Raw genomic sequence first — 54,535 nt, forward strand, 5'->3', positions numbered from 1 at the left:
GGTACGGCCCGAAGTACTTGGCCCCCCGGATCTTGGGGTTACGCGTCACGATGACCCGCGGCGCCTCGTCGCCGAGGGTGATCGCCATGAAGGGGTAGGACTTGTCGTCGCGGTACTTGACGTTGAACGGCGGATCGAACTCCTTGATCCACATGTACTCCAGCTGCAGCGAGTCGACGTCGCTGGCCACGACGGTCCACTCGACCGACGCGGCCGTCGTCACCATCCGGCGGGTCCGCTCGTGCAGGGAGTGCAGCGGCGCGAAGTAGTTCGACAGCCGCGCGCGGAGGTTCTTCGCCTTGCCGACGTACAGCACGCGCCCCTCCGCGTCGCGGAACCGGTAGACCCCCGGGTTGGTGGGGATCTCGCCCGGCGCCGGACGGTAGGAGAGGTGCGACAGACGTTCTCGCGTCGGCACGGCTCAGGCTCCCTGGCCGGCCAGCTCCGGCTCGCGCTCCGCGGCGATCGCGTCGAGGTTGCGCTGCGCGCCGGTCCGCCCGGTCTCGAGCAGCTCGGCGAGGAAGGCACCGGTGTGGCTCTCCTCGACGCGGGCGACCTGCTCGGGCGTGCCCGTGGCCACGATCGTGCCGCCCCCGGCGCCGCCCTCCGGTCCGAGGTCGATGACCCAGTCCGAGCTCTTGATGACGTCGAGGTTGTGCTCGATGACGATGACGGTGTTGCCCTTGTCGACGAGACCGTTCAGCACCTTCAGCAGCAGGGAGACGTCCTCGAAGTGCAGACCGGTGGTCGGCTCGTCCAGCACGTAGATCGACCGGCCGTTGCTCCGCCGCTGCAGCTCGGTCGCGAGCTTGACGCGCTGCGCCTCGCCGCCGGAGAGCGTGGTGGCCGACTGCCCGAGACGGACGTAGCCGAGACCCACGTCGACCAGCGTCTTGAGGTAGCGGTGGATCGCCTGGATGGGCTCGAAGAAGTCGGCGGCCTCCGAAATCGGCATCTCGAGCACCTCGGCGATGTTCTTGCCCTTGTAGTGCACCGACAGGGTGTCGCGGTTGTACCGCTTGCCGTGGCAGACCTCGCAGTCGACGTAGACGTCGGGAAGGAAGTTCATCTCGATCTTCAGCGTGCCGTCGCCGGAGCACGCCTCGCAGCGGCCGCCCTTGACGTTGAAGCTGAAGCGTCCGGCCTGGTAGCCGCGCACCTTCGCCTCGGGTGTCTCGCTGAAGAGGGTGCGGATGCGGTCGAACACGCCCGTGTACGTGGCGGGGTTCGAGCGCGGGGTACGGCCGATGGGCGCCTGGTCGACGTGCACCACCTTGTCGAGGTTGTCGAGGCCGGTGACGCGCGTGTGCTTGCCGGGGACGCGACGGGCGCCGTTGAGCTTGGAGGCGAGCACCTCGTACAGGATGCCGTTGACGAGCGTGGACTTGCCGGAGCCGCTGACGCCGGTCACCGCCGTGAGCACGCCGAGCGGGAAGTCGACGGTCACGTTCTTGAGGTTGTTCTCGCGGGCGCCGACGACGGTCACCTGACGCTTCTTGTCGATCTTGCGGCGCTTCTCCGGCGCCTCGATCGAGCGACGACCGGAGAGGTAGGCGCCGGTGAGCGAGCGATCGTCCTCGAGCAGCTCCGACAGGGGGCCGGAGTGAACGACGTTGCCGCCGTCGACGCCCGCGCGGGGTCCGATGTCGACGACCCAGTCCGCGGCGTGGATGGTCTCCTCGTCGTGCTCGACGACGATGAGCGTGTTACCCAGGTCGCGCAGAGTCACGAGGGTCTGGATGAGGCGGCGGTTGTCGCGCTGGTGCAGACCGATGGAGGGCTCGTCCAGCACGTAGAGCACGCCGGTCAGGCCGGAGCCGATCTGCGTCGCGAGACGGATGCGCTGCGCCTCGCCGCCGGAGAGCGTGCCGGCCGCGCGGCCCAGGCTGAGGTAGTTCAGCCCCACCTGGAGGAGGAAGTCCAGGCGGACGCGGATCTCGCGCAGCACGGCCGCGGCGATCTTGGCCTCGCGGTCGGAGAGCTCGAGCTTCGAGAAGAACTCGCGGGCCTCGGCGAGGCTGAGCCGCGAGGCCGCCGCGATGGAGGTGTCGTGCACGAGCACCGCGAGCACCTCGGGCTTGAGGCGGTCGCCGTCGCAGACCGGGCAGGGCACCTCGCGCAGGTACTCCGACCAGCGCTGACGCTGGGTGTCGGACTCGGCCTGGAGGTACTGCCGCTCGATGTAGGGGACGACGCCCTCGAAGCCGGACGAGTAGCGCATCTCGCGGCCGTAGCGGTTCTTCCACTTGACCGTGACCTTGTAGTTCTCGCCGCGCAGGACCGCGTTCTGCACATCGCGCGAGAGCTTGTTCCACGGGGTGTCGAGCGAGAAGTCGAGATCGCGGGCGAGCCCCTCGAGCAGCCGCTCGTAGTACTGGAACAGCCCCTTGCCCTGGGTGGTCCACGGGAGGATCGCCCCCTCGCGGATGGACAGCTCCTCGTCGCCGAGCATCAGGTCGACGTCGACGGACATGCGGGTGCCGAGGCCCGAGCACGCGGGGCAGGCGCCGAACGGCGCGTTGAAGGAGAAGGTGCGCGGCTCGATCTCGGTGAGCTGCAGCGGGTGCCCGTTGGGGCAGGCGAGCTTCTCGGAGAAGGACTGCCAGGCGGCATCCCCCTCCTCGTCGACGAAGTTGACCTGCATGATCCCGCCGGCCAGCCCGAGCGCGGTCTCGACCGAGTCGGTCACGCGGGACAGGTTGTCGCCGGTGGCGACGAGGCGGTCGACCACCACGGCGATGTCGTGCTTGTAGCTCTTCTTCAGGGTGGGCGGCTCGGCCAGCTGGATGAGCTCGCCGTCGACGACCGCGCGCGCGTAGCCCTTGGCGCTCAGCTCCTTGAAGAGGTCGACGAACTCGCCCTTCTTCTGCGTGACGACCGGCGCGACGATCTGGTAGCGGGTGCGCTCGGGCAGCTCCATGAGCTGGTCGGCGATCTGCTGGACCGTCTGGCGCTGGATGCGGGCGCCGCACTCCGGGCAGTGGGGCACGCCGATGCGCGCCCACAGCAGACGCATGTAGTCGTGGATCTCGGTGATGGTGCCGACCGTCGAGCGGGGGTTGCGGTTCGTCGACTTCTGGTCGATGGACACCGCCGGGCTGAGGCCCTCGATGAAGTCGACGTCGGGTCGGTCGACCTGTCCGAGGAACTGCCGGGCGTAGGCGCTGAGGGACTCGACGTACCGGCGCTGACCCTCGGCGAAGATCGTGTCGAAGGCGAGGCTGGACTTGCCCGAGCCCGACAGACCCGTGAACACGACGAGCGAGTCGCGCGGGATGTCGAGGTCGACGTTCTTCAGGTTGTGTACGCGGGCACCGCGGACGCTGAGCTTTCCGCTGGTATTTCCGGGCGAGGAGACAGGAACGATGGGCACCCGTCAAGTCTAGGTCGGGCCTCCGACATCGGCCCCGGGTTCGCCCCGGGCGCACGAATGTGCGACCGCACGGGGCTGGAGGGAGGAGATGAAGCGACCGGAGGGCGAGAACCCGCGCGGAGCTCCTCCCCTCCCGGCATCCCCTCCCCCGACCGCCAACGCAAACTGCGACCCGGCGTCGCTGGAGGGAGGAGAAGTCGCCACGGGAGGGCCATAACCCGCGCGGAGCTCCTCCCCTCCCGGCATCCCCTCCCCCGACCGCCAACGCAAACTGCGACCCGGCGTCGCCGGAGGGAGGAGATGAAGCGACCGGAGGGCGAGAACCCGGGCGCGGCTCCTCCCCTCCCGGCATCCCCTCCCCCGACCGACGCGTGGTCAGTCCCGCGTCGGAGCGGCGAAGGGGGCGAGGCCGTCGCGCAGGGCGGCCAGGGCGGCGGCGTCCAGACCCGTGCGCTGCATGATCTGGGCGGGCACGGACAGCGCCTGCGCGCGGAGCGCCCGCCCGTCCTCGGTCAGCGCGATGTCGAGCACACGCTCGTCGTCGGCGCGACGGCGGCGGACGACGCGGCCCTGCGCCTCCAACCGCTTGACCAGCGGCGACAGCGTCGCCGGCTCCATCGCCAGCGCCGCGGCGAGCGCGCCCAGCGACCGCGGCGACTCCTCCCACAGCGCGAGCATGACGAGGTACTGGGGGTGAGTGAGCCCGAGCGGCTCGAGCACGGGCCGGTAGACGCCCACCACGTTGCGCGCCGCCGTGACGAGCGCGAAGCACACCTGGCTCTCGAGAGCGAGCGGGTCGTCCACAACGCCACCTCCGGGAATCGTTAGTACACTAATCATCATGACACGAAGGGATGCCGACCGGCCGCCGCTGCGCGACCGTGTCCGCGAGGCCGGCGGGTGGTACCAATACCTCAACACGCGGCTCATCCGCGTGGCGGGACCCGCCTCGGTGGGTCCGTACGAGACCACACCGGAGCCGGCGCGCGCCGGCCGCCCGTGTCCCCTGTGCGGTCACGCCATGACCGAGCACGAGGTGGACCGATCGGGTCCGAAGCCGCTGCTGCACTGCCCGTGAGACGCGACGCCGCGGGCATCAGCCGAGTACGGGTCTGCTCTGCGCATCGAGGGGCCACCCGGGATTGACCGCGACCTCCCACGGGTGTCCGTCCGGATCGACGAACACGCCGGAGTAGCCGCCCCACGGCGTCTCCGCTCCGGCCCGCGCGAGCCGCGCACCGGCGGACTCCGCCTGCGCGAGGATCCGATCGACCTGGGCAGCGTCGCCGACGTTGTGCGCGAGGGTGATCCCGCCCCATCCCCCGGCGTCCGCGACACCGGAGTCCGCGGCGAGCGCCGCGCGGTCCCACAGGGCGACGACCATTCCCCCGGCGTCGAAGAACGCCACCTCCCCCGCGACCGATGACGAGTGCGCTCGCCACCCCAGCGCGCCGTAGAAGGCGATGGCGCGTTCGAGGTTCGCGACACCGAGGGTGACGAGCGTGACGCGTTGATCCATGGCGGCTTCTGCGATCAGGCGTGACCGGCGCGCTCCATGGCGCGCAGCTCCTTCTTGAGGTCCTGGACCTCGTCGCGCAGCCGACCGGCGAGCTCGAACTTCAGCTCCCCCGCCGCCGCGAGCATCTGCTGCGTGAGGTCGGCGATCGTCGACTCGAGCTGGTCCGCGCCCTCGGCCGCGATGCCCGTGCGACGCAGCTGCGGTGTCGGCGACTTGCCCTTGCCCGCCTTGTCGTTGCGCGACAGCAGGTTCTTGGTGTCGGTGGCCTCCCGAGCCAGCACCTCGGTGATGTCGGCGATCTTCTTGCGCAAGGGCTGTGGGTCGATGCCGCGCTCCTTGTTGTAGGCGATCTGCTTCTCGCGGCGACGCTCGGTCTCGTCGATGGCGTTGCGCATCGAGTCGGTGATCTTGTCGGCGTACATGTGCACCTCGCCCGAGACGTTTCGGGCGGCGCGGCCGATCGTCTGGATGAGGGAGGTGCCGCTGCGCAGGAACCCCTCCTTGTCGGCATCCAGGATCGCCACAAGCGACACCTCGGGCAGGTCGAGGCCCTCGCGGAGGAGGTTGATGCCGACGAGGACGTCGTACGTGCCCGCGCGGAGCTCCGTCAGCAGCTCGACGCGGCGCAGGGTGTCGACGTCGGAGTGCAGGTAGCGCACCCGCACGCCGTGCTCGCCCAGGAAGTCCGTGAGCTCCTCGGCCATCTTCTTCGTGAGCGTCGTGACGAGCACGCGCTCGTCGCGGTCGACGCGCACCCGGATCTGCTCGAGCAGGTCGTCGATCTGCCCCTTGGACGGCTTGACGACGATCTCGGGGTCGACGAGACCGGTCGGGCGGATGATCTGCTCCACCACCCCGTCGGCGATGCCCATCTCGTACCGGCCGGGGGTCGCGGAGAGGTACACCGTCTGACCGACGCGGTCCTTGAACTCGTCCCACCGGAGCGGCCGGTTGTCCATGGCGCTCGGGAGCCGGAAGCCGTGGTCGACGAGCGTGCGCTTGCGCGACGCGTCACCCTCGTACATCGCTCCGATCTGGGGCACGGTCACGTGCGACTCGTCGATCACCAGGAGGAAGTCGTCGGGGAAGAAGTCCAGCAGGGTGTGCGGCGGGTCGCCGGGCATGCGCCCGTCGATGTGCCGCGAGTAGTTCTCGATGCCGGAGCAGAAGCCCAGCTGCTGGAGCATCTCGAGGTCGAACGTGGTGCGCATGCGCAGACGCTGCGCCTCGAGCAGCTTGTTCTGCGACTCGAACTCCTTCAGACGCTCCTCGAGCTCGTGCTCGATGGTCCCGATCGCCCGCTGCACCGTCTCGGTGCCCGCCACGTAGTGCGATGCGGGGAAGATCGGCACGGACGCCATCTTCTGGATCACGTCGCCCGTCAACGGGTGCAGCGTGTACAGCGCCTCGATCTCGTCGCCGAACATCTCGATACGGATGGCGTACTCCTCGTACACCGGGATGATCTCGATCGTGTCGCCCCGGACACGGAAGTTGCCGCGCGAGAAGTCGACGTCGTTGCGGTTGTACTGCATGGAGATGAACTTGCGGATGAGCTGGTCGCGGTCGTACCGCTCCCCCACCTGCAGCGCCACCATCGCCCGCAGGTACTCCTCGGGAGCACCCAGGCCGTAGATGCAGGACACCGTCGAGACCACCACGACGTCGCGACGCGACAGCAGCGAGTTGGTCGTCGAGTGGCGCAGGCGCTCGACCTCGGCGTTGATGGACGAGTCCTTCTCGATGAAGGTGTCCGTCTGCGGGACGTAGGCCTCCGGCTGGTAGTAGTCGTAGTACGACACGAAGTACTCGACCGCGTTGTTCGGCATGAGCTCGCGGAACTCGTTGGCGAGCTGCGCCGCCAGCGTCTTGTTGTGGGCGAGCACGAGCGTCGGACGCTGCACGGCCTCGACGAGCCAGGCGGTCGTCGCCGATTTGCCCGTTCCCGTCGCGCCGAGGAGGACGACGTCGGTCTCACCGGCGTTGACGCGGGCGGCGAGGTCGGCGATGGCCTGCGGCTGGTCGCCCGACGGCGAGTATTCGCTGATGACCTCGAAGGGGCGGACGGAGCGCGTGGCCTGCATGCTTCCAGCGTAGGCGGGGCCTCCGACATAGGGGTCGGGTTGCGTTCGCCGTGCGCGAGCGCGCGACGGCGGCGGCCCCCACGGGGGCGCGTGGACGCCTCACCCGCACGACGGCGGCGCGCGCGGCGAGGTGATCAGGCAGGGCCGACGCGGGCCCAGAGCTCGTCGACCTGCCGACGGGTGGCATCCATCGTCCCGTCCGTGTCGATGACGACATCGGCGAGGGCCAGGCGCTCCTCGTCGGAGGCCTGCGAGGCGATGCGCGAACGCGCCTCGTCCTCCGTCATCCCGCGTCCCTCGACGAGCCGGCGGGTGCGCACCTCCGCCGGGGCGTGCACGACCACGACCAGGTCCCACGCGTCGCCGCTCCGTGCCTCGGCCAGGAGCGGGACGTCGTAGACGACGACCGCGGCGGGGTCCTCCGCGAACGCCGCGGCGAACCGGCGGGCGGACTCCGCGCGGACGGCCGGGTGCACGAGGGCGTTCAGGGCCGCGAGCCGTTCCGGGTGCCCGAAGACGCGTGCGCCGAGCGCGGGCCGGTCCAGCGACCCGTCGGGCCGCAGCACCTCCGCACCGAACTCCTCGGCGATCGACCGCAGGACGGGCGAGCCCGCCGCCTGCACGTCGCGGACGATCGCGTCCGCGTCGACCACGACGGCGCCGTGCGCGGCGAGCATGGCCGAGATCGTGGACTTTCCGGATGCGATTCCGCCGGTCAGCGCGAGAAGGGGCACGAACCGAGGATGCCACAGGGTTCGCGGGCGCGCCCGGGGAAGTGGTCTACGCTGTACCGGATCGCGCGCGCCGCGTGCGACGGAGAACGGACCCATGACCCAGTCGAACGTCGCGGTCGTCGTCGAGGACGACGTCGACATCCGGGGACTCATCTCGGCGGTGCTCGAGCAGATCGGCCTCGAGGTCCGGACCGCGCCGGACGGCCTGCGGGGCGTCGAGCTCGTCCGCGAGTCCGACCCCGTCCTCACGACGCTCGATGTGAGCATGCCCGGCATCGACGGGTTCGAGGCCACGCGGCGCATCCGCGGGTTCAGCGCGACCCGCATCATGATCATCAGCGCCCGGGCCACCCCGGTCGAGCAGGGGCAGGGCCTCGCGTGCGGCGCGGACGCCTACCTCACCAAGCCGTTCCGTCCGCGCGAGCTGCGCGAGCGGGTCCAGGAGCTCATCGGCGCGACCGCCGGCTGAGCCCGCCGTCGCCTGAGCGCGGGCCCGCGGCTCACCGTCGGGGCACACCGCCCGCGGCTCACCGTCCGGCCGCCCGCGGCTCACCGTCGGGGCACACCGCCCGCGGCTCACCGCCCGGGCACACCGCCCGCGGTCGCCGCGACCGCGGCATCCCGCGCGCGATCCCGCAGCGCCTCGGCGTCGTACCCGACCTCGGCAGTCGTCGCGACCCCCACCCCGACGACCGGCACGATCGACATCCCCAGCGCGGCGAGGTCGTCGACGATGCGGTCGTGCAGGTCGACGGCGATGCGGCCCGCGTCCGCGTCGGCGGACGGGGTGAACGCGACCGTCAGGGTGGTGGCATCCATCTCCCCCAAGGGGGCGGTCGCCGGGATGTGACGGCGCACCGACTCGCGGAAGGCGCGGACGATGGTCTCGGCCTCCTCAGGCCCGAAGGCGCGGGCCACCGCGCCGGCGTCGCACATCTGGGCCACCGCCACGACGAGCGGCTCCCCCGACACCGACGCGCGGGCGGTGAAGGCCCCGAGGGCGAAGCGGAAGGACTCCGGCTGCAGGACCCCGCGCTCGTCGACCACGAGCGTGCGCGTGTCCGCCTGCCCGCGCAGGGCGGACTCGCTCGCCCGCAGGACCGACGTCACGACGACCGTCGCGACGACGAGGATGATCGTGAGGAAGTTCGACGTCGCGGTGTCGAACGCCGCGCGCCACAGCTCGCTCTCGGGCCCGGCCGTCACGAACACGACGGTCCGTCCGAGGAACCACACGGTCTCGATCCAGAGCACGACGGTGAGCCCGGCCGCGCTCCACCGCTGCCCGATCGCGCCCCGCCGCGTCTCGAGCGCCCCCAGGACCGCGAAGACGGCGTTGCCGAGGAACAGCCCGACCCCTCCCGCCCAGTCGCCGCCGTCCGGCCCCTCGGCCAGCGCGGCGACGATCACGGCGGCGACGACGGCCGCCGCGAAGATCGCCGGGGTGCGCAGCGACCGGCCGTTGAAGGCGACGCAGCCGAGCCAGATGAACGCCGTCGCCGCGACGAAGGCGCCGTTGCCGATGGCGACCGCGACGAACGGCTGCGGCAGGAGGACCCACACCAGGTAGCACAACGCCGAGAAGACCCCGGCGAGGAACGTCGCCGACCAGAGGCGGCCCGCTGCGCCGTCACGACGCAGCAGCGTCTCGAGCAGGTACAGGCAGGCGGCGATGAGGATCACCGTCGACGTCATCAGCTGGAGGCTGAACAGATCCAGGGTCATGGGGTCTCTTCTCGCGGGGCGGGGAGGCGCACGACGAACGACGCCCCCTCACCGGGATGACTGCGGACGCTGATGTCGCCGCCGTGGGCGCGGACGATGTCCCGGCTGATCGCCAGGCCGAGCCCGCTGCCGTGGGTGGCCGAGTTGCGCACCGCGTCCGACCGGAAGAACCGCTCGAACAGCCGGGCCTGCTCGGCGGCCGGGATCCCCGCCCCGTCGTCGCGCACCGTCACCGTCACGGCGGAGGCGCCGCGCTCGACCGAGACGAACACGGTCCCTCCCCGCGCGTTGTACTTCACGGCGTTCGAGAGGAGGTTGTCGACGACCTGGCGCAGGCGGTGCGGGTCCACGGGCGCGACGGCGGAGCGGACCCCGGATGCCTCGACGGCGATGGCCTGCTCCGCGGCGCGGGGCGCCACGGCCTCGATCGCGGCGCGGACGATGACCGCCACATCGGTCGGCACGGGCGCGAGCGCGAAGTCGACGCCGTGCGCCGAGGCCGCGGACACCGCGAGGATGTCGGCGACGAGCTCGCGCAGGCGCGCGGCGTTGCGTGCGGCGACCTCGAGCTGGGAGCGCGTCTCGGGCGGGAGGCCGGGGTCGTCGAGCGCGAGCTCCAGGTAGCCCATGATCGACGTCATCGGCGTGCGCAGCTCGTGCGAGACGCTCGCCACGAGATCGTCACGGGCGCGGAGGGCGAGCTGCTCCACGGTCACGTCCCGCGACACGACGACGCTCCCGGGATTCCCGGCGCCGCCGTCGGGCAGCCGTTTCGCGGTGATGCTGAGCGCCCGCCGGTCCGTGCCGGGTGCGCCGAACCACATGAGCTCGCCGTCGAAGGTCATGCCGGCGCGCGCCCGCGCCAGCGGGTTCTCGGACCTGCCGAGCGGGGTCAGACCGTCCGCGGCGTAGACCTCGCCGGCCTCCCCGTCCGGGCACGGTGCGCCGAGCAGCCGGGCGTGCGCCTCGTTCGCGACGGCCGACTCGCCGTGCGCGTCGATCCGGATGACGCCGAAGTCGACGGCATCCAGGACCTGGGTGACGAGGTCCTCCTGCCGGCGGGCGCGCGTGAGGGAGCGACGGAGCTCGGCGGACTGCTTCTGCAGGAGCACGCGCTGCGCCTGCGCGCGCCGCTCGGAGAGGTGCGCGATCGCCGACAGCGCCGCAACGATGAACGGCATCAGCAGGCTCGAGGCCGACAGCACCGCTCCCGGCGTCACGGCGAGCTGCAGCGCGATCACGCCGAAGACGCTCACCGAGACGGTGATCACCCCGACGACGCCGTACACGCTGCCGATCCACATCGCGGGGAAGGCCCACAGCAGGCCGAGCCCGGCGGTCGGGGCGCTCTCGCGCAGCAGGCCGACCGCGACGACGTCGGCGATCGGGATGAGGCCGCTCACCCAGACGGGGAAACGGCTCCACGGCAGGAGGATGGCCGCGGCCGCCCCCGCGAAGACGATGCCGCTGCCGAGGACGAAGGTGGAGGCGTGCTGCACCTGACCGAGGAGCACGGCGGCGACCGTGCCGAGCAGAGCGCCGGCGGCCAGCAGCGTCTGATTGACCAGGATCGTGCGGCGGGTTCCCGCTCGTTCGCTCGGGAGGAGGCCGGGCATGGCTCGACATTAGCGGTCGCACCGGGTCGCTCCGGACGCGTGCGGCGACGGCGCGCCGGGGAGCGCCGCCTCACCCCCGCCGCGTGCGGCGCCGGACGGGTGCGGTACCCCCGCCTCACCCCCGCCGCGCGATCTCCTCGCTCGTCCAGCGCGCGAACCGCTGCCAGGGGTCGTCGACCCCGTCCGCTAGCGCGGCGACGTGCGCCCGCAACGTCTCCGAGGCGCGGAACCACTCCGTGCGGGCGAAGCGGTCCTCGGCGAACTGCGCGTGACGACGACGCTCCACGAGGCGGTCGCCCCGCTCGAACGCGAGGAGCTCGTCGTGCCAGATCGCACCGAGGCGCTGACGCGGGTTGGCCGTCGTGCCGATCTTGATGCGGTCGTCGAAGCGCAGGTAGTAGACGACGTCGACGCGCGGGGGCGGCAGCTCCGCGTCGACGGGGTCGCCCAGGCGCCACTCGCACACCGCGCACAGCCACCCGCTCGGCCACTGGACGCCGAGACGCGACCCGCACAGCACGCACGGGGACGGCAGCACGTCGGTCACCCCCGTCGTCGCGGACCCCCAGTCCGACGCCACCGCGAGGTGCCAGTCGCAGAGCGGCACCGGGGCGAGCGGATCCGCGAGCGCGCGGCATCCCTCCAGGCAGCAGACGGGGCCGGGGATCATGCCCGCAGGCTATCCCCGGCCCCCGACATCGGGCTCCGCGCTCAGTCCTCCGGGACCGGCGGCTCGAGCAGCAGGAACAGGCCCGCGTACGGCCCGAGCTCGAGCGCGAAGCTCTGCAGCTCGTCGACCCGGCCCACCACGTCGCCGGTCGCGGCGTCGACCGCGGTGCTCTGCGGCGCGAGGAACTCCGAGCGCACCGTTCCCTCGATCGTCTCGCCCGAGAAGTTCAGCACCGTGATCTGCAGAAGGGCGTCCTCGATGCGCCGGTCGCCGCCGTCCAGGCGGTGGACCATGACGAGCATGCTCGGGTGGCCCACCTGGGGGATGTCGACCTGGGATGCCACGGCGATCGCGTTCTCTCCGCGGATGCGCAGCACTTCGCGCAGGCCCGACAGGAACGACCGCGGGTCCCGCTGCTGGTCGCCGAGCGAGCCGTACAGCGACCGCGCGCGCGGCATGCCCGACGCCGACCCTGCGGCCTCCGGGGCCACGTCGAGCAGGTCGTGCGCCCCGCGCTCGATCCAGCGGGTGTCGCCCGAGGAGATGAGGTGGCGGACGTCGTCCGCCGGAAGGGTGAGCGATCCCGTCAGGTCCCATCCCGACAGGGCGAAGACGCCCGGCTGCCACGAGTTGTACTTGGCCAGCAGAAGGTGCGCGTCGCGGATCGCGGGCACGTCCTCGTCGGCGATGTCGCCCAGGGTCGCCTTGCCCTGCGTCGCCGCGATCAGCGACGCGGTCGTGCAGGCGATGCCGTTCTGCGTGAACACGAGGTTGTAGTCCGCGTCGACGGTGAGCTTCTGGGTCAGATCGGCCCGCACCGCCTCCGCGATCTCCGCGCCGGTGTGCTCTCCGTGACGGAACGGGTACACCGTGTCGCGGTGCGTCGTGGCCCAGTGCACGAGCTCGTAGGTGAGCTCGTCGTGGTTCTGCATCCCGTGCACGAGCTGCACCGGCTCGACGCCGGTCTCGAGGGCCGTGTTCAGCGCGAGGCGCAGGAACTCGGTGTTCGCCGTCGCGAGCGCGTGGTGGTAGCCCGGTCGCGTGACGAAGTCGTACGACAGGTCCGCGCCGACGGCGCCCGTGTCGCGGATGTCCTCCATCGTCAGGTTCAGCTCCTGGAACGTGAAGCCGCCGACCTTGCGGACCATGCCCGCGATGATGTGGTTCGCCGCGTGCGAGAGCGGGTGCCCCTCCGACCATGCCGGGAGTCCCTCCGCGCTCTTCTCCACCCCGAGGAAGCCGTTCGCGTCGAGGCGGAGCGCGCTCGTCCCGAGGTCGCCGAGGGAGTGCAGGGCGTCCCCGATGACGAGCCGCATGCCCGCGAACGTGGGGTCGAGCCAGTTGATCGAGGGCTGGCCCTCCTTGAAGTAGTGCAGGTAGACCCAGCGGCGCTCCACGCCGTCGACGCCGATGACGGGCGCGGTGGCGCTCCAGTTGGTCTCCTTCACGCCCGGCGTGTAGAAGATGACGCGCTGCAGCTCGCCGATGATGTAGCCGCGGGCGCTGAGCTCGCGCTCGGTGTCGGCGTCGAGGTTGATGGAGTCGCGGCCGGCGGGCACCTCGGGCAGCAGATCCCAGTCCTCCCGCGGGATCTCGACCATGTGGTAGATGCCCGGGTAGTCCTTGAACGCCATCTCGGCGAGGCGGAAGTCCGCACCCTTCCCGGTGTGACCCGGGACGATGTCGTCGATGACGCTGCCGCCGTGCGCGTCGGCCACGTCGGCGACGCGGCGGAAGGCGTGCTCGTCACCGAAGTCCGGGTCGATCTGGGTGCTGATGCGGTCGAAGTGACCGTCGACGCTGGGGGTCTCCTGCCATCCGGTGATGCCCCCGGCGCGCTTGACGGGACCGGTGTGGATGCCGTTGATCCCGACCCACTCGAAGGCCTCCCACAGCGCCTCGTCACCGAGTGCGTCGAGGAAGGACTCCCCCGCTCTGGTGATCAGCGAGATGGGGTAGGCGGTGAACCACACGTCCGTCGACTCGATCGCGCGACGCGCATCGGGACGGGCGTAGGGGTTGCGCCACATCGACGGCTGCCCGGACAGCTGGCGGCTCAGCACGTCGGCGTCCTTCAGCATCGACTGGCGGACCAGCCACTCGATGTAAGAGGGATTGGTGCCGTTCGCGCTGCGCGGGTCGCTGAGGAACCGGCGCAGGGTCCCGCCACGGAACTGGTCGCGCGGTCGGAGGCGACGCGGGCGGGCCGGGTATCGCTGCTCGTCGTAGCTGATCTCGACGACCGGGTCGGCCGGCTCGTCGATCTCCGTGCCGTCGTCTGCGACGGGACGGGCGTCCTCGTCTGCGGTCACGGTCCGCTCGTCGGCATCGTCCACTCCGACCTCCTCTTGTCGTTCTTCGACGCTAGTCGGCCCCGACGAGTTGTCCGCGGGGGATTGACCTCGACGCGCCGGGACGCCAGTGGCATCCCGAGTCCGAAGACCCCGCGGCAGCCGGACGGGGCCGGTTCCGGTTGCCTCGCCCGTCGCCGGCGGAGGAGATGACGGGGCGGGTCAGGCGATGAGCGAGAACGCGTCCGCCGCGGGCAGGGCGTCGGTGTGACCGCCGGTGAACTCCATGCCGCCCAGGAACATCGCCTGCAGCACGAGCGCGAAGACGAACGCGATGGAGAGGAAGAGCACGGCGACACCGGCCAGGGTGATCAGGAGGGGAAGTCGAGAAGCCATGCCCCCATCCTCCCCGACGGGACGACGGATGCCAAAGCCTTGCGCCCCGGCGGGCTGCCGCCCGGGAAAGCCGAAGGCCGGCCCCTCCGAGGAGGGACCGGCCTTCAGGAAAGGGTGGTTCAGCGACCGGAGAGCTTCTCGCGAAGCGCCGCCAGCGACTCGTCGTCGGCGAGGGTGCCCTGGGCGGGCGACTCCGACGAGAAGGAACCGCCGAACGAGCCCGAGTCGGTCGGGTTCGCAGCCTCGGCCTCGAGGGCCTTGGTGACGGCGGCCTTGTGAGCCTCCCAGCGACCCTGGGCCGCGGCGTACTCCTGCTCCCACTGCTCGCGCTGAGCGTCGAAGCCCTCGAGCCAGGCACCCGACTCGGGGTCGAAGCCCTCGGGGTACTTGTACTCGCCGCGCTCGTCGTACTCGGTGACCATGCCGTACAGCGCCGGGTCGAACTCGGTGCCGTTGGGGTCGACCGACTCGTTCGCCTGCTTGAGCGAGAGCGAGATGCGGCGACGCTCGAGGTCGATGTCGATGATCTTGACGAAGACCTCTTCGCCGACCGACACGACCTGCTCGGCGAGCTCGACGTGCTTGCCGGAGAGCTCCGAGATGTGCACGAGACCCTCGATGCCGTCGGCCACGCGGACGAACGCACCGAACGGAACGAGCTTGGTGACCTTGCCCGGAGCGATCTGGCCGATCGCGTGGGTGCGGGCGAAGACCTGCCAGGGGTCCTCCTGCGTCGCCTTGAGCGAGAGCGACACGCGCTCGCGGTCGAGGTCGACCTCGAGGATCTCGACGGTGACCTCCTGGCCCACCTCGACGACCTCGGAGGCGTGCTCGATGTGCTTCCAGGACAGCTCGGAGACGTGCACGAGGCCGTCCACGCCGCCCAGGTCGACGAACGCACCGAAGTTGACGATCGACGAGACCGTGCCCTTGCGGACCTGGCCCTTGTGCAGGTTGTTGAGGAACGTGGTGCGCGACTCGGACTGCGTCTGCTCGAGCAGGGCGCGGCGCGAGAGCACGACGTTGTTGCGGTTCTTGTCGAGCTCGAGGATCTTGGCCTCGATCTCCTGGCCGAGGTACGGCGTCAGGTCGCGGACGCGGCGCAACTCGATGAGCGAGGCCGGGAGGAAGCCGCGGAGGCCGATGTCGACGATGAGGCCACCCTTGACGACCTCGATCACGGAGCCGGTGACGACACCGTCGTTCTCCTTGATCTTCTCCACGTCGCCCCAGGCGCGCTCGTACTGGGCGCGCTTCTTGGACAGGATGAGACGGCCTTCCTTGTCCTCCTTCTGGAGAACGAGGGCCTCGACGTGGTCGCCGACGTTGACGACCTCGTTGGGGTCGACGTCGTGCTTGATCGAGAGCTCGCGCGAGGGGATGACACCCTCGGTCTTGTAGCCGACGTCGAGGAGGACCTCGTCGCGGTCGATCTTCACGACGGTGCCTTCGATGAGGTCGCCGTCGTTGAAGAACTTCAGGGTCTTCTCGACCGCGGCCAGGAAGTCCTCAGCAGAGCCGATGTCGTTGATCGCGACCTGCTTGGTGGCCGGGGCGGTCGTTGCGGTAGTCATGTAGTGGGTTGTCCTAGAGGGTTGTGGTGTCGGGCTCCGGCTCCCGCGGCGCGATCCGGAGATGGACCACGCTGTCGGAGCAGCCTCCCGTCGAGACGACGGACGGATGCCACGGCCGAAGCGAAGCGGATTGTGTCGTGCGATGCCACTCGGGGGGACCCCCGGAAGTGCGGAACGGGCCACACGCGTGACACTCAAGAATACCAGAGTTCCCCGCTGTTCCCGGGGTCCGTCCGACCTCCGAATAACGGATGGATCACGGTTACGTCCAGGAATCGTCCAGGCGGAGCGGGCAGGATATGTGACTTGTGTCCGCGAACAGCGGACTGACGGGCCTTCCCGAGGGCCTCGTCCCTCGACCCGGAACTGGTTCATGCGCTCCACTTCGACGCCCCCGTCCAACCGTCGTACCCGCCGTCTGGCCTCTCGCCGCTCCCGCCGTCGCCCCGTCCTCCTCGCGGGCGGACTGGTGGTCGGCGTGCTCGCCGCGGCCGCCCTGACCGGCACCGCCGCCTCCCCCTCCGTCGCGGCGACCACCCCCTCGCTGCTGACCGGCGCCTCCTTCCAGCTGGCCGCGTACACGACGCCCGTCGCCTCCGCCCCCGAGGTCGCCGAGGCGCGCTCCGCGGTGGCCGCGGCCGTCTCCTCGGCGCAGGCCGCCGACACCGTCGAGGGCGACATCGCCGCCTCCGGCCTGGACATCGGCCAGCCCGTCACCACCGTCGACACGGCTGCGCTGGAGCAGGCCGCCGAGCGCCTCGACGCCGCTGCCCAGCAGCTGCCCGCCACCTTCCTGCCCGAGATCACCGACTCGGTCACCGAGCTCTCGACATCCGTCGACGCCCAGGTCTCGCAGCTGCGCGGCTCGCTCGACGGCGCCCTCGCCAAGAAGGCCGAGGAGGAGGCCGCCGCCGCAGAGAAGGCGCGCCTGGAGGCCGAGGCCGCCGCCGCGGCGAAGGCGAAGGCCGAGGAGGAGGCCGCCCAGGCCGAGGCCCAGGCCGCCACCCGGACGACCACCACCACGACGACGCGCTCCAGCGGGTCCACCGCCGCCCCCTCCGCCCCGCTCCCGGTGACCGGCAGCAGCGGCGACAACAGCCCGGCCGGCGCCCAGGCCTCCGCCCGCGGCATGCTCGGCAACTACGGCTGGGGCGAGGACCAGATGTCGTGCCTCGTGTCGCTGTGGAACAAGGAGTCCGGCTGGAACTACCAGGCCTACAACTCGGGCAGCGGCGCCTTCGGCATCCCGCAGGCCCTCCCGGGCAGCAAGATGGCCTCCGCCGGTGCCGACTGGCAGACCAACGCGGCGACGCAGGTCGCCTGGGGCCTCGGCTACATCTCGGGCCGCTACGGCAGCCCGTGCAGCGCCTGGTCGCACTCCCAGTCGGTCGGCTGGTACTGACCCGCACCCCGCACGACACGCGCGCCGCTCCGGAGGACACTCCGGGGCGGCGCGCGTCGTCGTCGGCGCAGCTGCGGCAGGGTGGGAGGACGTCCGCCGACCGGTGGGCGCGCTGACGTCCGAGCACGAGGAGCAGGCGTGGACCTCCGATGGCTGGACGCCCCCGCGGCCGATGTCGCCGCCGCCCTCGCCGTCGCGGGCGAACGGCCGCGGCCGCCGTGGCGCCCGACCCGGCGCCAGGTGCTGCTGCACGTCAACAACGCCCTGGTGCTGTGGTTCGCCTCGATCGGGTTCCTGACCATCGGCATCCAGGTCGACGGGGTCCAGGACGGCCGCGTGCTCCCGGCGGACGCGCTCGCGTTCACGGTGGTGTCGCTCGTGCTGGTCGTCTGGCTCGCCGGGACGTTCCTGCTGTGGCGCTGGGCGCGCCGACCGCTCGCGACGCGCGCGCGGCTGCGCCAGGGACGCCGCGATCTCACGGCGCTCGCCAACGGCTTCCGACCGATGCCCAGCGACGGGGCGACGTTCTCGTCGCTCGTCACGGACAACCGCCTCGGGGTGCGCGAGTACCCGCGGTTCGCGTCCCCGGACATCGAGTTCGGCACCGTCCGCGCCCGCTCCCCCCGTGCCCGCGCCTGGCAGTACGCGAGCATCCGTCTGGCCGCGGCACTCCCCCACCTCGTGCTCGACGCACGCGCCAACGACGGCGGACGCGGAGGACTCCCGGCATCCATCGACCGCGGTCAGCGCCTGCGGCTCGAGGGGGACTTCGACCGGTCGTTCCTGACCTACGCACCGGCGGGCTACGGGCCCGACGCGCTCTACGTGCTCACCCCCGACGTCATGGCCGTCCTCGTCGACCACGCCGCGGACTTCGACCTGGAGATCCGCGACGACCGGGCGGTCTTCTTCCGCGCCGCCGACGCCGCGTACACCGCGCCGGAGGACTGGCGGCGCGTCGACGCCCTGCTCCGCCGCGTGGCCCCGCGGCTCGTCGGGCAGTCGGAGCGGTACGTCGACGAGCGGGTCGCGGGCCAAGGGGCGCAGGAGCGCGTCGCGGCGACCGGGACCACCGCCTGGCGTCCCCCGCGGCCGCTCATCGGCCCCGACGGACGTCGCCTGGACGCCCGGACGCCGCAGACCGGGATCGGGCCGGTCGTCGAGCGACTGGCGTGGGTCGGCTTCCGTGCCGGGCTCTACCTCGTGCCACTGCTGTTCGCCTTCGCCGGGTTCATGTCGATCGTCGACGGGCGGTAGCCCGCGGCGGTAGCGCCGGCCCGGTCGGAGGGAGCCGCGCAGGCGGCGCCGCGTCCCGGCCGTCGCGAGCCGGTGACCGGCGCCGGACCGTCTCAGGCGCTGCCGTTGCGCCGCGCGATGAACCCGGCGAGCACGGCGTGCGACAGCGGGACCACCGAGGCGATGGCCAGCAGCGTCCCGAGCACGGCCTGCTCGGCCTGCAACAGGATGCCGCCGATCAGCAGCCCCGTGAACAGCACCGCCGACACCACCCGGCGCACCATGCGCTCGAGGTCGCGGATGCGACGCTCGATGCGCGGGGTCTGGACCGAGACGGACCCGTCCTCGAACCGGTCGACGAGGGAGTCGATGCGCCGCGGCAGTCGCGCGGTCACCGCGGCGACGGCGCCGACCTCGCGGGCGAGCGCCTGGACCGTGTTGCCGCTCTCCTCGCGGATGAGGCGCTGGGCGTACGGCTCGACGGCGTCCCAGATGTTGAAGCGCGGGTCCAGCGCGCTGCACATCCCGCTCGTCAGCGACATGGCGCGCACGATGAGCAGGAAGTTCTCGGGCAGCTGGAACGGCAGCGAGCGCACGACGTCGCCGAACTCGACGGCGAAGGCGCGGAACTCGCGCGGGTCGACCTCCTGCAGCTCCGCGAAGCCCATCCCGCCGAAGCGCGAGAAGAGCTGCGTCATCGCGCGCTCCAGCTGGATCGTGTCCGCCGTCGGCAGCAGCACGCCGATGTCCCGGATGCCGTCGACGAGTCCCTTGCCGTCCCGGGATGCCGCCGCGATCAGCACGCGCCGCAGACCGCGACGGAGCGTCGGGGGCACCTCGCCCATCATCCCGAAGTCGATGAACGTGAACGTCCACGCCGGGGAGGTGGCATCCGGAGCCGCCGGGAGCGGCGTGACGAACACGTTCCCCGGGTGCGGGTCGGCGTGGAAGAACCCGTCCTCGAACAGCTGGTCGAACATGACCGCGGCGAACCGGGCCGCGACCTCGGACGGGTCGATGCCGGCCGCCCGCAGCGCGTCGACGTCGCTGATCTTGATGGCCGTGACGTCCTGCAGGGTGAGCACGCGCCGGGTCGTCCGCTCCCACACCACCTCGGGCACGGCGACGAGCCCGTCGACGGCGAAGTCCGCGGCGAACCGCTCCGAGTTCGCGGCCTCCTGGAGGTAGTCGATCTCCTCGAGGCTCGTGACCGCGAACTCCTCCACGAGCGAGGGCATGTCGACGCGGTCGGACACGAGCGTCACCTTGCTGAGCCAGCGCCCGACCTTGCGCAGCGCGCGCAGGTCGACGTCGACGATGCGGTCGATCCCGGGCCGCTGGATCTTCAGCACGACGTCGCGCATGCCGGTGTCCGCCGCGAGGGCGTCCGTGAGCGTGGCGCGATGGGCTTGACCCAGGGATGCCGCCGCGAGCGGGCGCTCGTCGACCGAGGCGAAGGCCGCGGTCAGCGGCATCCCGAGTTCCTCCTCCGCCCGCGCGCGGATGGCCGCGAAGGGAACGGCGGGGACCTCGTCCTGCAGGCCCTCGAGCTCTTTGGTGATGATGGGCGGCAGCACGTCCAGGCGCGAGGACATGTACTGGCCGACCTTGATCATCAGGCCGCCGAGGTCCAGCGCCAGGACGTGGAAGCGCCGAGCGAGCTTCTGCAGCCGGCGGGTGCGCCCGCGGGCCGACAGGGCACCGAGGCCGAAGCGCGGGAGGAACAGCTCCCACCACCAGGCCTGCACCAGATAACGGGCGGCGAAGCGCGTGATGCGCCGGTAGCGGGCGCGCATGAGGGCGTCGTCGGACATCGTGTCTCCTTGATGCCGACGTGCCGCGCACCCGCTGTCGGAGGGCGGCAACCTCAGCTCTGAGCGAGGATGGAGTAGAGCTTACGGCGCGCCTCTTCGAGGATCTCGACGGCGTGCGCGACCTGCTCCTTGTCTCCCGTGCGCGCGACCTGCGCCGCGGCCTGGGCGAGCTCGACGCCCGCCTTGGGCAGCGCCGTCATGCGACCGCTGTCGCGCGAGCCCGCGGTCTCCCACGGGGCGGCGGAGCGTTCGGTGGTCTCGTCGCCCGCGGCGGCGCGGCCCTCCTCGGTGAGCGAGTAGGTCTTGCGGCCGCCGGACTCCTCGGCCCGCACGAGGCCCTCGTCGGTGAGCAGCTGCAGCGTGGGGTACACCGAGCCCGGGCTGGGCTTCCAGGTGCCGTTGCTGCGCTCCTCGATCTCGCGGATGATCTGGTAGCCGTGCATCGGCTGCTCCAGCAGGAGCGAGAGGACGGCCGAACGCACGTCGCCCTTGTTCATGCGGGGCGTGCCGCCGGTCTTCTGCTCGAACTGCGTGCGCAGCTGCTCCATGGCGTCGAGGATGTTCGACATCGGCCAGCCGGCGCCGTTGTGCCCGCCGCGTCCGCCGAACGCGTCTCCCAGGAATGAACCACTCATGACGACCTCCTTCGCGCGGACCCGACCTGGGTCAGCGATATACAACGATATATCGCTGAGGGTGGGTGCGGGCTGGGAATTCAGGGAGGGATGCCGACAGGCCCGGGTGCTGGCGCGGTGCCGTGACGTGGCGCGCGGGCTGGCGCTGAGCGGTGAGTTGGCGCAGATGTACGCGCGGCGCGGGCTGGCGCGTGCATTCGCGACAAGTCAGCGCGGCGCGGGCTGGCGCGGTGACTTGGCACAGATGTACGCGCGGCGCGGGCTGGTGCGTGCATTCGCGACAAGTCAGCGCCCAGGGGCTGACTCTGTGCCGTGACGCGGCGCAGATGTACGCGCGGCGCGGGCTGGCGCGGTGACTTGGCACAGATGTACACGCCGCGCGGGCTGGCGCGTGCATTCGCGACAAGTCAGCGCCCGGGGGGGGCGGGACTGCGAGCGGGAGCGGGTTCAGTACCAGTTGACGGCCTGCGAGTGAGACCAGGCGCTGCAGGGCGTGCCGTAGGCGCGGTCGATGTAGTCGAGCCCCCACGCGATCTGCGTCGCCGCGTTCGTCTGCCAGTCGGAGCCGGCGGACGCCATCTTGCTGCCGGGGAGGGACTGCGGGATGCCGGTGGCCCCACTCGGGTTGTAGGCCTGGTAGTTCCAGCCCGACTCCTTCTGCCAGAGCGACGACAGGCAGGAGAACTGGTCGCTCCCCCAGCCGTAGCGCTCCGCCGCCATCTGAGCGGCGACGGCGCGGGCGCCGTCGGGCGTGTTGACGCGGGCAAGGGCCGCGGCGGCCTCGGCCTCACGCTGCGCCTCGGCGGCGGCGGCGGCCTCGGCCTGACGCTGCGCCTCCGCCGCGGCCGCGGCGGCGGCCTCTTCGGCGGCCTTCTGCGCGAGCGCCGCGTCCAGGCTGCCCCGCAGTTCCTCGACGCGGTCGGAGACGCGCTCCGTCTCGACCTCGGCGTTCTGCGTGAGCGCCGGCAGCATGAGCACGGGCAGCAGCGTGGAGGTCGAGAGGCGATCCGCCGCGTCCTGCAGGTCGGACGTGTCGACGGTGGTGTCGGCTCCGACCGACAGGGGCAGACCGGCGGCGGCGATGTCCGCCTGGACCGCGGCCGCGTCCGCGAGGGCGGTGTCGACGCCGGACTGGGCATCCGCGGCACCGGACGTGATCGCCCCCAGCGTCGGAGAGGTGATGAGCGGCGCGGTGCCGAGCGTCGAGGTCCCCGCCGGGGCGACCGCGCCGACCGTCGGCGTCGGGGACGGCGACGCGGACGGGGCGGCGAACGCCGAACCGGCGACATCGGACATCGAGACGGGCGCGGCGACCGCGACCCCCGTGGTGGCCATCATGCCGAGCGCCACTCCGGCGCAGGTGGCCGCGGTCGCGAGGGTGCGGCGGGCACGGTGGACGCGGTGGAGCTTCACATCAGAACGCAGCAAAAGGAGCACTTTCGTCGGGGCACGCACCCGTCGGGTCGGGCGCGGAATCGTGCCGTCGGGTCGGCACAAGTCCCCGAGTGTGGTCGGCTCTTCTGGACGTTATCTTTTCGTTACCTGGGAGGACGATGGGAGCGCGCGCACGGAAAGACCCCGGTGGGAGGGGTGCGACGCACCTCTCAGGCCCCTCGCGACGGTGGGGTCCGGTCCACCGCCGACGCGACCACGGTTCGCCCCGGGGCTCCGCGAGCCGAGCGAGGCGACGTCCGCCCTGCCCGGCCCGCGAGGCGCCGACGTCAGGCGCGGTGCGCGCGGTAGTAGGCCAGAAGTGCCGCGGTCGAGGCGTCCTGAGACTGCGCCGCCTCCTCGTCGCCCTCGAGCGCGGGAGCGATCTGCAGCGCCAGCTGCTTGCCGAGCTCCACGCCCCACTGATCGAAGCTGTTGATGCCCCAGATGGTCCCCTGCGTGAAGGTGATGTGCTCGTACAGGGCGATGAGCTGACCGAGCACGGACGGCGTCAGCGACGGCGCGAAGATCGAGGTCGTGGGGCGGTTCCCGGGGAAGGTACGCGCGGCGACGAGCGCCCCGGTGGTGCCCTCGGCCTCAACCTCCTCTGCGGTCTTGCCGAACGCGAGCGCCTTGGTCTGCGCGAGGAAGTTGGCGAGGAACAGGCCGTGCACATCGCGCCCGCCGTCGGCGAGCGGATAGGCCGGGTTCACCATTGCGATGAAGTCCGCCGGGATCAGCCGGGTGCCCTGGTGGATGAGCTGGTAGAACGCGTGCTGGCCGTTCGTGCCGGGCTCGCCCCAGAACACCTCGCCGGTGTCGGTCGTCACCGGGGAGCCGTCCCAGCGCACCGACTTTCCGTTCGACTCCATCGTGAGCTGCTGCAGGTAGGCCGGGAACCGGTGGAGCTGCTGCGCGTAGGGCAGCACCGCATGCGACTGCGCGCCGAGGAAGTTCGTGTACCAGACGTTCAGCAGACCCATGAGGACGGGCACGTTCCGGTCGACCGGCGTGGACGCGACATGTTCGTCGACCGTGTGGAACCCGGCGAGAAGCTCGCGGAAGACGCCGGGACCGAGCGTGATGGCAAGCGACAGGCCGATCGCCGAGTCGACCGAGTAGCGGCCGCCGACCCAGTCCCAGAAGCCGAAGGCGTTCGCCGGGTCGATGCCGAAGTCGGCGACCTTGTCCAGTGCCGTCGACACGGCGACGAAGTGGTGGGCCACCGCGTCCGTGCGGGCGTCGTCGGAGTCCTCCAGCGCGCCGGCCGTGGCCAGCCGCTCCCACAGCCAGTCGCGGGCCAGGCGCGCGTTGGTCAGCGTCTCGAGCGTCGTGAAGGTCTTCGAAGCGACGATGAACAGCGTCGTCTCGGGGTCCAGGTCGGCCGTCTTCTGCGCGAGGTCGGTCGGGTCGATGTTCGAGACGAAGCGCGCGTGGACGCCGGCGTCGGCGTACGGCAGCAGGGCCTCGTAGACCATGACCGGACCGAGGTCGCTGCCCCCGATCCCGATGTTGACGACGTGGGTGACCTTCTTGCCGGTCACGCCGCGCCACTCCCCCGAACGGACGCGGTCCGCGAAGGCGGACAGGCGGTCGAGCACCTCGTGCACGTCGGCGTCGACGTCCTGCCCGTCGACCTCGAGAGTCGGAGCGGCACCGGCCGGACGGCGAAGAGCGGTGTGCAGGACGGCGCGGTCCTCGCTCGTGTTGAGGTGGGCTCCGGCCAGCATCTGCGAGAAGCGCTCGAGGACGCCCGTCTCCTCGGCGAGCGCGACGAGCGCCTCGAGGATCTCGGGAGTGACGAGGTTCTTCGACAGGTCGACGTGCAGGTCGCCGAGGGTGCGGGTGAGGTTCTCGGCGCGGTGCGCGTCGGCGGCGAACCAGCCGCGCAGGTCCGGTTCGAAACCGTCCCGCAGGGCGGTCAGACGGGACCAGGCGGAGGTGGTGGTGGGATCGACGGGTGCAGTCACGGACCCCACCGTAGCGATCCGGGTCGCGTTGCGGGGGGAGGATGACGAACCCGTGGACAACAGCTAGGAAGCGCCCGTCTGGGGAGGAACGGTGCCCCCGCCGGTGACCGCGTCGGGCAGCGGCACCTCCCGGGTGGCATCCCATGGCTCCGTCCAGCCCAGCCGGTCGAAGAGCCCGTCCAGCAGCATCGCCGTGAAGCCCCAGACGAGGTGGCTCCCGCCCGGGTGCGGGACGACGAACGCCGGGCCGCGCCACTCGCGCCCGTCGCGGTGCAGGACGGTCACGCCGCGGTGGGCGGGAGCGAGCAGGTCGGCGACCGGGGCGCGGAACACGGCCGCGGACTCCGCGGCATCCACGACTCCCACGCGCGACGGACGGCGCCACCAGCCGATCACGGGGGTCACCAGGTGTCGCGAATAGGCGAGGGGGACCCGTTCCAGCGTTCCGAGGACGTCCACGCCGGAGGGATCGAGCCCGGTCTCCTCCTCCGCCTCGCGCAGCGCGGCCGCCACGGGGCCGTCGTCGCCCGGGTCGAGACGTCCGCCGGGGAACGCGACCTGGCCGGGGTGCGCGCGCAGCGTCGCCGCACGGGCGAGCAGGAGGACGTCGAGCTCGCGCGGCACCGCGCCCACGCGGGCCTCGTGCGTGCTCGGCATCCCGTCGAGCATGCCGAACAGGATGAGCACCGCCGCCTCCCGGGCTCCCGCGTCGACGGGGAGCGCCTGCAGCGCCGGGAAGCCCTCGCCGTGCGCATTCGCGACGAGGGCGACGAGGTCGTCGCGGGCGGAGGCGAGGGGCATCCCTCGAGAGTACGTCGCGGGCGGGTGGTTGAGTGGGCGGGTGGAGATCGTGAAGTGCGCGGGAGCCCTGCTGTCGGACCTGCTGAGACGCGCGTTGTGACGCGCGTTGTGACGCGCGTTGGGGGTGTGGACGAGAGTGGTCGCGCACGCGGTGACGCGCGTTGGGGGTGCGGAGGAGGAACGGGATGCCGCGGGCTTCGCGTGGGGAACAGATGAGGACCGCAGGCTCGGGTTGAGGGCAAGGATGCCGCGAGTTCGAGGCCGGGTGAATTCGCGGGTGGACGCGGGTGAATCGACCGCACCGCTCCAGGGTCCGTCTCTAAGATTAGAACATGCGTTCGACCTCCGCGATGTACACCGACGAGCAGGCCGCTGCCGTGCGGTCGGCCGTCGAGCGCATCCGCCAGGCTGACGCGGAGCTGGCGGCTGCGGAGATCGCACGTGAACGCGCCCTCGCCGACGCGGGCGAGGTGGCGCGAGAGGTCGCCGCCGCCCAGCGGTCGTCCGTCCGGGTCCACGACATGGTCCTACGGAGCATCGCCGCCGAGATCGGCGCGGCCACCGGTGTCTCCGACCGCACCATCCAGCGGCAGATCGGCCACGCCGTGACGCTCGTCGAAGACTTCCCCGTGAGCACCGCCGCCCGTGAGGCGGGCGCCATCAGCGCCCGGCACCTCCGCGACATCGTCGACGCCGCCGCACCGCTCCCGCCGCAGGCGCGCGGAGAGTTCGACATCCTCGCGGCGGCCGAGGCCACGACCGACACCCCGGCGCGCGTGCGACCGCGCCTGCTGCGCCTGGCTTCCCGGCTGCATCCCCGGACGCCGACCGAGCGCCACCGGACTGCGCGCGAAGACCGCCGCGTGCGGGTGATCCCTCTCTCGGACGGGATGTCCGAGCTCATCGCGGTGCTGCCCACGACTCTCGCTGTCGCAGTGCAGGACCGGCTCGTGCAGATGGGACGCGCGATCGCCGATGTCGAACGCCGTTCCCCCTCCGACCGGCGGACGCCGCCGGGTGGAGGCGATGCGGGAGGCGACGGCGGTGACCACGCCAGCGGAAACGGTCCGGGGCGCGGGACGGTCTCCGGCAGGGCGGTCGCTGACGTACCCGGCGAGGGCGGCGGTGGAAGCTCCCGCGGGGGCGCCGACGGGGGTGCGGACTCACGAACAGCCGACCAGATCCAGGCGGACGTCCTGACCGACCTCCTCCTGACGGGCGCGCCGATGGCGGATCCCGTCGCGGCGGGCGGCGGCAGCACGCTGGGAGCCATCCGCGCGAAGGTTCAGATCACCGTCCCGGCGATGACGATCCTCGATCCGCGCCGAGAGCGGGACGACCCGGCCGAGCTCGTCGGCCACGGCCCGATCGACGGTGAGACGGCTCGTCGGCTCGCGGAGGCGACCCTGGTGCCGTGGGACCGGGTGATCACGCACCCGATCACCGGAGCGGTCCTCTTCGCCGACACCTACGAGCGCACCGCCGCGATCGACCGGCACATCCGCGCCCGGGACAGGCACTGCCGGTGGCCCGGATGCGCGCTGCCCACGGTCCGGTGCGAGATCGACCACACGGTGGACTGGGCCCGGGGAGGTCCGACGGCGAGCACGAACCTCAGCTGCCTGTGCCAGCGCCATCACTCCATGAAGCAGTTCGCCGGGTGGTCCGTGCGGCAGGTCGACGGCGGCGTCCTGGAATGGACGTCTCCGCTCGGGGCGGTCTACGTCGACGAGCCCGCCGCCTATCCCCCGGCGGTGCGTTTCATCGAGTCGGAAACGGAGGGGCAGGGCGAGCCGGACGAGAACCGCCGCCGAGGCGAGTCGGGCGAGAACCGCGCTCCAGGCGGGCCGGGCGAGAATCACGACCGGGGCGGACCGGGCGGGAATCACGACCGAGGCGAGCCGCGGGCACACCGTGACCAGAACAACCTCGGGCGGGGATCCCCGCCGTCCACAGATGCGCCATTCTGAGCTGCCATCGAGTAGCCGCGGCGGGTTGCGGCGCCTGGCGGAAGGGTGGCGGAGGGTTCCAGAGCCTGGCGGAAGGGCGGCGGAGGGTTGCGGCGCCCGGCGAAAGGGTGGCGGCGGGTTGCGGCGCCTGGCGGAAGGGTGGCGGAGGGTTCCAGAGCCTGGCGAAAGGGCGGCGAGCTGGCGGAGACCCTCCGGAAGGGTGGCGGAGGCCGGCAGCGGGGTGGCGGAGGCCGGCAGCGGGGTGGCGGAGGCCGGCAGCGGGGTGGCGGAGGCCGGCAGAGGGGCGGCGGACGCCGGCAGCGGGGTGGCGGACGCCGGCAGAGGGGCGGCGGACGCCGGCAGCGGGGTGGCGGAGGCCGGCAGCGGGGTGGCGGAGCCGTGCCACCCGACCCGGCGATCCGCCGTCGGCAATCGGGCCGATCGCGGGGATCCGCGGCATCCGACGCCGCTCTCCGACGCGCCCGTCAGCCCCGCGGCATCCGACCCCGCCATCCCCGGCCCCGTTCACTCACGCCGTGTCAGGATGAAACGGGAGGTGCGCGATGTCCGAGGAGTTGCACGCGGTCACCATCGTCGTCGACATGCCGGTCACCAAGATCGACGCGCTCGACACCATCGCGTTCGCCGCGGACGGCTCGGTCGACGACGCCCGCACCGCGCGACCACGGGTCTGGCTCGCCCCGAACGCGTGGGCCGAAGTGGAGATCCCCAAGTTCGCCGACCCGCCGCCGCTGGCCATCGACGTCTACTCGGACAAGTCCGGTGCCATCGCATGGGCCGAGGCCCGCCGCCTCTTCGACGCGCTGGAGCGACTGGGCTGGAACGTCGCACCGCCCCGGGCCGGCGTCCGCTGAGCACCCTCTCTCGAGGTCACTCCGCTCGAACCAGGGCCGACAGAAAGCCGCGGCCACCGACAGAGCCGCGGACGACGCCCGAACCGGCGCCGAAGTCAGCGACCGAGCCGCCGCCACAGCTCAGCCCACCGGCGCCGCCGTCAGGAGCTCAGACCCACCAGCTCCGCGCTGCGGTCCCACAGCAGCCGCGCGGGCGCGGGATCGTCCGCGATCTTGTTCGTCCGCGCCGGCTTGTTGTTCGAGTAGAACCCGCCGGGCTCCCAGTCGACCCCGGGCTTGCCCAACGCCAGCCACGTCAGCCGCGCCCCACCGACGTCGGTCGACGTCATGAGCTTCTGCGCCAGCGGTCCCCCGTAGAGGAACTTCATCGGACCGTCCGAGGTCGACCCGAAGCTCGACGCGATGACCCCCGGATGGAACGCCACCGCCGACAGCCCGGCGTCGCCGTACCGGCGGTGCAGCTCCTTCGTGAACAGGACGTTCGCGAGCTTGGCGTTCCCGTAGGCCGTCGTCGAGGAGTACCGGCGCTCCCCCTGCAGGTCATCGCCGTCGAAACGCGCCATCAGCCGCGCCGCGGCACTGGAGGTCTGGATGACGGATGCCGCTGAGCCGATCAGACGCTCCAGGAGGAGGTTGGTCAGCAGGAACGGCGCGAGATGGTTCACCTGGAACGTCAGCTCGTAGCCGTCGCCGGTCACCGTGCGGTCCCCGAAGATGCCGCCGGCGTTGTTCGCCAGCACGTCGATACGCGGATACCGCTCGAGCAGGCCCGCCGCGAGCTCGCGCACCTGGGCCAGGTCGCTGAAGTCCGCGACGAACGAGTCCGCGCCGATCGCATCCGCGACCCGCGCCGTCTTGTCGGGGTTGCGACCGACGACCACGACGTTCTCGCCGATGTCGTGCAGCTGACGCGCCGACGCGGCGCCGATCCCGTCGCTGGCGCCGGTGATGACGATGGTGCGGGGCATGGCTCGACCTCCCATGATCGTCCGGGCGGGGCCCGAAGCTCGGTGGACTGCCCGGGCAGGGCCCGAAGCACGTGAAGGGATACCGTAACGACCGCCCCTCCCCGGCCACGGGGGCTTGCCCGCGGCATCCCGAACCGTGAAGAGACACCGCAACGACCGCGCCTCCCCGCCCACGGGGGCTTGCCCGCGGCATCCCGAACCGCGAAGAGACACCGGAACGACCGCGCCTCCCCGCCCACGGGGGCTTGCCCACGGCATCCCGAACCGTGAGGACACCGCAACGACCGCGCCTCCGTCACAGCCCGGAGAATCCGCGAGGTCCCCGGACCCCCCGACAACGCCATCCCTGCCCGCCCGCCCGCACAACTCACAGCCCGCTCCCAGCCCCCACGGCCGGAAACGGGACCAAAACACGGACGTCCGACGTTCCACCCTGTGTCGCCCGCACCGGGCGTCGACGACGAAGGGATGCACACCGTGAGCACGGAGTACCGGAAGACGTCGCAGGCGCTCAGCCGTCTGACCGACCGCCAGTTCGCCGTCACGCAGGACGACGCCACCGAGCCGCCGTTCCGCAACGAGTACTGGGACAACCACGAGGACGGCATCTACGTCGATGTCGTGTCGGGACAGCCGCTGTTCTCCTCGACCGACAAGTTCGAGAGCGGCTCGGGCTGGCCGAGCTTCACCCGCCCCATCGACGACGCCGCCGTCGTCGAGAAGACCGACCGCTCGCTCTGGATGACGCGCACCGAAGTCCGCTCCTCGGGCGCCGACAGCCACCTGGGCCACGTCTTCGACGACGGCCCCCGCCAGGCCGGCGGACTGAGATACTGCATGAACTCGGCCGCCCTGCGGTTCGTGCCCGTCAGCGAGCTGGAGGCGCAGGGATACGGCGCCTACCTGTCGCTCTTCCCCCAGAGCCAGGCGTCATGAGCTTTCTCACGAACCTTTCCGGCAAGATCGTCCGCAGCCTCTTCGGCAGCACCCCCGGCACAACCCACGGCAGAAGGAGCCACACCATGACCAGCGGACCCACCGACACCGGCGCCGTCACGCGCCGCCCCGGCACCGAGACCGCCGTCCTCGCGGGCGGCTGCTTCTGGGGCGTCGAGGACCTCATCCGCCGCCAGCCCGGCGTGCTCGACACGCGCGTCGGCTACACCGGCGGTCAGAACGACCACGCCACCTACCGCAACCACCCCGGCCACGCCGAGGCGGTCGAGATCGTCTTCGACCCCGCCAAGACGACCTACCGCGACATCCTGGCGTTCTTCTTCCAGATCCACGACCCGTCCACCCTGAACCGTCAGGGCAACGACATCGGCACCAGCTATCGGTCCGCGATCTTCCCGCTCTCCCCCGAGCAGGAGCAGGTCGCCCGTGACACCATCGCCGACGTCGACGCGTCCGGCATCTGGCCCGCCAAGGTCGTCACCACCATCGAGCCGGAGGCCCCCTTCTGGGAGGCCGAGCCCGAGCACCAGGACTACCTCCTGCGCATCCCGAACGGCTACACGTGCCACTTCGTGCGTCCGGGCTGGGTGCTCCCCAAGCGCGAGGAAGCCTCGGCCTGATCACGACGGGACCTGGATGCCACGGCATCCGGGTCCCGCCCTTTCCGCTCATGCACCTCACCCTGGACCCCGCCTCGCCCCTGCCGCCGTTCGCGCAGGTGCGTTCGCGCATCATCGCGATGATCGAGAGCGGCGAACTCGCCCCGGGAACGCGGCTGCCCTCCGTGCGGGCGCTCGCCGCCGACCTCGACCTGGCCGCCAACACCGTCGCGCGCGCGTACAAGGAGCTCGAGGAGGCGGGGTTCGTCGAGACGCGCGGCCGCGCGGGGACGATCGTCTCCGCGGGCTCGGACCCCGTCGCCGTCCGCGCGGCCGAGGCGGCCCGCACGTTCGCGCAGACGATGCGCGCCCTGGGCGTCGCGCCCGACACCGCCCTCGACCTCGCGCGGGGCGCGCTCAGCGACACCTGAGCGACGGCCGCGGGACGGTCGACAGACCCACCGTCGCCCCCGGGCAGACCGCGCGGTGCCGCCGAGGCAACCCCTGCTGTCACCTGATGCGGCTTTTCTAGGCTCGGGGCGTGAGCTCGCACGACACCATCGTCATCGGCGCCGGTCTGGCCGCGCGGCGCCGCCGAGGCAACCCCTGCTGTCACCTGATGCGGCTTTTCTAGGCTCGGGGCGTGAGCTCGCACGACACCATCGTCATCGGCGCCGGTCTGGCCGGCCTCCGTTGCGCAACGCGCCTCGCGGACGCCGGTCGCGACGTCGTCGTCCTCGAGGCCGGAGACGCCGTCGGCGGCCGCGAACGCACCGACCTCGTCGACGGCTTCCGCCTGGACCGCGGCTTCCACGTGCTCAACCCCGCCTACCCCGCCGTGCAGCGCGCCGTGGACATCGACGCCCTCGACCTGCGGCGCTTCCCCGTCGCCGTCGGCGTCCGCCTCGGCGGCTTCACCGACCGGGCTGAGCAGGAACCGTCGTCCGGGAACCCCCGAACCCCCGCCGGCCCCACCGACGCGGCCGAGCAGGGACCGTCGTCCGGGGACCCCCGAACCCCCGCCGGCTCCACCGACGCGGCTGAGCAGGAACCGTCACGGTCCCGGGACCCCCGAACCCCCGCCGGCCCCACCGACGCGGCTGAGCAGGAACCGTCGTCCGGGAACCCCCCGACCCGTGCCACCGTCGCGCACCTCGCCCACCCCCTCCGCCACCCCGGCCGCATCATCGAGACCCTGCGGAGCGGCCTCGTGCGCCCGGGCGATCTCGTTGCGCTCGCCCGCTGGGCGGCCCCCGCGATCCTCGCTCCGCAGGCCGCCACCCGCGGCCCGGACCGTCCCCTCTCCGAAGGATGGGACCGCGCAGGACTCCGCGGCCCCCTCCGCGAGAGCGTCCTCGAGCCGTTCCTCGCGGGGGTCATCGCGGACGACCGGCAGCAGACATCGGACGCGTTCGTGCGCCTCCTCATCCGCAGCTTCGCGCTCGGACGCCCCGGCCTGCCCGCGGACGGCATCGGCGCGCTGCCCGCACAGCTCGCCGCCACGGCCCGACGCGCCGGAGCCGGCATCCGTCTGTCGCACCGGGTCACGGAAGTCCAGCGCACGGGACGCTCCTGGCGCGTCGAGATCGAGGGAGGGGATGCCGTCTCCGCCCGCACCGTCGTGTTCGCCACCGGCCTCGCCGCCCCGATCGCGGGCCTCGACCTCGCACCCCCGCGCACGCGCGGCCTCCAGACGTGGTGGTTCGCCACGGACGAGGCCCCCTCCGACGACGCCGCACTGCGCGTCGACGGACGACTCCTCCCGGCCGGGGGGACGGGGCGACGCCCCGGACCCGTCGTCAACACGTCCGTGCTCACCCGCACGGTCCCCTCCTACGCCCCGGCCGGACAGCATCTCGTCCACGCGACGTGCCTCCTCCCCGGGACGGACGGCCCCGCGACCGAGGCCGACGTCCGCCGCCAGCTCGCCGACCTGTGGGACGCCGACGTCGCCGCCTGGCGTCTCCTGCGTCGCGACGACATCCCCGACGCGCTCCCCGCGCAGGACCCGCCGCTGCGCGCGCGCCGGCCGGTCCGCCTCGGCGACGGACGCTACGTCGCCGGGGACCATCGCGACACGGCATCCATCCAGGGCGCACTCGTCTCCGGCGAGCGCACCGCGCGTGCCGTGCTCGCAGACCAGGTGCGGTGAACCCCCGTCCGTCCCCGTCCGGCACACTGGACCGATGCCCGGTCTGCACCACCTCGACGTCTGGATCTCCCACCCCGACCAGCTCTCGACGTGGGCGTGGCTCTTCGAGCGACTGGGGTGGACGATGGATGCCACCTGGCCCGGCGGCGCGACCTGGGCCCCTGCCCCGGCGGGAACCCCCTACATCACGGTCACGACCACCCCCACCGTCGTCGACGCGGCGCACGACCGCCGCCGTCCCGGGGTGAACCACCTCGCGTTCGACGGCGGACCACGCTCGTCCGTCGACGCCGTCATGGTCGGCGCGCCGGCACACGGCTGGACGCCGTTGTACGCCGACCGCTACCCGCACGCGGGCGGGCCGCAGCACTACGCCGGCTGGCTGGAGAACGCGAACGGGTTCAAGATCGAGATCGTCGCCGAGGACTGAGCCGGGGTCCGCGGTGGGCGTCGATCCTCCGTCACGCGCCGGGTCGACCGACCATCACACCCGCGCAGCCAGCTCCCGCAGCTTCTCTCCGGTCACGCGCCGGGTCGCCAGACCATCACACCCGCGCAGCCAGCTCCCGCAGCTTCTCTCCGGTCACCCGCCGGGTCGTCCAGCCATCACACCCGCGCAGCCAGCTCCCGCAGCTTCTCTCCGGTCACGCGCCGCGTCGTCCAGTCATCCATCGCCTCCGCGCCGAGCGCGCGGTAGAAGCCGATGGCCGGCTCGTTCCAGTCCAGGACCGTCCACTCCAGACGCGGATACCCCTGCGCGACGCACTCCCCGGCGAGCGCGGACAGGAGCGCGACGCCGTAGCCGCGCGACCGGTCCTCCGCCGACACGAAGAGGTCCTCGAGCCAGATCCCGTGTCGCCCCGTCCACGTCGAGTAGGTCAGGAACCACACGGCGATGCCCCGGATGCCACCCTCCCGCTCGACCACGAACGCGAACGCCCGCGGGTCGGCGCCGAACAGCGTCTCCGCGATCATCTCGGCGGTGTTCTCCACGGCATCCGGTTCCCGCTCGTAGTCCGCGAGAGCCTGGATGCACGCGAGGATGCCCTCCTCGTCGCCACGGCGAGCGCGGCGCACCACGGCGCCGTCGGCCAGCGTCGACAGGACCGAGAGGTCAGCATTCAGACTGTCGGCACCGGCGGAAGCCTCACCGTCCACAGCCTCCGCACCGGCGGGGACGTGACCGTCCTGAGCGGCGGCAGCGGTAAGCGCGTCGTCGCGGGCGGGCGAGGCGGCGGGGATCGGGTCCGTCATACGCCCAGGCTAGCCGCGGCGCGGCCCGCACATGGGGCTCCGGACCGGCGAACAACGGTCCTCAGCGCGCGACGGCGGGCGCGAGAGCCGGGGTCAGCGCCTCGCGGCCGTCGAACACGAAACAGTCGCCGTCCCAGTGCGCGTCGCCCTGCTCAGCGAACCAGCCGAGGACGCCGCCGTCGAGCTGGTAGGCGTCCACGCCCTCCGCCCGCAGCTGCAACGCCGCCTTCTCGCAGCGGATGCCGCCCGTGCAGAAGCTCACGACCGTCTTCCCGACAAGGGCGTCGCGGTGCGCGCTCACCGCCGCGGGGAACTGCGTGAACCGCTCGATCCCCCAGTCCAGGGCACCCGAGAACGTGCCGTACGCGACCTCGAAGGCGTTGCGGGTGTCCACGAGCACGACCTCGCGTCCCTCGTCGTCCGACCCGGTGTCCAGCCACCGGCGCAACGTCTCGGGCGACACCGCGGGAGCGCGGCCGTCCTGGGGGCGCACCTCCGGACGGTCCATGCGGATGATCTCGCGTTTCACCTTCACGAGCAGACGGGCGAACGGCACGTCGTCCGACCAGCTCTCCTTCGTCTGCAGCGCCGCGAACCGATCGTCCGCGCGCAACGCGTCCACGAAGCCCCGCACCGACGCCGGGGCGCCCGCGAGGAACAGATTGACGCCTTCGGGGGCGAGGAGGATCGTGCCGCGCAGGCCGGCGCCCTCCGCGCGCTCCCGCAGCGGGTCCCGGAGCGCGACCGGGTCCGCGATAGCTGTGAAGAGGTAGGCCGCGACGTTCAGGACTCCCCCCGGCGCCTCCATCCGCGGGGACGCGTCGGCCGGGACAGCGGAGCTCGAGGAGGCGGGCGTCGGAGCGGGAAGGGGCTGGGGGGACACGGCATCCAGGGTATGCAATCCGCCCGCGCGCCCGGACCGGCGCGTGTCCGGTCGCGCACTCTTCCCGTCGCATTTCCGCGGACGCACCGTCAAGGCGCCTCGGCACCCGATCCTCCATCGCCTAGCGTGACAGGACCGCTCACCTGGAGGACCCCGTGCTCGAAGGCCCCACCGTCTCGGTCGTCATCCCCGTCCGTGACGACGCCGAGCACCTCCGCCGGTGCCTCGACGCCCTGACCGCGCAGACCCGTCGCGCCGACGAGATCGTCGTCGTCGACAACGGGTCCCGTGACGGCAGCGCGGACGTGGCCCGTGCCGCCGGGGCGCGCGTCGTCCCCTGCGCGGAGCCCGGCATCCCCGCCGCCGCCGCGACCGGCTACGACGCCGCCCGCAGCGACCTCATCCTCCGGCTCGACGCCGACAGCATCCCCGAGCCCACCTGGATCGCGAGCACGGTCACCGCCTTCGGGGAGGAGGACGTGGATGCCGTCACCGCCGGCGCCGTCTTCCACGACGGGCCCGCGTGGGGGCGTGTGCTGCTCGCCGTGGCGTTCCTCACCGTCTACACCGCCTTCGCCGCTCCGGCCCTCGGTCACGCCCCGCTCTGGGGGTCGAACCTCGCGTTCCGTCGCTCCGCGTGGCTCGACGTGCGCGACCAGGTCCACCGCGACCCGGAGCTGCACGACGACCTTGACCTGGCGTACCACCTCGGCGAGCGCCACCGCATCCGTGTCGGCTCGTCGCGGCTCATGCGCGTGTCGTGGCGGACCGTCCGCCCCGGCCGGTTCGCCAAGAGTTTCTCGCGCGGCATGGGCACCGTCTTCGCCCACTGGCCGGAGGACATCCCACCCGCCCGGTGGGCGCGTCTCGCGCGTGCCCGCCTCACGCGGACGGACCGTCCGGTCCCGCACGCCGCGATCCGGGGGTCCCGCTGATGCGCACCGATCATCCCGCTTTTCAACCGACCCCGCGGCTTGCGCCGGTCCCCACCCTCGCCCGGGAGTGCCGCTGATGTCCGCCGTCCATCCCGCTGTCCCACCGGCCCCGCGACTCGCGACGGTCTCCGCCCTTGCCCGGGAGTGTCGCTGATGTCCGCCGTCCGTCCCGCTGTCCCACCGGCCCCGCGACTCGCGACGGTCTCCGCCCTTGCCCGGGAGTGCCGCTGATGTCCGCCGTTCTTTTTCCCAACGTGACCGCGCCCGACATGCTCGTCATGTCCTTCAACATCCGCCGGCGGTTCGACCGGCTCACCTGGCCCGCCGCCGACCGGTGGGGGCTGCGCAAGCAGCGGCTGCGGACCTTCCTCGGGGCGAACCACCCGCACATCGTGGGCTCGCAGGAGGCGATGCCCGACCAGGCCCGCTGGGTGCAGGACGCCCTCGGCTCCGAGTTCGGACGCATCGGGCTCGGCCGGGGCAAGGACCTCGACGGCGAGGGCACGCCCATCTTCTACGACCGGGACCGCCTCGAGGTCGAGGACTGGACGCAGGTCGCCCTCTCCGACAGCCCGGAGGTGCCCGGCTCCACCGGGTGGGGCAACACGATCCCCCGTATCGCCGTCATCGCCCATTTCCGCGACCGCGACACGGACGCGCGCTTCACCGTCGTCAACAGCCACTTCGACGCGTTCTCGCGGCGCGCCCGCCGACGATCCGCGCAATGGCTGCACGACCTCGCCGCCGTGGAGACGCGTCCCCTGCTGTTCACGGCGGACATCAACGCGCACGTCCGCTCCCCCGAGCTGGCCGAGATGTTCGCCGACGGGCACCTCGTCGACACCTGGTCGTACACCCCGGTCCGGCGCACCGCGGAATGGGGCACGTTCAACAACTACCGCCGTCCGCGCCGCGGCACGCGACGCATCGACGCGGTCCTGGCCTCCCCCGACGTGGGCGTCCGCGCCGTCGGGATCGACCCCCGTCCCACCGGGACCAACTGGCCGTCCGACCATCTGCCGGTGCAGGCGGTCGTGCGCATCCCGACGGGCTCGGCATCATGACCGGGAGACTCTTCCCCGGATGGGGCCGACGACGATGATCCGCGCGCTCTACGCCAACCTGAAGCGTCCGCCGCGCAGCGTCGCGGACGGGATCGCGGGCACCGCCCACCGACCGACCAGGCACGCCCGATGATCCGCGCGCTCTACGCCAATCTGAAGCGTCCGCCGCGCAGCGTCACCGCCTGGCTGGCCGACATCGTGCGGGCGGCGGCGATCATCACCGTGATCGTCTCAGCGTTCACCCTGCCGGGCACCGACACGGCCGTCCTCTCCATGGCGCTGCCCGCGGTCATGCTCTCGCGCATGATCGGCCTGCGCTCCGGCCTGGACCTCATCACCTGCGTGACCGTGTTCGTCGCGGCCGGAAGCAACGTCCTGGAGCTGTACCGCGCATGGACGGGCTGGGACCTCATCGTCCACCTGGCGTGCACCGGCGTGCTCGCCGCGGTCGCCCTCATCCTCCTGCAGGACTCCGGGGTCGTCCCCGCCACCGGGCGGCGGCGCACGCCCATCGTGCTCGCGACGCTCTCCGGCCTCGCCCTCAGCGCGGTGTGGGAGATGGTGGAGTGGTTCGGCTACCGCTTCATCACCGACGCGATCTTCGTCACCTACGACGACACCATCGGCGACATGATGGCCGGTGGTCTCGGTGCCCTGATCGTCGGGGTCGTGGCATCCCGGGTCCGTCTCACGCGCGAGGACCGCGCCCCGCTCTGAGGGAATCGGCGGCGCATGCGCTGTGCCGCGGGTGGAGCAGGCCCGGCCGCGCGGGGATCAGGCCACGCCACGCGCGGGTGGGGCGGCGTGCGCCGCCTCATCCGCGTCCAGACGCGCCGAGAGCTCGTCCAGCGACACCCCGAGCGCACCGGCCACCGCGGCGACGGTCGCGAACGACGGCGTCACCAGTCGGCCGGTCTCGATCTTGCGCAGCGTCTCCGGGGACACCGCGGCGGCCGCCGCCACCTCGGCGAGCGAGCGCGGACCGCGGGCGTCCCGGAGGAGGGCCCCGAGCCGACGTCCGCGCGCGACGACCTCGGGGGTGTGCGGCAGGCGAACCATCATGACCCCATCGTACCGGTATTGTTTGACCGGTATTCTTCGACCGGTAGAGCTCTTCGCCCTACCGCCACCGCCCCGCCCACCGAGGACGAGCCCATGATCGAGATCCTGAACGCCACCCAGCTCGCCGCGGCGCGGGAGACGGGCGCCATCGTGGGCGACACGTTGGCCGAGCTCCGCGAACGGGCCACGGTCGGCGTCAACCTCCTCGAGATCGACGCCTGGGCGCGGAAGCTCATTCTGGCCGCGGGTGCGGAGTCCTGCTACGTCGACTACGCCCCCTCGTTCGGGAACGGCCCGTTCGGGCACTACATCTGCACCGCGGTCAACGACGCCGTTCTCCACGGCCTCCCCCACGACTACATGCTGCGATCGGGCGACCTCCTCACCCTCGATCTCGCGGTCATCAAGAACGGCATCGCCGCCGACGCGGCCGTCAGCTTCCTCGTGGGGCCGGCGCGCCCCGCGGGCAGCGTCGAGCTCATCCGCGCGACCGAGGACGCCCTCGCCGCCGCGATCGACGTGGCCCGGCCGGGCAACCGCATCGGCGACATCTCGCACGCCATCGGGAGCGTGCTCACCGCCGCCGGGTACGCGGTCAACACCGAGTTCGGCGGGCACGGGATCGGCTCGACCATGCACGGCGACCCGCACGTGCCCAACATCGGCCGCCCGGGGCGCGGGTTCCGGCTGCGTCCCGGACTGCTCCTGGCCCTGGAGCCCTGGGTGATGGCCGACACCGACGCGCTCGTCACCGACCCCGACGGATGGACGTTGCGCAGCGCGACCGGCGGCCGCACCGCGCACAGCGAGCACACCGTCGCGATCACCGACGGCGCCGCCGAGATCCTCACGCTGCCGCGCTGACGGAACGCTCTTCAACGCGCCCGGCGGACAACACGAGGCCGGGAAGGCCGTGCCGACCCTCCCGGCCCTTTGCCGTCAGATCCGGCCGGCGACGTCCGTGCCGACGAGGTCCCCGTCGGGATTGGGCTCGCTCAGCTGCTCACCCGGCGCCGAGGAGTCCTCCAGCGGGGGCAGCGCCTGCTCCACGCGCGCGCCGATCTCGGCATCCACGTTCTTCCAATACTGCACCGCACGGTCGCGGACGTCCCTGCGGGTCACCCCGCCGACGTGCCCGGAGATCGTCTCGACGAGACGGTCGCGCTCCTCGGCGGACATGACGTCGCGCACGAGCGCGCCGGCCTGGCCCCAGTCGTCGTCCTCCGGGTGCAGCGTCGCCGCGGAACGCACCAGCTCGCCGTCGCTCTGCCAGCCGCCGTCGCCCGCGCGACGCGGGTCCGCCGCCGGGCCGCCCACCGAGTTCGGGGCGTACACGGGCACCTCGGGCGGGTTGTACTCGTAGCGCATCGCGCCCTCCTTGGAGTACGAGTGCACCTCCGTGTGCGGCCGGTTGACGGGCAGCTGCTGGTAGTTCGTGCCCACGCGGTAGCGATGCGCGTCGGCGTAGCTGAAGATGCGCGCCTGCAGCATCTTGTCGGGGCTGCCGTCGATGCCGGGGACGAAGTTCGACGGCTCGAACGCCGCCTGCTCGATCTCCGCGAAGTAGTTGCCCGGGTTGCGGTTCAGCTCCATCGTGCCGACCTCGATCTCGGGGTAGTCGCTGTGCGGCCACACCTTCGTCAGGTCGAACGGGTTGAACCGGTACGTCTTGGCATCCTCGTACGGCATGATCTGCACCTTGAGCGTCCACGTGGGGAACTCGCCGCGCTCGATCGCCGCGTACAGGTCGCGGATGTGGAAGTCCGCGTCCTGACCGGCGATCTGGTCGGCCTCGTCCTGCGTGAGCGTCTTGTGCCCGAGGTCGGTGTGGAAGTGGTACTTCACCCAGAACCGCTCGCCCTCGGCGTTGATCCACTGATAGGTGTGCGAGCCGTAGCCGTTCATGTGGCGCCAGGATGCCGGGATGCCGCGGTCCCCCATCAGCCACGTCACCTGGTGCGCGCTCTCCGGAGACAGCGTCCAGAAGTCCCACTGCATCGTGTTGTCCCGCAGGTGGCTGCCGGGCAGACGCTTCTGCGAGCGGATGAAGTCGGGGAACTTGATGCCGTCCTTCACGAAGAAGACGGGCGTGTTGTTGCCGACGAGGTCGTAGTTGCCCTCGGTCGTGTAGAACTTCAGCGAGAACCCGCGCGGGTCGCGCCACGTGTCGGGGCTGCCCTGCTCGCCGGCGACCGAGGAGAAGCGGGCGAGCATCTCGGTCTCGACGCCCGGCTGGAACAGCGCCGCGCGCGTGTACGCCGAGACGTCCCCAGTGGTGCGGAACGTGCCGAACGCGCCGCCGCCCTTCGCGTGGACGACGCGCTCCGGGACGCGCTCGCGGTTGAACTGGGCGAGCTTCTCGATGAGGTAGTGGTCGGTGAGGGCGATGGAGCCGTCGGCTCCGACGCTCTGGGAGTGCTCGTCGCTGGCGACGGGCGCTCCGTTGTTGGAGGTGGTGGGGGTGCTCATGAGCTCTCCTCGCGGTCGAAGGTCCGGTGGGGTGACCTTCTCCGACCCTAGGCAGGCCCGGTCGCGCAATCGAGCTGTTGCGCATCCGGTCCCGAGCACGTACCGTCGCCGCCTCCCCTCCCCGCCGTCGAGCCGCCCTGTCAATCCCCCGCGGCGGGTTCCCGGCCCTGGCGAGCATGGCGGGACAGGGTTACCGGATCGAGAAGGACACGACGCCACGGGTGGGCGTCCGGATCGGTCGGGTTCCCGGGTGAAACGGACCGAGAGCACGACCAACCGGGCAAGACCGACCGAGCACGACCGACCGGGCAAGACCGACCGGGCAAGACCGACCGAGCAAGACCGACAATGAGAAAGAGGGACACCATGTCGAAGGATCTGTCGAAGGGCGACCGGGTCAGCTGGGACACCCCGCAGGGACGCACCCAGGGCGAGATCGTGGAGAAGAAGACGAGCGACTTCCAGCACGACGGGCAGAAGTTCACGGCATCCGACGACGACCCGGCCTACATCGTCGAGTCGGAGAAGTCCGGGTCGAAGGCCGCCCACAAGGGATCGGCGCTGAACAAGCTCAAGAGCTGAGCACGCGGAAGCTCGACTCGATGCCCGGGATGGGCTCCGGCCGGCCATCCCGGGCGTCGCGCTGCTCCCCCGGTGTCGTGTCGGATCTCGGTTCTCAGACGCCGTCACCCATCCCGGGCATCGCGCTGCTCCCCCGGTGTCGTGTCGGATCTCGGTTCTCAGACGCCGTCAGCCATCCCGGGCGTCGCGCTGCTCCCCCACCATCGGGCGGGGCGGGAACGGGCCGTCAGCCATCCCGGGCATCGCGTCGCTTGCGCATCTGCGCCAGGGCGAGACCGAGCCGGTGATTACCGGCGAGCACATCCTCGTTGCGTTCGAGGAACTCCCAGTACGCGTCCGTGAACACCGAGTCCTTGGCATCCTGCGCCGACGGCCACCACGAGCCCATCTTCTGCAGATAGGCCCCACCGGACACGTACGGCTTCGTCGCGACGAAGCCGCCGTCGGCGAACTGGCTCATGCCCATCACGTTGGGGATCATGACCCAGTCGTACGCGTCGACGAACAGCGCGAGGAACCACGCGTTCACCTGGCGGGGCGCGTACCCCTGAAGCAGGAACCAGTTGCCGAGCACCATGAGCCGCTCGATGTGGTGCGCATAGCCCCAGCGGTGCACGCGCTCCAGCACCGTGCGCACCGGGACCGGCAGATCCGACGGCATCCGTGTCGCGGTGTACCAGTACTTCTCGATGCGCTTCTCGTTGTGGAGGGCGTTGACGTGCTCCAGCTTCGGGTGGGCCCGGTACATCCCCCTCATGTACTCGCGCCAGCCGACCACCTGACGGAGGAACCCCTCGATGGATGCCAACGGGGCATCGGTCCGCGTAGCGGCGGCGACCACCTCTTCGACCGTCAGCAGCCCGATGTTCAGCATCGGCGAGATGATCGCATGGAAGAGGAACGGCTCGTCGGCTTTCATCGCGTCCTCGTAGCGTCCGAAGTCGGTGAGCCGTTCCGCGACGAACACGTCGAGCCAGTCCCGTGCCTGCTCCGGCGTCACCGGCAGCCAGAACTCCTCCGCGGCGCCCGGATGCTCGGGGAAGCGCTCGTCGACCTCCGCGATGACCTGCGCGGTGATCTCGTCCGGCTCCAGCTGCGGGAGCGCGGGGATGTCCACGCCCTTCTTCGGCAGCGGCTTGCGGTTCTCCGCGTCGAAGTTCCACCGCCGGCCTACGGGCGTGCCGCCGTCCATCAGGATGCCGGTGCGCCGGCGCTGCCAGTGGTAGAAGTCCTCCATGAGCGGGGTCGGATGCTCCGCGAACCAGCCGTCGACCTCCTCCTCCGGTGTGAGGAACAGCCCGTCCGACAGCACGTCGGTGTCCACGTCGTGGTCCGCGCAGATCCGGGCGATGCGCTCGTCCACGGGACGGTTCGGGTCGCTCATCCAGACCAGCTCGGCCACGTGGCGGGTCGCCAGGAGGCGCTCGAGACCGGCCTTGAAGCCGAGGTCGTCGTCCAGCGTGATCCGGCGGACCGTCTTCCCCTCGGCTTCGAGCCGCGCGGCGGTGTGACGCATCGCAGAGACGAGCAGCACGATCTTGTGCCGGTGGTAGGGCAGCTTCGCGAACCGCGGGGCGGACTCGATGAAGAAGAACTCGTCCACGTCGTCGTCGGCGTACGCGGGGTGCTCCGCGAACTGCTGCGTGGCCAGGATGAGCGCGGCCTTGATCTTTCGTGCGCTCATGCGCGTCGCTCCTCTCCGCGACCGGGCGTCGCGCCGGTGTGCGTGTCGTCGACCGTCGTCATGAGCGCCTCCGGGCCGAGATCGGTACTGACAGCCAGGGATCCGCTCTCCGCGCTCATGCCCGCCTCCGGGCCCCCGCCGCCTTGGCTCGGCAGCCGCGGGAGCAGTACTTCACGTCATCCCACTGGTCGCGTCCGTTCCAGCGTTTGCGGTCGGAGAAGGGGCGGCCGCAGAACGCGCACGGCTTCTCGCGGAGCGGTGGTCGAGACATGCCGACATCGTTCCAGCCGGTCCGGACCGCGATCGGGGGCTTGCGCGTGACACGGACCACCCTTCGACGCAAGGGCCGTGCGGCCGCGGCGGGCGCCGTGGTCGGGTGGGTCCATGACCTCGACACCTGACGACACGACCGGCGGACGCGACACCACCAGCGCGAGCGACACCGCGGACCAGCGCGACGAGCTCGAGACCGCAGACGCCCCCATCCCTCGCCCCACCTCGGGCGACGTCCCGGGCGACACCGACGGCTCCGACGACGCTCCCGTGGACAACCCGTCCGGCGGCTGAGCGCCCGGCTGTCGTGGGGCGGCCGTCCAACGGTCTCGCCTCACTACCCCTCCCGCGGCGGGGGCGCCAGACCGTCGAGCGCTTTCAGCGCCTCGTCGGCGCGCGCCCGCCGCGCGGCGACATCGTCCTCCCACCACCGCGGGCCGCGCTCGCCGAGACCGTGCTTGGCGAGGTCGACCCGGCGGCGCGCCGCCGCGACCGCGTCGTCGTCGTCCGCGCGCTTCGCCGTCCGCACGGCCGACCGTGCACGCCCCAGGTGGGAGCGCAGCCGGTCGGCCGCCTCTTCGGACAGCTCGGGGTCCGTACGCCGCCACCGGCGCCCGTCGATCACGAGCCAGTGGTCGTCGTCGGCGGCATCCGTCATCCGCCTACTGCACACCCTGGTGACGGGATCCGCATTCCCCGGTGACGTTCAGCACATCCGTGGTACCGTGGAGTATTCATTCCGGGACCGTCTTCGCCTCCGCCCGCCTCATCGTCGAGATGCCGGGTGCGCAGCACCGAGCCGCGACTGTCAAAGTCCCTTCAACTTCTTGTGCGATCTCGCACCTCCGTCCGACGCGATCCGCGTCCCTCCGAAAGTCTTCGTGTTCTCCCCCTCTCTTCCGCCGGCACCGCCGCGCGACCTCCCTTTCGCTGACGTCGTCAGCGCCCTCGACTGGCGTCAGGCCGACCTCGACGTCTACGTCGCCATGTCCGGTGTCGGCTTCACCGACTACGCCGGGTTCGTCGGCGCCCGCGACGGCCGATTCGAGGCCCACGGCGCGCGCGGCGAGGACCTCGGCCTGCACGACTCGCTCGACGCGGCCCGCTCCGCCGTCGGGCGTCACCGTGCGCTCGCGGCCCTTCCCGTCGCCCCCCACCGCTCGCGTGCGACCCTCCCGGTCGCGCGTCACCCCCGTCCGCTCCGCGCTTGTCGGAACGGCGCCCACGGTCGCACCTGCGGCCCGAGAAGAAAAAGGAAGAACACGATGGCCACTGGCACCGTGAAATGGTTCAACTCCGAGAAGGGCTACGGGTTCATCGCACCCGACGACGGCTCGGCCGACCTGTTCGCGCACTTCAGCGCGATCCAGGGCAATGGCTTCAAGGAGCTGCAGGAGGCGCAGAAGGTCGAATTCGACGCTGAGCAGGGCCCCAAGGGCATGCAGGCGGCGAACATCCGCCCCCTCTGAGCATCAGCTCCCCCGCAGCCGGGGTGCACCGCGTTTCGCGGGCACCCCGGCTGCATCTGTTCTCGGGGGATTCGGGGGCCGTCCGTCCGTGTGCGCCGGACGGGACAGGCTTCCCGCTGGGAGTTCGCCCGACGTCTCCGGGCCGCCGATAGGGCTAGCGCGAGCGTTGGACGTGCACACCGCGCGCCCGCCCCTGGGAGTTCGCCTGACGTATACCGCCGGGCCCATACGACCGCACGTAATGTGGGCCCCAGCCCGGGTAGCCACCTCGGCTCCACACCCCCGGAACCCCCAGGAGCTCTTCATCGCCTCCACTGTCGTCGAGTCGCGACTCGGCCCCGTCCGTCAGACGTACTCCGGCACCACCGAGTTCCCCCCGATCGCCAAGGCCTACACGGAGCTGTCGCAGGTCGTGCGCGAGAGCGGATACCTCGTCCGCACCCCCCTCTTCTACTCCGTGGTCGCCGGCGCGGTCGTCCTCGGCTTCGGCGGGGCCATCACCGGCTTCGTCCTGCTCGGCGACAGCTGGTTCCAGCTGCTGATCGCCGCCGCCCTCGGCATCCTGTTCACCCAGGTCGCCTTCCTCGCCCACGAGGCCAACCACCGGCAGATCCTCGCCTCCGGCCCGGGCAACGACCGGCTGGCCCTCTGGATCGGCAACGGCGTCGTCGGCATGAGCCAGTCGTGGTGGGCGACCAAGCACACGCGTCACCACGCCAACCCGAACCGGGTGGGCAAGGACCCCGACATCGAGATCGACACCATCTCGTTCCTCGACGTGGATGCCGCCAGCGCGCGCGGCCTGCGCCGCTGGATCACGAAGCGACAGGGCTGGCTCTTCTTCCCGCTGCTGACGCTGGAGGGTCTGAACCTCCACTTCCTCGCCATCCGTCACCTGCTCTCCCGCGGCGAGGTCAAGGGCCGCTGGACCGAGCTGGGGCTCCTCGCGCTGCGATTCGCCGTGTTCGTCGCACCGGTCTTCGTCTTCCTGCCGATCGGGATGGCGTTCGCGTTCCTCGGCGTGCAGCTCGCCGTGTTCGGCGTCTACATGGGCGCCTCGTTCGCCCCCAACCACAAGGGCATGGCCGTCATCGCGCCGGGCGCGAAGCTGGACTTCTTCAGCAAGCAGGTGCGCACGTCGCGCAACATCTCCGGCGGCTGGTGGGCGACCTGGCTCATGGGCGGACTGAACTACCAGATCGAGCACCACCTCTTCCCCAACATGCCCCGCCCGCACCTCAGCCGTGCACGGGCCATCGTCCGGGAGCACTGCCGCACCCTCGACGTGCCCTACGTGGAGACCACGCTGTGGCAGTCGTACGGCATCGTCATCGCGTACCTGAACCGCGTCGGCCTCGCCGCGCGCGACCCGTTCGAGTGCCCGCTGACGTCGGCGTCGCGCCGCGTCTGACACCCGCCGACACCGTCGCGCCCGTCGCGTCGCCACTGTCCACTCGGTTCGGCGACGCGGCGGGCGTTTCGCGTGGAGAGCCACCCCGCCGTCTCGCCGTCTCCACCATCACGCGCGCCGGACCTCGTGCAGCCGGACGTCGCGGATCTCCCCGCGGGTCAGCCTCGCCGGCTCCACCATCACGCGCGCTGCACCTCGTGCAGGTGTACGTCGCGGATCTCCCCGCGGGCCAGCCTCGCCGTGATCATCGTGCACACCGGCTGGCGGCGACGGTCCGTCGGGGACCCGGGGTTCAGCAGGCGCAGACCGCCGGGGGTGACGGTGTCCCACGGGATGTGGCTGTGGCCGAACACCAGCAGATCCGTGTGCGGGTAGGCGGCATCCATCCGTCCCTCCCGTCCCGTCGCGGCACCGGTCTCGTGCACGACCGCGACGCGGACGCCCTCGATCTCGGCCCGGGCGACCTCGGGCAGCCGCGCGCGCAGGTCGTCGCCGTCGTTGTTGCCCCAGACGCCGAGGACGGGCGCGAGCGCCGTCAGCTCGTCGAGCACGTCGACCGTGACCCAGTCGCCGGCGTGGACCACGAGATCGACGGTGGATGCCGCGGCCCGCACGGCCGGAGGCAGCTGCCGGGCCCGCCGGGGAACGTGGGTGTCCGCAAGGAGGAGGAGCCGGGTCGCCATCGTTCCACGGTAACCGCGACCCCGCTCTACGAGATGGCGCCCCACGCGCGCCGGACGAGGCGGGACCCGCGACATCCCTCCCCCGTCGGTCCCGGCGCACCGCGCGGCTGACGCGCGCCCGGAGACGCGCGATACGTGGACGATAGGTGCCGCGATCTACCATCGTGCTCATGCGCGTGCTGATCGTCGAGGACGAGCCCTACCTCGCCGAGGCCATCCGCGACGGACTGCGCCTCGACGCCATCGCCGCCGACGTGGCGGGCGACGGCGACACGGCCCTCGAGATGCTCGCAGTGACCCCGTATGACGTCGTGGTGCTCGACCGCGACATCCCGGGCCCGAACGGCGACGAGATCGCCCGCCGGCTCTCGACCCGGGCGGAGGCGCCGCGCGTGCTCATGCTCACCGCCGCCGACCGTCTCGACGACAAGGCGAGCGGGTTCGAGAACGGCGCCGACGACTACCTGACGAAGCCGTTCGCGCTGCGGGAGCTCGTCCTGCGCCTGCGCGCGCTCGCCCGCCGCCCCGCTGCGACCGCCCCGCCGGTCGTCGAGCGGCACGGCCTGCGGCTCGACCCGTTCCGCCGGGAGGTGTATCGGGACGGCCGGTACGTCTCGCTCACCCGGAAGCAGTTCGCCGTGCTGGAGGTGCTGATGGCCGCCGACGGCGGGGTGGTCAGCGCCGAGAACCTCCTCGAGCGCGCCTGGGACGAGAACGCCGACCCCTTCACCAACGCCGTCCGCATCACGATCTCGACCCTGCGCAAGCGTCTCGGCGAGCCGTGGCTGATCCAGACGGTCGCGGGCGTCGGCTACCGCATCGGCCCCGCGGATGGCTGAGCCGGACGCCGGGTCCCACCCCGCCGGGCGTGCGTCCGGGCTGCGCGACGCGCGTCCCGCCGGGCTGAGCGTCCGCGTGAAGCTCACGCTGAGCTACGCCCTGTTCGTCGTCATCGTCGGGGTGGCCGTCTTCGCCCTCGGGTTCCTCCTGCTGCGCTTCGTCCCCGAGGGCAACCTGTACGCCGACAGCGGCGCGTTCGCCCCGCGACGGACGGACCTCGTCGAGGTGTTCGTCCGCTACGCCACGTGGACGCTCCTCGGCCTGGCCGTGGTGGGTCTCGGCGGCGGCTGGATCGTCGCGGGGGTCATGCTGCGCCCGCTGCGGCGCATCACCGACGCCGCCCGCGCCGCCCGTGACGGCGCCTTCGACCATCGCGTCGCCCTGCCCGGCCGCCGCGACGAGCTCACCGACCTCGCCGACACCTTCGACGGGATGCTCGCCCGCGTCACCGAGACCCTGGACGAGCAGCGACGTTTCGCCGCGAACGCCTCTCACGAGCTGCGGACCCCGCACGCCACGATGCGGACCATGCTCGAGGTCGCCCGCTCCGACCCCGCGGGCGCCGACGTCCCGCGGCTGCTGCAGCGGCTGGACGACACCAACGAACGCGCGATCCGCCTGACCGAGGCGCTCCTCGCGCTCGCTCGCGCCTCCCGCGGCGGCGCGATCGAACGGCGCCCGGTGGACGTCGACGCCGTCGTGACGGAGCTCGTCGCCGAGCTCTCGGGGGAGCTCACCGGGGAGTCTGCCGTCGAGACCCCGATCGGGGCGAGCGCCCTCGTCGCGCCGGGCGTACGGATCCTGCGCGACCGGGTGGTGACCGTCGCCGTGACCGCGGGCGACGAGATCCTGATCCGCCAGGCGGTCGGCAACCTCCTGCGCAACGCGCTGCTCTACAACGTCCCCGACGGATGGGTGCGCGTGTCCGTGCACGTCGACGGACGGCACGTGATCGTCGACATCCTCAACACCGGACCCCTCCTGGATGCCGCCACGGTGGCGACCCTGCCGGAGCCGTTCGTCCGCGCCGCCGCACGCCAACGCGGGCGGGGCGACGGTACCGGACTGGGGCTGGCCATCGTGGCATCCATCGTCCGTGCCCATGCGGGGAGGCTGGAGCTGTGGCCGCGCGACGGCGGCGGCCTGCACGCGCGGCTTCGACTGCCGCGCACCTGAACGCCTCTCGCGTGGGTGCTGCGCCGGAGCCCTGTCGGTGCGATTGGGTCCTGCGTAGCTGCCGTGTCGGTGCGGTGCGGGTCCCGCGTGGCTCTGCGCCAGTGCGGTGCGGGTCCCGCCTGGCTGCCGTGTCGGTGCGGTGCGGGTCCCGCCTGGCTGCCGTGTCGGTGCGGTGCGGGTCCCCCGTGGCTGCCGTGCCGGTGCGGTGCGGGTCCCGCGTGGCTGCCGTGCCCTCCGGCTCTCAGCCTCGCGAGCGCGACAGCGCCGCCGCGGTCCGGGCCACGAGGCGGACCAGGATCACCGCGGCGGTTCCGAGGATCGCCCCGGCCGTGTTCGCCAGGACGTCGTCCGCGTCGGGCACCCGGCCGGGGATGGCCGCCTGCGCCGTCTCGATCACGATCGACAGCACCGCACCGAACCCCGCGGCGAGCCACGCCCACCGCAACGGGAGCAGGGCGGCGACGGCCATCCCGACGGGAACGAACAACGCGACGTTGAGCGTCGTCTCGGCGCCCGCGACGAAGAGGGCGTCCATGACCTCGACCGGCAGGACGTCCATCGCGTCGAACCCGGCGGCGCGCAGGGGCCGGGCGAGAGAGCGCGGGGCGAGGGTGAGCGCTCCGACGACGGCGAGGACCGCCGCCGCGATCAGAACGCGGGCGGGCGTCGGGAACGCGGCCGCCGGAGACGGGGCAGGCGCCGGGCGGGCCGACGCGGCGGAACGCGGGGAGACGGCGGGACGCGGGGAGACCGCGGGACGCGGGGAGACGGCGGGACGCGGGGAGACCGCGGGGCGCGGGGACACCGCGGGACGCGGGGACACCGCGGGGCGCGGGGGGAGAGAGCTGCGGGGCACGTAGGACCTTTCGCTGGGCGGACGACCATTCCACCGGGGGCGGTGTTGCCGCAGCGTTCGCGGGAACGCATACATCCGCGATATCCGGTCCGGTCCGGTCGGGCAGGGGCAGGAACGGAATGCCCGCTCCCCCGTGCTGCGGGAGAATGGCCTCCATGGCTCTCCGACCCGTCGTCCCCCTCCTCGTCGACGTCGCCCTCGTCGTCGTCTTCGCCGCCATCGGCCGGGCGACCCACGACGGCGACGTGCTGGGCGCCGGCGGCGCGGGTCTGCTCACCACGGCGTGGCCGTTCGTCGTCGCCCTGCTGCTCGGATGGGCGGTCGCGCGGGCCTGGCGGCATCCGCTCGCCGTGCGACGCACGGGCCTGCCCGTCTGGGTCGTCACCGTCGTCGTCGGCATGCTGCTGCGCGCCGTGAGCGGGCAGGGCGTCGCCGTCGCGTTCGTCATTGTCGCGACGCTCACCCTCGGACTGCTCCTGGTGGGCTGGCGGTTCGTCGCCGCACTGGTCGGCCGCCGGAGCCGCGCCGCGCGCTGAGAACCCCCCGCCGCGCCCGCCCGTCGCCGGACCCGCGCGGAGAGTTCTCTGTCGGGACCGTCAGCCGTGCGAGCCCACGGGGACCGCGCTGCCGTCCCACCGGTTCGCGAACGCCGCGTTGACGCCCGCCATCGCGAGCAGGAGCACCGCGGCGAGCGCGGGGAAGACCAGAGCCGTCTCGACCGACACGCTCTCCGCGACCGCGCCGGTCACGGCGGACGACAGCGCCTGGGCCAGCGTGAGCGCGGACGAGAGGATCGTCATGGTCGACGCCGTCCGGCCCCGCGGGGCGCGGGCGCCCGCCAGGCTGAACAGCGTCACGAGCGACGGACCGATGCCGATGCCCATCAGGCACAGCACGACCGTCACGGTCTCGACCGATCCGCCGGCCGAGTACGCCGCCGCGGATGCCGTGAGGATCACGGCGAACGTCAGCAGCCGTGCCCGCAGGGTGAATCGGGCCGGGAGCACCGCGACCGCCAGCGCGAGCACCGCCGAGCCGACGCCCATCACGCCGTAGAGCAGCGCGCCGGCCTCGGGGGCGCCACGCGCCTCCATGAAGGCGGTCAGCGACGTGAGCGTCGACCCGAAGAACAGGCCGACGGCGAACACGGCGGCGACGAGGACCAGCAGCCGCGGGTGGAGCAGCGCGCGGGCCGGAGCCATCGCTGCGCGGTCGGCGCGGGCCGGGACCGCCCGTCCCGTCGGGTGCAGGGCGAACGCGGTGACGAACAGGAAGCTCAGCAGCGCGGCCGCGACGATCGGCGCCCACGGCGCGATCAGGGCCGCCAGCACGCCGACGACGAACGGACCGATGACGAACGCCGTCTCGTCCGCGGCGGACTCGTACGACATGGCGCGTGAGAAAGTGCGTTCCCGGCGCTCCGGCGCGACACGCAGCGCGATGAGCGCCATGATCCGGCTGCGCGACATCGCCGCCGTCTGCGGACCGGTGACGCCGATCGCGACCGCGGTCGCGAGCAGGAGACCGTCGGGCGCGGATGCCGCCACGACCAGCGGGAAGACCGCGAGCAGCACGCCGTTGGCCAGTCCGACGGGCACGAGCACGCGCCGCTGCCCGTACCGGTCGGCGAGGTCGCCCAGCACCGGGCCGGCCAGGACGACGCCCAGCCCGACCGCGGCCGAGGTCAGCCCGCCCAGGGCCACCGACCCGCGGATCGCCACGACGAGCGCGAGGACGCCGACGGTCATCATCGCGAACGGCAATCGCGCGACGAAAGCGATCGGGAAGTACCCCGCACCGGTGTGGTGGATCAGGGAACGGTGCTTCACGGGCGCGGGCGAGGTCATACATCTCCGGGGTGGGGCGGCGGAACGTGCCGCCTTGCCTGTCCGGTAGGTAGATGCACCGCCGCCCCTCGAGGGGCGGCATGCCGGGGTCCGTCGAACGGACCCCATCAGTCTACGAGGCGTCCGGCCGGCCGAGTCCGCGGCGCCCCGTGCCCGGTCCGCGCTCGGCCTCCCCGACGACCCGGGTCAGGCGCCCAGGGCCGCGATGGCGGCGATGACGGATGCCACGGCCAGCGCGAGCGCGAGACCGATGAGCACCGCGTGCACGATGAGGAAGGTCGTGGGCTTGCCGGCGGCATCCCGCGCCCGCGGGTCCTTCGCGACGCGGACGTAGAAGCGCGGCCAGACGAGGACGTTGAAGGCGGCGTTGGCGAAGAGCAGCGCGATGAGAACGGGTTCCACGCCTCGACCCTAACGAGCCGCGCGCGGCGGACCGTGCAGGTGATCCACCGCCGAGCGAACGATCTCGCTCGGCGCCGGCACACGGGCACCCTCACCCAGGCACCGGCACACGGGCACCCTCACCCAGGCACCGGCACACGGGCACCCTCACCCAGGCACCGGCACACGGGCACCCTCACCCAGGCACCATGACACTGCGCCGTCACACCGCGCAGGCGATGCACCGCCGGGCGAACGGCCGTGCGTCGAGGCGCGCCGCGGCGATCGGCTCGCCGCACACCTCGCACACCCCGTAGGACCCGGCGGCCGCTCGCTCCCGCGCGGCGCGGATCTCGTCCCGCTCCGCCAGCGCGACCCGGCGCAGCGCGTCGACCTGCTGCCACTCCCCCGACAGGGTCGAGCCCTCCGGGTCGTGCTCGTCGTCGGCCGTGGCATCCGCCCGGTCCCGCAGCAGTCCGGCCTCGTCGTCGCTCAACCGGGCCAGACGCCGGTCGACGTCGCGCTCGAGCGCGTCGAGCCGGTGCGTCGCCTCGGTGGCATCCATCCCCCGACCATAACCCCGGCCTGCGCACCGGGCGCGGGACGGTGCGCCCCGCGTCCCGGCCTGCGTCCCCGGTGCGTTCCAGCGGCGTCGGCCCCTCCCGGCGCCGGAGCGCGACAGGATATCCCGCATGAGCACGCGAACCGGCGCCTGGCGGCGCGACTGGACCCCGACGGCCGTGGCGTTCGCCCTCCTGGCGATCGCCGGGCTGATCGGGACGTGGACCTTCAACGCCCTCGCCATCGTGCAGATGCGCGACTTCCTCGGCGACCTCGTCACGAGCGGACCGGCGGTGTCGTCCATCACGGTCGACCTGCTCGTCGTTGCGATCGCCGGCTGCATCCTCATCATCGTGGAGGCCCGCCGCATCGGGATGCGGCATGCGTGGGTGTACATCGTGCTGTCGGGGGTGACGGCGTTCGCGTTCACGTTCCCGCTCTTCCTCGCGATGCGCGAGCGTCGGCTGACGGCCCGGGCGCGCGAGACGCGCTGACCCGGACCCGACCCCCGCTCGGGGTCTCACGACCGGCCCGGCAGGGCGCGGGACGCACACGTCCGCGCCCCGCTCTCCTCCGTGAGGCGCGAGCGTCGGCTGACGGCCCGGGCGCGCGAGACGCGCCGACCCGGACCGCCGCGGGTTCGCGCCCCGCTCCCTCACCGGGCCGCGAGACCCGCGCGCAGACCCTCGCGCAGAGGGGTCGTCGGACGGCCGAGCAGACGTGCCAGCGTCCCGTCGGTCTTCGACAGCGCACCCCGGGCGATCGCGTCGTCGATCCCCGCCACGAACGCCGCGGTCCCGGCATCCAGGCCCGCCTCCTGCAGACCCGCGGTCAGCTGCTCGAGCGACACCGGAACGTACGCCACCGGGCGCCCGTGGATCTCGGAGGCCGCCGTGGCGAGGTCGTCGTAGGTCCACGCGACGTCGCCGCCCAGCTCGAGCGTCCCGCCGATCGTGTCGTCCGAGGCGAGGGCGATGGCCGCCGCCTCGGCGTAGTCGGCGCGGCTCGCGCTCGCGACGCGGGCGTCGCCGGTCGCCGCGACGATCTCCCCCGTCTGCGCGGACCGGGCCACCGCGTCGAGGTAGTTCTCGGTGTACCAGTTGTTGCGCAGGACGGTCGCGGTCAGCCCGGACGCCGCGATGGCCTCCTCCGTCGCCTTGTGGTCGGCGCCGAGGGCGTAGTCGATCTCGTCGACCCGCGGGGCGCTGGTGTAGACGAGACGCTCGACGCCGGCCGTGCGAGCCGCGTCGATCACGGTGCGGTGGCCGCTGACGCGGTCGGCATCCGTCCCCGAGATCAGCAGGACGCGCGAGACGCCGTCCAGGGCGGCGGTGACGGTCTCGGGGCGCGCGTAGTCGAGCTCGACCACCCGGATGCCGCGGGCGGCGAGGTCCGCGGCCTTGTCGGGGGTGCGCGCGCCGGCGCTGATGTCGGCGGGCGCGACGCCGCGGGCGAGGAGGCTGTCGACGACGAGACGGCCGAGGTGGCCAGTGGCGGCGGTGACGAGGAGGGTCATGGGGTGTCCTTTCGACGTGGTGCGGTGACCTGCACGGCCGGACGGAGTCGCCGCGTGCGATGATCCGAACGCCCCCTCGTCCCACACATTCCTCCGGGAGGGTACCCACTTTCAGGTAAGCTACTGACACCATGGTGAGTCTTGCGGAACTGCGCGCCGAACATCCCGGGATCTTCGCCGACGGCTGCCCGACGCGAACGGTGCTGGACCACGTGATGGGCAAGTGGGGCGTCCTCGTCCTCGTCGCCCTGTCGGAGGGCACGCTGCGGTGGGGGGAGCTCCGTCGCGCCGTCGACGGGATCAGCGAGAAGATGCTCGCGAGCACCTTGCGGACCCTGGATGCCGACGGCCTCGTCGCCCGTCTCGCCCATCCCGAGGTGCCCCCTCGAGTCGAGTACTCGCTCACCCCCCGCGGTCGGGAGCTGATGCAGCGGGTCCTGCCGCTCATGGAATGGATCGCGGACAACGCGGACGACATGCTCTCGCCCACGGCCGCGTCGACCCCCCGGGCGTGACCGTGCGGGCGGCCTACGCTCGTCTCATGCGAGAGAGCCTCACGTTCCGCTCGCCGCGTCGCGCTCCGCTGCTGCAGGTGACCAAGTCGGCGATCGCCACCATCGCCGCGTGGCTCGTCGCGGGCTGGCTCGTGCAGGGGCCGCCGCCGATCTTCGCCGCGATCGCCGCGCTGCTGGTGGTGCAGCCCAGCATCAACCAGTCCTTCACCCGCGCGATCGAGCGCAGCGTCGGCGTCATCGTCGGCGTCCTCATCGCGTCGCTGCTTGGCATCGCCCTCGGCGACCTGACCTGGGTGATCCTGC

57 protein-coding genes (2 of these 57 only partly in view) are annotated in these 54,535 nt (G+C 72.1%); 25 read left to right on the top strand and 32 right to left on the bottom strand.

Annotated features, from left to right (window positions below):
• From uvrC to MRBLMI1_RS05020, 3 genes are all read right to left on the bottom strand, one after another.
• On the bottom strand, positions 1–418 hold the beginning of the coding sequence (gene uvrC, locus MRBLMI1_RS05010; protein ID WP_367727070.1) for an excinuclease ABC subunit UvrC. 1,529 nt of this gene lie to the left of the window's left edge; 418 of the gene's 1,947 nt are visible here — the first part of the coding sequence; its start codon is at positions 416–418; its stop codon lies off the left edge, out of view.
• 3 nt (positions 419–421) lie between these two features.
• Positions 422–3,373 (bottom strand): excinuclease ABC subunit UvrA, encoded by a 2,952-nt coding sequence (gene uvrA / locus MRBLMI1_RS05015; protein WP_367727071.1) that lies wholly within the window; start codon positions 3,371–3,373, stop codon positions 422–424.
• Positions 3,374–3,748: 375 nt separating this feature from the next.
• Complete coding sequence (locus tag MRBLMI1_RS05020) at positions 3,749–4,213, bottom strand: MarR family winged helix-turn-helix transcriptional regulator (protein ID WP_367727072.1); 465 nt, start codon at positions 4,211–4,213, stop codon at positions 3,749–3,751.
• A 1-nt stretch (position 4,214) separates the two neighbouring features.
• Between MRBLMI1_RS05020 and MRBLMI1_RS05025 the strand changes: the two genes are divergently transcribed.
• Positions 4,215–4,451: a hypothetical protein gene (locus MRBLMI1_RS05025; RefSeq protein WP_367727074.1), complete on the top strand. Its 237-nt coding sequence runs from the start codon at positions 4,215–4,217 to the stop codon at positions 4,449–4,451.
• Positions 4,452–4,469: 18 nt separating this feature from the next.
• Here MRBLMI1_RS05025 and MRBLMI1_RS05030 read toward each other — a convergent pair whose 3' ends face one another.
• From MRBLMI1_RS05030 to coaE, 3 genes are all read right to left on the bottom strand, one after another.
• Positions 4,470–4,892, bottom strand: a complete 423-nt coding sequence (locus MRBLMI1_RS05030; protein ID WP_367727075.1) for a VOC family protein — start codon at positions 4,890–4,892, stop codon at positions 4,470–4,472.
• Positions 4,893–4,906: 14 nt separating this feature from the next.
• Complete coding sequence (gene uvrB, locus MRBLMI1_RS05035; protein ID WP_367727077.1) at positions 4,907–6,976, bottom strand: excinuclease ABC subunit UvrB; 2,070 nt, start codon at positions 6,974–6,976, stop codon at positions 4,907–4,909.
• A gap of 134 nt (positions 6,977–7,110) precedes the next feature.
• Positions 7,111–7,710, bottom strand: coding sequence for a dephospho-CoA kinase (gene coaE / locus MRBLMI1_RS05040; RefSeq protein ID WP_367727078.1), 600 nt, complete (start codon positions 7,708–7,710; stop codon positions 7,111–7,113).
• A 94-nt stretch (positions 7,711–7,804) separates the two neighbouring features.
• Between coaE and MRBLMI1_RS05045 the strand changes: the two genes are divergently transcribed.
• Positions 7,805–8,179, top strand: a complete 375-nt coding sequence (locus tag MRBLMI1_RS05045; protein ID WP_367727079.1) for a response regulator transcription factor — start codon at positions 7,805–7,807, stop codon at positions 8,177–8,179.
• 107 nt (positions 8,180–8,286) lie between these two features.
• On the opposite strand, the gene MRBLMI1_RS05050 is transcribed toward MRBLMI1_RS05045, so the two are convergent.
• The 6 genes from MRBLMI1_RS05050 to rpsA form a co-directional block, all read right to left on the bottom strand.
• Positions 8,287–9,435, bottom strand: coding sequence for a hypothetical protein (locus tag MRBLMI1_RS05050; RefSeq protein WP_367727080.1), 1,149 nt, complete (start codon positions 9,433–9,435; stop codon positions 8,287–8,289).
• Positions 9,432–11,051, bottom strand: coding sequence for a sensor histidine kinase (locus MRBLMI1_RS05055; RefSeq protein WP_367727081.1), 1,620 nt, complete (start codon positions 11,049–11,051; stop codon positions 9,432–9,434). The genes MRBLMI1_RS05050 and MRBLMI1_RS05055 overlap by 4 nt, the downstream gene beginning before the upstream one ends.
• Positions 11,052–11,166: 115 nt before the next feature.
• Complete coding sequence (locus MRBLMI1_RS05060; RefSeq protein WP_367727082.1) at positions 11,167–11,721, bottom strand: GIY-YIG nuclease family protein; 555 nt, start codon at positions 11,719–11,721, stop codon at positions 11,167–11,169.
• 41 nt (positions 11,722–11,762) lie between these two features.
• On the bottom strand, positions 11,763–14,057 hold the full coding sequence (gene treS, locus MRBLMI1_RS05065; protein ID WP_414685783.1) for a maltose alpha-D-glucosyltransferase: 2,295 nt from the start codon (positions 14,055–14,057) through the stop codon (positions 11,763–11,765).
• Positions 14,058–14,234: 177 nt separating this feature from the next.
• Entirely contained in the window at positions 14,235–14,408 is a 174-nt protein-coding gene (locus MRBLMI1_RS05070) for a hypothetical protein (RefSeq protein WP_367727087.1), read from the bottom strand.
• A gap of 119 nt (positions 14,409–14,527) precedes the next feature.
• Positions 14,528–15,982: a 30S ribosomal protein S1 gene (gene rpsA, locus MRBLMI1_RS05075; RefSeq protein WP_367727093.1), complete on the bottom strand. Its 1,455-nt coding sequence runs from the start codon at positions 15,980–15,982 to the stop codon at positions 14,528–14,530.
• A gap of 373 nt (positions 15,983–16,355) precedes the next feature.
• Between rpsA and MRBLMI1_RS05080 the strand changes: the two genes are divergently transcribed.
• Entirely contained in the window at positions 16,356–17,384 is a 1,029-nt protein-coding gene (locus tag MRBLMI1_RS05080) for a lytic transglycosylase domain-containing protein (RefSeq protein ID WP_367727100.1), read from the top strand.
• A gap of 138 nt (positions 17,385–17,522) precedes the next feature.
• Positions 17,523–18,641 carry a hypothetical protein gene (locus tag MRBLMI1_RS05085; RefSeq protein ID WP_367727106.1) on the top strand — a complete coding sequence of 373 codons (1,119 nt, stop codon included), beginning with the start codon at positions 17,523–17,525 and terminating at the stop codon, positions 18,639–18,641.
• 92 nt (positions 18,642–18,733) lie between these two features.
• On the opposite strand, the gene MRBLMI1_RS05090 is transcribed toward MRBLMI1_RS05085, so the two are convergent.
• The 5 genes from MRBLMI1_RS05090 to MRBLMI1_RS05110 all read right to left on the bottom strand — a co-directional run bounded on the left by MRBLMI1_RS05090 (position 18,734) and on the right by MRBLMI1_RS05110 (position 25,271).
• Positions 18,734–20,434, bottom strand: a complete 1,701-nt coding sequence (locus MRBLMI1_RS05090; protein WP_367727108.1) for an ABC1 kinase family protein — start codon at positions 20,432–20,434, stop codon at positions 18,734–18,736.
• Positions 20,435–20,487: 53 nt separating this feature from the next.
• Entirely contained in the window at positions 20,488–21,069 is a 582-nt protein-coding gene (locus MRBLMI1_RS05095) for a PadR family transcriptional regulator (protein ID WP_367727116.1), read from the bottom strand.
• 447 nt (positions 21,070–21,516) lie between these two features.
• On the bottom strand, positions 21,517–22,506 hold the full coding sequence (locus tag MRBLMI1_RS05100) for a phospholipase (RefSeq protein ID WP_414685785.1): 990 nt from the start codon (positions 22,504–22,506) through the stop codon (positions 21,517–21,519).
• A 284-nt stretch (positions 22,507–22,790) separates the two neighbouring features.
• The gene (pgi, locus tag MRBLMI1_RS05105) at positions 22,791–24,470 is read right to left on the bottom strand and encodes a glucose-6-phosphate isomerase (RefSeq protein WP_367727127.1); all 1,680 of its coding nucleotides are present in this window, start codon (positions 24,468–24,470) and stop codon (positions 22,791–22,793) included.
• Between the two features lie 63 nt (positions 24,471–24,533).
• Entirely contained in the window at positions 24,534–25,271 is a 738-nt protein-coding gene (locus tag MRBLMI1_RS05110) for an NUDIX hydrolase (RefSeq protein ID WP_367727144.1), read from the bottom strand.
• A 332-nt stretch (positions 25,272–25,603) separates the two neighbouring features.
• On the opposite strand from MRBLMI1_RS05110, the gene MRBLMI1_RS05115 reads away from it, so the two are divergent.
• Positions 25,604–27,241, top strand: a complete 1,638-nt coding sequence (locus tag MRBLMI1_RS05115; RefSeq protein WP_367727149.1) for an HNH endonuclease signature motif containing protein — start codon at positions 25,604–25,606, stop codon at positions 27,239–27,241.
• Positions 27,242–27,783: 542 nt separating this feature from the next.
• A complete protein-coding gene (locus tag MRBLMI1_RS05120; protein WP_367727169.1) occupies positions 27,784–28,095 on the top strand; it encodes a hypothetical protein in 312 nt (103 codons plus the stop codon).
• Positions 28,096–28,235: 140 nt separating this feature from the next.
• On the opposite strand, the gene MRBLMI1_RS05125 is transcribed toward MRBLMI1_RS05120, so the two are convergent.
• Complete coding sequence (locus MRBLMI1_RS05125) at positions 28,236–29,063, bottom strand: SDR family NAD(P)-dependent oxidoreductase (RefSeq protein WP_367727181.1); 828 nt, start codon at positions 29,061–29,063, stop codon at positions 28,236–28,238.
• 477 nt (positions 29,064–29,540) lie between these two features.
• Here MRBLMI1_RS05125 and msrB point away from each other — a divergent pair, with 477 nt between their 5' ends.
• The 5 genes from msrB (at position 29,541) to MRBLMI1_RS05150 (ending at position 33,201) form a co-directional block, all read left to right on the top strand.
• Positions 29,541–29,999, top strand: a complete 459-nt coding sequence (msrB, locus tag MRBLMI1_RS05130; protein WP_367727215.1) for a peptide-methionine (R)-S-oxide reductase MsrB — start codon at positions 29,541–29,543, stop codon at positions 29,997–29,999.
• Between the two features lie 86 nt (positions 30,000–30,085).
• Entirely contained in the window at positions 30,086–30,640 is a 555-nt protein-coding gene (gene msrA, locus MRBLMI1_RS05135; protein WP_367727630.1) for a peptide-methionine (S)-S-oxide reductase MsrA, read from the top strand.
• 50 nt (positions 30,641–30,690) lie between these two features.
• Positions 30,691–31,050: a GntR family transcriptional regulator gene (locus MRBLMI1_RS05140; protein WP_367727224.1), complete on the top strand. Its 360-nt coding sequence runs from the start codon at positions 30,691–30,693 to the stop codon at positions 31,048–31,050.
• Positions 31,051–31,262: 212 nt separating this feature from the next.
• The gene (locus MRBLMI1_RS05145) at positions 31,263–32,771 is read left to right on the top strand and encodes an FAD-dependent oxidoreductase (protein WP_367727225.1); all 1,509 of its coding nucleotides are present in this window, start codon (positions 31,263–31,265) and stop codon (positions 32,769–32,771) included.
• 34 nt (positions 32,772–32,805) lie between these two features.
• Entirely contained in the window at positions 32,806–33,201 is a 396-nt protein-coding gene (locus MRBLMI1_RS05150) for a glyoxalase (protein ID WP_367727226.1), read from the top strand.
• 176 nt (positions 33,202–33,377) lie between these two features.
• Here the strand turns inward: MRBLMI1_RS05150 and MRBLMI1_RS05155 are convergent, their stop codons facing one another.
• Together MRBLMI1_RS05155 and MRBLMI1_RS05160 are read right to left on the bottom strand one after the other, a co-directional pair.
• Positions 33,378–33,851 (bottom strand): GNAT family N-acetyltransferase, encoded by a 474-nt coding sequence (locus MRBLMI1_RS05155; RefSeq protein ID WP_414685806.1) that lies wholly within the window; start codon positions 33,849–33,851, stop codon positions 33,378–33,380.
• Positions 33,852–34,086: 235 nt separating this feature from the next.
• Positions 34,087–34,908, bottom strand: coding sequence for a sulfurtransferase (locus MRBLMI1_RS05160; RefSeq protein WP_367727228.1), 822 nt, complete (start codon positions 34,906–34,908; stop codon positions 34,087–34,089).
• 155 nt (positions 34,909–35,063) lie between these two features.
• On the opposite strand from MRBLMI1_RS05160, the gene MRBLMI1_RS05165 reads away from it, so the two are divergent.
• From MRBLMI1_RS05165 to MRBLMI1_RS05175, 3 genes are all read left to right on the top strand, one after another.
• Positions 35,064–35,843: a glycosyltransferase family 2 protein gene (locus MRBLMI1_RS05165; RefSeq protein WP_367727229.1), complete on the top strand. Its 780-nt coding sequence runs from the start codon at positions 35,064–35,066 to the stop codon at positions 35,841–35,843.
• A 254-nt stretch (positions 35,844–36,097) separates the two neighbouring features.
• Complete coding sequence (locus tag MRBLMI1_RS05170) at positions 36,098–36,907, top strand: endonuclease/exonuclease/phosphatase family protein (protein WP_367727230.1); 810 nt, start codon at positions 36,098–36,100, stop codon at positions 36,905–36,907.
• Positions 36,908–37,036: 129 nt separating this feature from the next.
• Positions 37,037–37,624 carry a hypothetical protein gene (locus MRBLMI1_RS05175; protein WP_367727231.1) on the top strand — a complete coding sequence of 196 codons (588 nt, stop codon included), beginning with the start codon at positions 37,037–37,039 and terminating at the stop codon, positions 37,622–37,624.
• Between the two features lie 57 nt (positions 37,625–37,681).
• Here MRBLMI1_RS05175 and MRBLMI1_RS05180 read toward each other — a convergent pair whose 3' ends face one another.
• A complete protein-coding gene (locus tag MRBLMI1_RS05180; protein ID WP_367727652.1) occupies positions 37,682–37,966 on the bottom strand; it encodes a helix-turn-helix domain-containing protein in 285 nt (94 codons plus the stop codon).
• A 96-nt stretch (positions 37,967–38,062) separates the two neighbouring features.
• Between MRBLMI1_RS05180 and map the strand changes: the two genes are divergently transcribed.
• Positions 38,063–38,833, top strand: a complete 771-nt coding sequence (gene map, locus MRBLMI1_RS05185) for a type I methionyl aminopeptidase (RefSeq protein ID WP_367727232.1) — start codon at positions 38,063–38,065, stop codon at positions 38,831–38,833.
• A 75-nt stretch (positions 38,834–38,908) separates the two neighbouring features.
• Here map and MRBLMI1_RS05190 read toward each other — a convergent pair whose 3' ends face one another.
• Positions 38,909–40,438, bottom strand: a complete 1,530-nt coding sequence (locus MRBLMI1_RS05190; protein ID WP_367727233.1) for a catalase — start codon at positions 40,436–40,438, stop codon at positions 38,909–38,911.
• Positions 40,439–40,804: 366 nt separating this feature from the next.
• On the opposite strand from MRBLMI1_RS05190, the gene MRBLMI1_RS05195 reads away from it, so the two are divergent.
• Positions 40,805–41,020 carry a DUF2945 domain-containing protein gene (locus MRBLMI1_RS05195; protein ID WP_367727234.1) on the top strand — a complete coding sequence of 72 codons (216 nt, stop codon included), beginning with the start codon at positions 40,805–40,807 and terminating at the stop codon, positions 41,018–41,020.
• Positions 41,021–41,246: 226 nt separating this feature from the next.
• Here MRBLMI1_RS05195 and MRBLMI1_RS05200 read toward each other — a convergent pair whose 3' ends face one another.
• From MRBLMI1_RS05200 to MRBLMI1_RS05210, 3 genes are read right to left on the bottom strand one after another with little or no spacing between them, the layout of a single operon-like run.
• Positions 41,247–42,704 carry a cryptochrome/photolyase family protein gene (locus tag MRBLMI1_RS05200; RefSeq protein WP_367727235.1) on the bottom strand — a complete coding sequence of 486 codons (1,458 nt, stop codon included), beginning with the start codon at positions 42,702–42,704 and terminating at the stop codon, positions 41,247–41,249.
• Positions 42,701–42,823 carry a hypothetical protein gene (locus MRBLMI1_RS05205; protein WP_367727236.1) on the bottom strand — a complete coding sequence of 41 codons (123 nt, stop codon included), beginning with the start codon at positions 42,821–42,823 and terminating at the stop codon, positions 42,701–42,703. The genes MRBLMI1_RS05200 and MRBLMI1_RS05205 overlap by 4 nt, the downstream gene beginning before the upstream one ends.
• Positions 42,820–42,975: a DUF2256 domain-containing protein gene (locus MRBLMI1_RS05210; protein ID WP_367727237.1), complete on the bottom strand. Its 156-nt coding sequence runs from the start codon at positions 42,973–42,975 to the stop codon at positions 42,820–42,822. The genes MRBLMI1_RS05205 and MRBLMI1_RS05210 overlap by 4 nt, the downstream gene beginning before the upstream one ends.
• Positions 42,976–43,088: 113 nt before the next feature.
• On the opposite strand from MRBLMI1_RS05210, the gene MRBLMI1_RS05215 reads away from it, so the two are divergent.
• A complete protein-coding gene (locus MRBLMI1_RS05215; protein WP_367727238.1) occupies positions 43,089–43,271 on the top strand; it encodes a hypothetical protein in 183 nt (60 codons plus the stop codon).
• A gap of 43 nt (positions 43,272–43,314) precedes the next feature.
• Here the strand turns inward: MRBLMI1_RS05215 and MRBLMI1_RS05220 are convergent, their stop codons facing one another.
• A complete protein-coding gene (locus MRBLMI1_RS05220) occupies positions 43,315–43,635 on the bottom strand; it encodes a biopolymer transporter Tol (RefSeq protein ID WP_367727239.1) in 321 nt (106 codons plus the stop codon).
• 607 nt (positions 43,636–44,242) lie between these two features.
• On the opposite strand from MRBLMI1_RS05220, the gene MRBLMI1_RS05225 reads away from it, so the two are divergent.
• Together MRBLMI1_RS05225 and MRBLMI1_RS05230 are read left to right on the top strand one after the other, a co-directional pair.
• Entirely contained in the window at positions 44,243–44,446 is a 204-nt protein-coding gene (locus MRBLMI1_RS05225) for a cold-shock protein (protein WP_026095524.1), read from the top strand.
• A 241-nt stretch (positions 44,447–44,687) separates the two neighbouring features.
• Positions 44,688–45,857, top strand: coding sequence for a fatty acid desaturase family protein (locus MRBLMI1_RS05230; RefSeq protein WP_367727240.1), 1,170 nt, complete (start codon positions 44,688–44,690; stop codon positions 45,855–45,857).
• A 179-nt stretch (positions 45,858–46,036) separates the two neighbouring features.
• Here the strand turns inward: MRBLMI1_RS05230 and MRBLMI1_RS05235 are convergent, their stop codons facing one another.
• Positions 46,037–46,540: a metallophosphoesterase family protein gene (locus tag MRBLMI1_RS05235; protein ID WP_367727241.1), complete on the bottom strand. Its 504-nt coding sequence runs from the start codon at positions 46,538–46,540 to the stop codon at positions 46,037–46,039.
• Positions 46,541–46,710: 170 nt separating this feature from the next.
• Here MRBLMI1_RS05235 and MRBLMI1_RS05240 point away from each other — a divergent pair, with 170 nt between their 5' ends.
• Positions 46,711–47,379 (top strand): response regulator transcription factor, encoded by a 669-nt coding sequence (locus tag MRBLMI1_RS05240; RefSeq protein WP_367727242.1) that lies wholly within the window; start codon positions 46,711–46,713, stop codon positions 47,377–47,379.
• Positions 47,372–48,556 carry a sensor histidine kinase gene (locus MRBLMI1_RS05245; protein WP_367727243.1) on the top strand — a complete coding sequence of 395 codons (1,185 nt, stop codon included), beginning with the start codon at positions 47,372–47,374 and terminating at the stop codon, positions 48,554–48,556. The genes MRBLMI1_RS05240 and MRBLMI1_RS05245 overlap by 8 nt, the downstream gene beginning before the upstream one ends.
• 241 nt (positions 48,557–48,797) lie before the next feature.
• Here the strand turns inward: MRBLMI1_RS05245 and MRBLMI1_RS05250 are convergent, their stop codons facing one another.
• Positions 48,798–49,361, bottom strand: a complete 564-nt coding sequence (locus MRBLMI1_RS05250; RefSeq protein ID WP_367727244.1) for a VanZ family protein — start codon at positions 49,359–49,361, stop codon at positions 48,798–48,800.
• A gap of 206 nt (positions 49,362–49,567) precedes the next feature.
• Between MRBLMI1_RS05250 and MRBLMI1_RS05255 the strand changes: the two genes are divergently transcribed.
• Complete coding sequence (locus MRBLMI1_RS05255; RefSeq protein WP_367727245.1) at positions 49,568–49,948, top strand: DUF3054 domain-containing protein; 381 nt, start codon at positions 49,568–49,570, stop codon at positions 49,946–49,948.
• A gap of 60 nt (positions 49,949–50,008) precedes the next feature.
• Here MRBLMI1_RS05255 and MRBLMI1_RS05260 read toward each other — a convergent pair whose 3' ends face one another.
• From MRBLMI1_RS05260 to MRBLMI1_RS05270, 3 genes are all read right to left on the bottom strand, one after another.
• Positions 50,009–51,259, bottom strand: coding sequence for an MFS transporter (locus MRBLMI1_RS05260; protein ID WP_414685788.1), 1,251 nt, complete (start codon positions 51,257–51,259; stop codon positions 50,009–50,011).
• Positions 51,260–51,445: 186 nt separating this feature from the next.
• A complete protein-coding gene (locus MRBLMI1_RS05265) occupies positions 51,446–51,661 on the bottom strand; it encodes an SCO4848 family membrane protein (protein WP_367727247.1) in 216 nt (71 codons plus the stop codon).
• Between the two features lie 202 nt (positions 51,662–51,863).
• On the bottom strand, positions 51,864–52,205 hold the full coding sequence (locus MRBLMI1_RS05270; RefSeq protein ID WP_367727248.1) for a TraR/DksA family transcriptional regulator: 342 nt from the start codon (positions 52,203–52,205) through the stop codon (positions 51,864–51,866).
• A gap of 127 nt (positions 52,206–52,332) precedes the next feature.
• On the opposite strand from MRBLMI1_RS05270, the gene MRBLMI1_RS05275 reads away from it, so the two are divergent.
• A complete protein-coding gene (locus MRBLMI1_RS05275) occupies positions 52,333–52,695 on the top strand; it encodes a DUF2834 domain-containing protein (protein ID WP_367727249.1) in 363 nt (120 codons plus the stop codon).
• A 161-nt stretch (positions 52,696–52,856) separates the two neighbouring features.
• On the opposite strand, the gene MRBLMI1_RS05280 is transcribed toward MRBLMI1_RS05275, so the two are convergent.
• The gene (locus MRBLMI1_RS05280; RefSeq protein WP_367727250.1) at positions 52,857–53,717 is read right to left on the bottom strand and encodes an SDR family oxidoreductase; all 861 of its coding nucleotides are present in this window, start codon (positions 53,715–53,717) and stop codon (positions 52,857–52,859) included.
• 131 nt (positions 53,718–53,848) lie between these two features.
• Between MRBLMI1_RS05280 and MRBLMI1_RS05285 the strand changes: the two genes are divergently transcribed.
• Together MRBLMI1_RS05285 and MRBLMI1_RS05290 are read left to right on the top strand one after the other, a co-directional pair.
• On the top strand, positions 53,849–54,232 hold the full coding sequence (locus MRBLMI1_RS05285) for a winged helix-turn-helix transcriptional regulator (protein ID WP_367727251.1): 384 nt from the start codon (positions 53,849–53,851) through the stop codon (positions 54,230–54,232).
• Between the two features lie 26 nt (positions 54,233–54,258).
• Positions 54,259–54,535 carry the 5' portion of an FUSC family protein gene (locus MRBLMI1_RS05290; protein ID WP_367727252.1) on the top strand. The gene runs 758 nt beyond the window's last position, so the window shows 277 of its 1,035 coding nt (coding positions 1–277); its start codon is at positions 54,259–54,261; its stop codon lies beyond the right edge, outside the window.

Source organism: Microbacterium sp. LMI1-1-1.1, from assembly GCF_040815675.1.
Lineage (GTDB): Bacteria > Actinomycetota > Actinomycetes > Actinomycetales > Microbacteriaceae > Microbacterium.

Bases quoted from the DNA above. Each gene is read 5' to 3' on its own strand.
- MRBLMI1_RS05255 (WP_367727245.1), top strand. From the start codon at position 49,568: ATGGCTCTCCGACCCGTCGTCCCCCTCCTCGTCGACGTCGCCCTCGTC.
- MRBLMI1_RS05215 (WP_367727238.1), top strand. From the start codon at position 43,089: ATGACCTCGACACCTGACGACACGACCGGCGGACGCGACACCACCAGC.
- MRBLMI1_RS05080 (WP_367727100.1), top strand. From the start codon at position 16,356: ATGCGCTCCACTTCGACGCCCCCGTCCAACCGTCGTACCCGCCGTCTG.
- MRBLMI1_RS05050 (WP_367727080.1), bottom strand. From the start codon at position 9,435: ATGACCCTGGATCTGTTCAGCCTCCAGCTGATGACGTCGACGGTGATC.
- MRBLMI1_RS05090 (WP_367727108.1), bottom strand. From the start codon at position 20,434: ATGTCCGACGACGCCCTCATGCGCGCCCGCTACCGGCGCATCACGCGC.
- MRBLMI1_RS05095 (WP_367727116.1), bottom strand. From the start codon at position 21,069: ATGAGTGGTTCATTCCTGGGAGACGCGTTCGGCGGACGCGGCGGGCAC.
- MRBLMI1_RS05225 (WP_026095524.1), top strand. From the start codon at position 44,243: ATGGCCACTGGCACCGTGAAATGGTTCAACTCCGAGAAGGGCTACGGG.
- MRBLMI1_RS05220 (WP_367727239.1), bottom strand. From the start codon at position 43,635: ATGACGGATGCCGCCGACGACGACCACTGGCTCGTGATCGACGGGCGC.
- MRBLMI1_RS05175 (WP_367727231.1), top strand. From the start codon at position 37,037: ATGATCCGCGCGCTCTACGCCAATCTGAAGCGTCCGCCGCGCAGCGTC.
- MRBLMI1_RS05280 (WP_367727250.1), bottom strand. From the start codon at position 53,717: ATGACCCTCCTCGTCACCGCCGCCACTGGCCACCTCGGCCGTCTCGTC.
- map (WP_367727232.1), top strand. From the start codon at position 38,063: ATGATCGAGATCCTGAACGCCACCCAGCTCGCCGCGGCGCGGGAGACG.
- MRBLMI1_RS05235 (WP_367727241.1), bottom strand. From the start codon at position 46,540: ATGGCGACCCGGCTCCTCCTCCTTGCGGACACCCACGTTCCCCGGCGG.
- MRBLMI1_RS05275 (WP_367727249.1), top strand. From the start codon at position 52,333: ATGAGCACGCGAACCGGCGCCTGGCGGCGCGACTGGACCCCGACGGCC.
- MRBLMI1_RS05070 (WP_367727087.1), bottom strand. From the start codon at position 14,408: ATGGCTTCTCGACTTCCCCTCCTGATCACCCTGGCCGGTGTCGCCGTG.
- MRBLMI1_RS05195 (WP_367727234.1), top strand. From the start codon at position 40,805: ATGTCGAAGGATCTGTCGAAGGGCGACCGGGTCAGCTGGGACACCCCG.
- MRBLMI1_RS05115 (WP_367727149.1), top strand. From the start codon at position 25,604: ATGCGTTCGACCTCCGCGATGTACACCGACGAGCAGGCCGCTGCCGTG.
- MRBLMI1_RS05285 (WP_367727251.1), top strand. From the start codon at position 53,849: ATGGTGAGTCTTGCGGAACTGCGCGCCGAACATCCCGGGATCTTCGCC.
- MRBLMI1_RS05270 (WP_367727248.1), bottom strand. From the start codon at position 52,205: ATGGATGCCACCGAGGCGACGCACCGGCTCGACGCGCTCGAGCGCGAC.
- MRBLMI1_RS05190 (WP_367727233.1), bottom strand. From the start codon at position 40,438: ATGAGCACCCCCACCACCTCCAACAACGGAGCGCCCGTCGCCAGCGAC.
- MRBLMI1_RS05150 (WP_367727226.1), top strand. From the start codon at position 32,806: ATGCCCGGTCTGCACCACCTCGACGTCTGGATCTCCCACCCCGACCAG.
- MRBLMI1_RS05180 (WP_367727652.1), bottom strand. From the start codon at position 37,966: ATGGTTCGCCTGCCGCACACCCCCGAGGTCGTCGCGCGCGGACGTCGG.
- MRBLMI1_RS05240 (WP_367727242.1), top strand. From the start codon at position 46,711: ATGCGCGTGCTGATCGTCGAGGACGAGCCCTACCTCGCCGAGGCCATC.
- MRBLMI1_RS05110 (WP_367727144.1), bottom strand. From the start codon at position 25,271: ATGCCCCTCGCCTCCGCCCGCGACGACCTCGTCGCCCTCGTCGCGAAT.
- MRBLMI1_RS05205 (WP_367727236.1), bottom strand. From the start codon at position 42,823: ATGAGCGCGGAGAGCGGATCCCTGGCTGTCAGTACCGATCTCGGCCCG.
- rpsA (WP_367727093.1), bottom strand. From the start codon at position 15,982: ATGACTACCGCAACGACCGCCCCGGCCACCAAGCAGGTCGCGATCAAC.
- MRBLMI1_RS05120 (WP_367727169.1), top strand. From the start codon at position 27,784: ATGTCCGAGGAGTTGCACGCGGTCACCATCGTCGTCGACATGCCGGTC.
- MRBLMI1_RS05200 (WP_367727235.1), bottom strand. From the start codon at position 42,704: ATGAGCGCACGAAAGATCAAGGCCGCGCTCATCCTGGCCACGCAGCAG.
- MRBLMI1_RS05125 (WP_367727181.1), bottom strand. From the start codon at position 29,063: ATGCCCCGCACCATCGTCATCACCGGCGCCAGCGACGGGATCGGCGCC.
- MRBLMI1_RS05020 (WP_367727072.1), bottom strand. From the start codon at position 4,213: ATGATTAGTGTACTAACGATTCCCGGAGGTGGCGTTGTGGACGACCCG.
- MRBLMI1_RS05025 (WP_367727074.1), top strand. From the start codon at position 4,215: ATGACACGAAGGGATGCCGACCGGCCGCCGCTGCGCGACCGTGTCCGC.
- MRBLMI1_RS05245 (WP_367727243.1), top strand. From the start codon at position 47,372: ATGGCTGAGCCGGACGCCGGGTCCCACCCCGCCGGGCGTGCGTCCGGG.
- uvrB (WP_367727077.1), bottom strand. From the start codon at position 6,976: ATGCAGGCCACGCGCTCCGTCCGCCCCTTCGAGGTCATCAGCGAATAC.
- MRBLMI1_RS05055 (WP_367727081.1), bottom strand. From the start codon at position 11,051: ATGCCCGGCCTCCTCCCGAGCGAACGAGCGGGAACCCGCCGCACGATC.
- msrA (WP_367727630.1), top strand. From the start codon at position 30,086: ATGACCAGCGGACCCACCGACACCGGCGCCGTCACGCGCCGCCCCGGC.
- MRBLMI1_RS05030 (WP_367727075.1), bottom strand. From the start codon at position 4,892: ATGGATCAACGCGTCACGCTCGTCACCCTCGGTGTCGCGAACCTCGAA.
- MRBLMI1_RS05045 (WP_367727079.1), top strand. From the start codon at position 7,805: ATGACCCAGTCGAACGTCGCGGTCGTCGTCGAGGACGACGTCGACATC.
- MRBLMI1_RS05140 (WP_367727224.1), top strand. From the start codon at position 30,691: ATGCACCTCACCCTGGACCCCGCCTCGCCCCTGCCGCCGTTCGCGCAG.
- MRBLMI1_RS05230 (WP_367727240.1), top strand. From the start codon at position 44,688: ATGTGGGCCCCAGCCCGGGTAGCCACCTCGGCTCCACACCCCCGGAAC.
- MRBLMI1_RS05060 (WP_367727082.1), bottom strand. From the start codon at position 11,721: ATGATCCCCGGCCCCGTCTGCTGCCTGGAGGGATGCCGCGCGCTCGCG.
- MRBLMI1_RS05260 (WP_414685788.1), bottom strand. From the start codon at position 51,259: ATGACCTCGCCCGCGCCCGTGAAGCACCGTTCCCTGATCCACCACACC.
- MRBLMI1_RS05210 (WP_367727237.1), bottom strand. From the start codon at position 42,975: ATGTCTCGACCACCGCTCCGCGAGAAGCCGTGCGCGTTCTGCGGCCGC.